Raw genomic sequence first — 57671 nt, 5'->3', positions numbered from 1 at the left:
CGGTGCGGCCGAACAGGAAGAAGTAAAAGACGATGCTGTAGAGCAACGGGCTCAATAGGCGACGGCCGAGGACTTTGACCGCGACCGCGGTGAATTTCATCAGCCAGAAGCTGCCGCGTTCCTCGCGGTCGGCCCAATGCTTGGTGCTGTCGTTCATGCTTGCCACCGTCGCCACAGGATCATCGGCGCGCGCACGAGCATGCCGAAGAACAACCGCGTGTGCATGGCGCTGATGCGCAGGTTGTCGCGCAACAAGCGAAAGTGCGACAGGCCGTCGGCGGGGTAGTGCACCTGGGTGGGCAGCCAGCGCATCGGCTGGTTGCGCCAGGCCAGGCGCACCAGGATGTCCGAGTCGAAATCCATGTGCGTGCCGATGTAGGCCGAGTCCATCAGCGCCAGGGTCGGCGCCAGCGGGTACACGCGAAAGCCGCACATCGAGTCGCGAATCTCAAGCGACAAGGTGTTAATCCAGACCCACACGTGGGTCAGGTAACGTGCGTACAGGCGACCCTTGGGCACGCTGTCGTCGTATTCGGGGTAGCCGCAGATGACGGCCTCGGGGTGCTGGCGTGAGGTGTGGATAAAGGTCTGGACTTCGCGCAGGTCGTGCTGGCCATCGGCGTCCACTTGCAGGGTGTGGGTATAGCCCAGCCGCGCTGCTTCGCGAAAACCGGCCATCACGGCGGCGCCCTTGCCCTGGTTGCTGGGCAGGGTCAGCAGGGTGACGTTATCCAGCGTCGCCAATTGCGCCAGCACGGCTGCGCACGCGGCGCTGCTGCCATCGTCCACCAAGAGGCAGGGCAGACCGCTCTTCAGCACACTGTGGACCACGGCCGGCACGGCGGCTTCGTGGTTGTATACCGGGATCAAAGCGCAGGGGTTATGCATATTCAAAGCCTGCGCAAACCCCGTGGCGAGGGAGCTTGCTCCCGCTGGGCTGCGAAGCAGCCCCAATGGAGGCGACCGAGATCATCCTGGGAGTGGGTGATGCCTGGGTTGGGAGCGCTTCGCACTCCAGCGGGAGCAAGCTCCCTTGCCACAAGAACAGGTTATGCATGCGCGGCATCCAGCACGATCCGCCCGCTTGAGCACGCTGCAACCCCATTGCGATAGGCGAAGTACAGTTTGCTACGCTCCCGATCAAAGCGCAGATGCAATTCGATGTGATCGCCCGGGCGCACCAGTTGCTGGAACTTGAGCACTTCCATGCCGGCGAACCGGGTTGGCAGGTCGAGCAATTGTTGGCCCAGGTTGAACGCCCATTCCACCTGCACCACCCCCGGCAATACCGGGGTGACCGGGAAGTGCCCGCTGAAATAGGCCAGGTCCGGTGGGATGCTCAGTTGCAAGGTCCATTCACCTTCGGTTTCGACTTGTGCCAACACCTCAGGCCCCTTGGGGCGAGGCGCCAGCAACAAGGCTTCGATATCGGCCTGGGGCAATTTGCCCTGGCTGTTCAGCGGCAGTTGGCGCAACAAGCGCCAGCGGCGTGGCAAGGCCAGGGCTTCGCAATGTTGGCTCAGGTGCTGGCGCAGGGTCTGGGTGAGCGTGCGGCGTCCCTGGTTGCGCAGGGCATGCAGCCCCGCGTCGGTGAGCACCACCACGGCACCCAGGGACGCACGGTTTTCCTGCACCACGCCCAGGCGGGTGTCGCACACCCATTCATGGGCGATCAGCGCTTGTTCCAACATCGGCAGGGAGATGCGTTTTTCTTCCAGCTTGACGATACGGTCCAGGCGGCCCAGCAGTTCGAAGCGCCCATCGGCATGCAGGCGAACGGCGTCGGCTGTCTGTTCGACATGCCCTTCGGGCAAGTACTTTGAGGCGATGCGTAAAGCGCCGTCGGCATCCTGGCTCAGTTGCACGTCGGCAAACGGCTGCCAGGGTTGCGCACCCTGGCGCCAGGCGATGCCGCCGGTTTCCGAGCTGCCGAGGATTTCTGTGGGCCATTGCTGTAAACGGTCGTAGAGGCTGCCGGCCGCATCAACCGGCAACGCGCCACCGGAGGAAAATACCCTTGCAACCTGGCTCAGTGCCGGCCAGTCGAGGTTGTCGCCCATGCGCTTGAGCAGCGCCGGGCTGGCCACCCAGGCAAATTGCGGGTGCTCACGGCTGGCGCGCTGCATGTCTTCGGGGAACGCCAGTTGTTTGCGCACAAAGGTGCGACCTGCGCACAGCGGCCACAGCACGCGAAACAGCAAGCCGTAGATATGCTGGGTGGCGACACTGCCGATGATGCAGGCGTCCTTGAGGTCTTTGCCCCACAGGGCCTCCAGCGCCTCTACTTCATTGGCCAACTGGCGCAGGGACTTGTCGATGCGCTTGGGCTCGCCGCTGGAGCCGGAGGTGCACAGGCTCAGTTGGCAAGTGTCCAGGTCGAGGGCGGCGGCGCTCAAGGGCACTTGATACAGCGCGTCCAGGTCGCTGGCTTCGACCAGCCAGGCATCCACGGCGTCGGTCCAGCGTTGGCGCGTCTGGGGTTGCAGGTCGGCGGGCAGCAGCACGCTCGCGCCTGCGCGCCAGGCGCCCAGCAGCGCAATCGCCAGCAGCCCGGCGTCTTCCAGGTGCACGGCCAGGCGCCGGATACCCCGGGCTTGCAGGCCCGCCGCCAGGCTCAGCGACTGCTCCCACAGTTGCGCGTGGTTCATGAGGGGCTCGGTGGTCACCCCGCGATCTTGCAGTGGCTCAAGCAGCAAATGCTCAAGTTTCAACCCTTTCATACGCGGCCTCGAACCCTTTGTCGTACCAGCCATTCCACGGCAAACAACAGCCCCATCAGCCCGTAGGCGATCAGGCCGTTGTACAACGTCCACCAGCTCAGCGGCGCCCACAGGGTGAGCGCGGCGGCGAGCAGGCCATTACAGAGAAAAAACACACTCCACACCAGGGTGACCCGGCGGGTATACACCACCGCGTGGGGCGGCAGGTGCGGGTCGGTCATGCGTGCCAGGCGCTCGACCATCGGCGGGCCGTATTTCAGGCTCAGGCCGAACAGCGCCAGCATGAACCCGCTGACCAGGCTCGGGTACCAGCGCAGCCACTGCGGGTTATCGAACCATGCCAGTGCCAGGCAAAACACGATCACCACCACCGCCATCCAACGGCTGCCCGGGCGCCGCGCAGCGGTGAGCGCGCGCAACAGCCACAGGCTGCCCAGCAGCAAGCCGAACTGCCAGGGTGCAAAATGCTCGGTGCCGTAATACACGGCGAAGGGGTACAGCAGCCCCGCCAATAACAGGCCAAGGCCGATCAGCCGGCTCATGCGGCGGGCTGGACCAGACGGTACACCGCCTCTACCACGTCGTTCACCGTGCGTACCGCCTTGAACTCTTCGGCGGCGATTTTCTTGCCGGTCTGGCGCTTGATGTGGTCGATCAGGTCCACGGCGTCGATGCTGTCGATTTCCAGGTCCTGGTAAAGGTTGGCGTCGAGGGTGACGCGTTCCGGGGGCAGTTCAAACAGTTCCACCAAGGCGTCGCGCAGGGTGTTGAAGATATCGTCACGAGTTTGCATGGTACGGTCTCAAGCTGCCTGTCGGGCCGTGACGAACGCCGCAAGGCTGGCCACGTTGGTGAAGTGATTGCGGGTGTCCTTGGCGTCGGCATCGATTTTGATGCCGTATTTTTTCTGGATCGCCAGGCCCAATTCCAGCGCATCGACCGAATCCAGGCCCAGGCCTTCGCCAAACAGGGTCTGGTCGCTGCCAATATCGTCGGGGCTGATGTCTTCCAGGCCCAGGGCCTCGATGATCAGCGTCTTTATGTCGTGCTCAAGGCGGTGTTGGTCGCTCATCTTCGGCGAGCTCCTTAATGAAATAGTGATGCAGGTGATCGTTGAGCTTGCGTGAAGCCTGGGGCGCGGGCCCGACTGCGGCAAACGCTTGTGGCTCTATATCGGCGCCCACGCGCAAACTGAAGTGAAATCGACGGTGGGGGATGCGATACCAGGGTTCGGCCTTGGTCAGGGTGGTGGGGCTGACCTTGATCACCACTGGCGTGATGATTGTCGCACCACGCAGCGCAATGGCCGCACCGCCGCGATGAAAGGCCGGCGCCGCGCCCGGCGTGGTGCGGGTGCCTTCGGGAAAGATGATCAGCGTCTGGCCGGCGCGCAGGGCGTCGGCTGCGGCATCGAGCATGTCGGCACTGCCGTCATTGCTGATATAGCCGGCATCGCGCACCGGGCTGCGGGTGAACGGGTTCTGGAACAGGCTCTGCTTGACCACGCAGTTGGTCTGGCGCATCAGGCCGATCAGGAACACCACGTCGATCAGCGACGGGTGGTTGGCGACGATCATCTGGCCAGGGCGGCCAAGCTTTTCGGCACCCTCGACGCTGTAGGTGAGAATGCCCAGGCCCTTCATCAGGCGAATGAAAAACCAGAACAGGCAACTGATGGTGTGGCGTGCGCGCCGTTGATGCTGGCTGGCGTCGCCCGGCAGGCAACTGAGCAACGGAAATACCAGCAAACGCAGGCACAGCCCGCCGATGCCAAACAGGCAAAAGCTGAGGGCCGTGGCGAACAGGCGCCAATAATAGGCCTGCCGTGGCTTGTGGGTCAGGGCTTGCGTTGCCAGTTCCATACTCGGTTCTTCCAGGCATGTTGGCAGGCGCCCTGTTCGGTCAGCAGGGTGCGCAGCAGGTTCAGGGCGTGGGGCCACTGGGTTTGAGTGAGTTGGACAGTGCCGGTGGTGAGTTCCAGTTGCCACTCGTCGCCCGGCGTGAGCAACAGGCCGAGGGCGTAGGGGAAGGGCACATCCCTAATCCAGCTGGCGTAGGCGTGGGGCGGTTGTTCTTCGGTGATCACCAGCAATACGGCGGCGGCGCCTTCGTTGAGCAACGCGGCGGCTTCGAGCAGGCCGTGTTCGAGGCCATCGCCGGCGGCGGCGAGGGCGGTCATCTCGCTGGTTTCATTGCGCAGGATTGACCACAGGCCAATCACCGCGTTATGCACCGACAGGCTGAACTGAGTAGGCGACAGCGGCTGCTCGTTGGCCAGGTCACTGAGGATGTCCAGGGTGCGCGGGGTTTCGCCGTGGCGGGAAATAAACACCAGCGGCAGGTCTTCAAGGCCCTCGGCCAGCGGCCAGCCGACGCTGAATGCCATGCGCGCCAGCCGGCTCAGACGACGGCGCTGCATGGCTGGCAAAAATGACACATCGGGGGACGCTTCGCTGACAGGCGGCAACACCGGGTCCCGGCACCAGGCGTACCAGTCGTCCGCACTCGCAAGGCCAGGAGCCCAGGCGCGCCATTGGGCGATGTTGAAGTTGATCACTGAGAAGTTATCCCGCCCCTGCGGGCTTCCATGTGCGGCCAATGGCCCCGGATTCCGGGACAGGGAGCAATGGCCGTATGGCGCGCATTATCCCGGTGCCGTGGGGTTCTAGCAAATAGTGGTGAAAGTTTGTTCACTATTGATCACAAATAAGTTGGAAGAATTTACAGATTATCGGCGAGCGAAGGCCGGACTCGATCGGTGCGCGGTTTCCATTCATTTGTGAGCCAGGCAGCGCGTAAGGATGAACGAGGTAGCTAACCGGCGCTTTTGCGCTCTACACTCGGGGGATTCATTGATACACGGAGGTTTTTCCATGCGGCGCGTGGTGTTCAATCAAAAAGGCGGTGTGGGCAAGTCCAGCATCGCCTGCAACCTGGCGGCGGTCAGCGCCAGCGAAGGTTATCGAACCCTGTTGGTGGACCTCGATGCACAAGCCAACTCAACCCAGTACCTCACCGGGCTGACGGGCGACGACATCCCCATGGGAATCGCGGATTTTTTCAAGCAAACCCTGTCGACGGGGCCGTTTTCGAAGAAAAACAGGGTAGATATCTACGAAACCCCGTTCGATAATCTGCATGTGATCACCGCCACCCCGGAACTGGCCGACCTGCAGCCCAAGCTTGAGGCCAAGCACAAAATCAACAAGCTGCGAAAGCTGCTGGATGAACTGAGCGAAGATTACGACCGAATCTACCTGGATACGCCTCCAGCGCTGAATTTTTACGCGGTTTCGGCGCTGATTGCCGCCGATCGCGTACTGATCCCCTTCGATTGCGACAGCTTTTCCCGCCAGGCCCTGTATGGCCTGCTGGCTGAGATCGAAGAATTGAAGGACGACCATAACGAAGGCCTGGAAGTGGAAGGCATCGTGGTCAACCAATTCCAGGCACGGGCGAGCCTGCCGCAACAGATTCTCGATGAATTGATTGCCGAAGGGCTGCCGGTACTGCCGGTGTACCTGGCCAGCTCCGTGCGTATGCGCGAGTCGCACCAGGAGAGCAAGCCGCTGATCCACCTGGACCCACGGCATAAGCTGACGCAGCAGTTCGTAGACCTGCACAACCTGCTGGAAAACGCCTGACCCAACAGGCAACACCGAACACGGTGGGAGCCGGGCTTGCCGGTTACGGCCTGACAGCCCACGCTGATCGAGATGAGGCACCGCGATCCAAATGTGGGAGCTGGCTTGCCTGCGAAGATATCGACTCGGTGTGCCTGAATCACCGAGTTGACTGCATCGCAGGCAAGCCAGCTCCCACATTGACCGAGTTGATTGAGGGGGATGTTTACACCCCCTGGCTGCTCAACCAACTCATCAACTGCGGCAACGGGAATGCCCCGCTCTGGCGCGCCACTTCGCGGCCGTTCTTGAACAGAATCAAACTGGGAATCGAGCGAATCCCCAATTGCGCCGACAGCTGCTGGTTAGCCTCGCTGTCCAGCTTCGCCAGCCGGCACTTGCCTTCCAACTGCCCGGCGGCCTGTTCGAATACCGGCGCAAACGACTTGCACGGCCCGCACCAGTCGGCCCACACATCGACCAGGAGCGGCAGGTCGCCCTTGATCTGGTTGGCATAGTCACCCTGTTTCAAATCAAAGGGTTTGTTCAGCAACACCGACTGCTTGCAGCGCCCGCACTTGGGCGCATCACCCAGGCGTTCGCCGGGGATGCGGTTGAGGCCGTTGCAATGAGGGCAGGGGATGACAAGAGGTTCGGACATCGGAGGCTCCTGGGGTTTGGCCAGTTGGGTATTTGGTGTCGAGACAGAGGTTTATCAAGGATATAGATACTTATTCGCTCACATTTTCGTCCTCGCCAGCGTGAACGGTGTGGCTAGGCTTTTTGTTGTGCACCACCGGTCTGTTTGCGTCTATAGCAAATTGCGATAGTTCGAATTCAGGTTTAACCTTCATAGCAAGATGCGATAAGGACGTTGCATGCGAGTCATCAGTGAAAGCAGGATCTGGGAAGCAAAAGGAAAATGGCCGCGCTCTGCAACAGCTCTGGATCAGTGGTATCGCGTGATCAAGCGCAACGCCCCCAAGGACTTTGCCGCAATGAAAGCCATGTTTCCCGCCACCGACAAGGTAGGTGAATTTCATGTATTTGATATTGGCGGTAACAAGCTGAGGTTGATTGCGTCGGTGCAGTATCGAATGCAGCGCGTTTACATCAAACACCTGCTTGACCACCGTGATTATGAGAAAAACAAATGGAAGGAAAAAATCAGATGAGCGCACTTATGCGAGTGGCGGCAGAGCACTGGCAGTTCGTTTCGCCTGTGCTGCGCAAGCCGGAAAACGAGGCAGACTACGACGCATTGGTATGCGGTTTGGATGAGCTATTGAGTCTGGTGGGTGAAGACGAGGACAGCCCGCTGATGAGCCTGGTCGACATTCTGAGCGACTGGATCGAAGCTTATGATCGTGAGCATCGCCCAATGCCCGTCGCCAGCGGGGTCGATGTGCTGCGCTACATGATGCGCGAGCACAATCTTACCCAGAGTGACCTTCCTGGCGTTGGGGCGCAATCGGTTGTCTCGGAGATACTGAGCGGAAAACGCCAGCTCAACGTGCGCCAGATTCGTTGGCTGGCCGAGCGTTTCGGGGTGTCGGTGGAGACCTTTATCTAAGGGGTCACGACGAACAACTAATCTCCAAATGCTTGCCCCAATCCGGCGGCCGTTGCGCGTACTGCTCCATGCCAGCTTGTTCCTCAAACGGCCTGGTCAGCACGTCATGCAGCCGCCGCACTTCGCTGTAGTCGCCTGATTCGGCGGCGGTGATGGCGTTTTGGGCCAGGTAGTTGCGCAGGATGTACAGCGGGTTGACCGCGTGCATGCGCTCACGGCGCTGTTCCTGGGTGTAATCCCCATCCCGTGCAACACGGGCCTTGTACCGCTCGGCCCAGGCATCAAACCCGGCCATGTCGACAAAGTCATCACGCAACCGCGCCACGGCTAACGTCGCCGATTCGTCGCCCAGGCGGCGGAAGAACAGCGTGTAGTCCACACCGCTGTTCTGCATCAGCTTGAGCAAACCCTCCACCAGCGTCTGGTCGTCCTCTTCGGCGGTGGTCAGCCCCAGCCGGCGGCGCATCAGGTCCAGGTAGTGCGCTTGATACAGCGGCAGGTACAGGCCGAGGGCTTCTTTCAGTGCGTCAACGCTGATGAACGGTGTAAGCGCCTGGGCCAAGGCGCTGAGGTTCCACTGCCCGATCGGCACCTGGTTGCTGAAGGAGTAGCGCCCTTCATGGTCGGAATGATTGCAGATGAAGTGCGCGTCAAAATCATCGAGAAACGCGAAGGGCCCGAAGTCGAAGGTAATGCCCAGGATCGACATGTTGTCGGTGTTCATCACGCCGTGGCAAAAACCATAAGCCTGCCATTTGGCGATCATTTCGGCGTTGCGCTCGACGATCTCGCGGAACATCGCCAGGTAAGGCTCGGGTTGCTCGCGGCATTCGGGGTAGTGCAGGTTCAGCACGTGCTCGGCGAGTTCGGCCTGCTGCTCAGGCTTCTTGGTGTAGTAGAAATATTCGAAGTGTCCGAAGCGAATATGGCTGTGGGCCAGGCGTAAAACCATCGCCCCGCGTTCCTGTTTCTCCCGCCATACCGGCGTGCTGGAACCGATCACGCACAGGGCGCGGCTGGTGGGGATGCCTAGCGCATGCAGGGCCTCGGAGGCGAGGAATTCACGAATCGAAGAGCGCAACACGGCACGCCCGTCGCCCATGCGCGAGTAAGGCGTCATCCCGGCGCCCTTGAGGTGTAAATCCCAATGCTCGCCGGCCTCGTTATAGACCTCGCCCAGCAATAACCCGCGGCCATCGCCCAACTGCGGGGTGTAGCCGCCGAATTGATGCCCGGAATACACCATCGCCCGTGGTTCTGCCTCGGCCCACAGCTTGTGGCCGCCGAACAGCTCGGCAAATACCGGGGTTTCGGCCACGGCCGGGTCGAGGTCAAGCAGGGCCATGGCGGCCTTGCTCGCGACGACCAGGCGCGGCTCATCGAGGGGCTCTGGCAGTACGTGGGTCGAGAATGCGTCGCCCAGGCGTGCGAAGCGGTTGTCGAAGGTCAGTTCGTCGAGGGCTTTCACCGGCCATCTCCAGCAGAATGTCCGAGCATTCTGCTGGGGATAGGGCGTTTAGTCGAGTTTGCTGGGTGGCGGCTCCGGCGCATCCACGACTTTGCCTGCAGGAGGCTCGGGGGCGTCGGGCTTGTCGAGGGGCTCGGCGATGGTCTTGCGCTCGTCTTCGGCCGGCACCAATTTGTATTCCTGGCCGTGAAGATTCTTCAGGTAGATTTCCATCTGCCGGAACGAGATGTTGATGTGCTGTTTCTTGAATTCACGATTGATATAGCGGTTGACCTCGTCCAACACCGGGTTGCGGTCGCCCAGGTCGCGAACATGCATGCGCAGCTCGTGGTCGAGGGTGCTTTCGCCGAAGTTGAGGAAGTACACGTGGGGTTCCGGCTCTTTGAGTACCCGTGGGTTTTCTCGCGCCGCCTTGAGCAGCAATTCCTTCACCAGGTCCAGGTCGGAGCCATAGTCCACGCCCAGTTTCAGGGTGACACGGGTGATGGTGTCGGTCAGCGACCAGTTGATCAGTTGCCCGGTGATGAAGGTCTTGTTGGGGACGATGATGTCCTTGTTGTCGAAGTCGGTGATGGTGGTGGCGCGAATGCGGATCTTGCTTACCGTACCCGACAGGTTGCCGATGGTAATGGTGTCGCCGATGCGCACCGGGCGTTCGAACAAAATCATGATGCCGGAGATGAAGTTGGCGAAGATCTCCTGCATGCCGAAACCCAGGCCCACCGACAGCGCGGCCACCAGCCATTGCAGCTTGTCCCAGCTCACACCGAGGGTGGAAAGGGTGGTGACAAAGCCCACGCCGGCAATGATATAGGACAGCAAGGTGGTGGTGGCGTAGGCGCTGCCTTGGGCCAGGTCGAGCTTGGACAGCACCAGGACTTCGAGCAGGCCGGGCAGGTTGCGCGCCAGGGCGAAGGTGATACCGATGATAATCGACGCGCCCAGCAGGTCGCCGATGCTGATGGGCACCATGCTGATATTCGCACCTGTGCCGCTGGTGTATTCGTACAGGGTGACGTTGTCCAGGTAGGAAAATACCGAGATCAGGTCCGACCACACCCAGTACAGCGCCGCGATAAAGCCGCCGAGCAGGGCCAGGCGGATCAGGCGCATGGACTGTTCGTTGACCTGCTCGATGTCCAGGGTCGGCTCTTCGATCACCGCTTCGCCGTCACCGGCCTCCTTGGCTGCCTGGCGTTTGGCCAGGGCCCGGGCGTAGGCCAGGCGCCTTGCGGCAACACCCAGGCCGCGCACGAAGGTGGCTTCGATCACCAGCCAGAACATCAGCAGGTACAGGGTATTGATCAGCCGGTCGCTGAGTTTCAGCGCGGTGTAGTAATAGCCAAAGCACACGGCAATAAACAGAGCGATGGGCAGCGCGGTGAACACCACCCCGATAGCTTTGCGAAACAACGAGGCCTTTTCGTGGGTCGGGCTGTTCAGCAGCAGGCGGCCCAGCAGCCAGGCCATCAGCCCGTAGCAGGTCAGTACCACGGCGATACCCAGCACGTCGTCAGCCAGCGCGGCCGGTTGATGTTCGGCAATCGCGACCACGGCCACCAACGCCAGTACCACCAGCCCGAGCTTGCGTATCCAGCCTTGCAGGAATTCGACCTGCGGCCTTTCCCAGCGAAAGTGCAGCTCCGCCACGCCGCCCGGCGCGAGGATGCGGTAGGCGGTGTAGAACACCAGCCAGGCTTGGGCGATCTGCAGCAAGGCCGCGCCCAGGTTGGCGTTTTGCCCGCGGGCGTCGATCTGCAACGCGTAGCCGCACAGCGCCAGGCCCAGGGCCACGGGCATCGCCAGCAGGATGTTGATCAGGATGGCCTGCGGCGTATGCCACTGGCTGTCGCGCTTGAAGTGGCCGATGTCCTGGTGAACCTTTTTCAGGCGCACATACAGCGCATTGCGTCGCCACAACAGCGCGCCGATCAGCAACAGCAACGGAAGGAACAGCAGGGGGCGTTGGGTCAGGCCGTCATACAGCTCACTGACGCTGGACGCCCAGGGCAGGGTGGTGACCTGTTTGCTCAGATGCGCCGGTACGGTTTCCAGCCATTCAGTGTCCAGCGGCTTGTTGCTGGGGATCCAGAACATTTGCTCGTCGAGCGTGGCGCGCAGGGTGCTGGCGGTGCTGAGCAGTTGTTTCTGGTTCAGTTGCAGGGTGATGGATTCGTTGAGCAGTGCGCTCAGTTCGCGGCTCAGGCGTTCCAGCAGGTCGCTGCGGGTGATCGCCACTTCCAGCAGGGTGCGGCGCAGTTGCGGAGTGACTTCATCTGGCGGCTGGTTGGCCAGCAGGTTGTCCACATAGGCGCTGGGGGAGGTGATCAGCTCTCGCTGTTGGTTGACCTCGAACTGGTACAGGCGAATGTTGGCGATGTCGTCGGCCAGGTCTTTGTCCACGGTCAGCCGCGGCAGGGCCTGCTTTTGTTTATAGAGAATCTTGGACAGCAGCAGGCTGCCCTTGAGCACGTTGATCTGCTCGTCCAGGGCCGAATCGCTTTGGGTCACGGTGTCCAGTTGCTGCTTGGTCTGCAGGTTTTTCTGGGTCAGGTCGTTGAGGCGGTCGGTGCTTTTGAGCAGGTAGTCGGACAGCTTCAGGTTGTCTGCGCTTTCCTTGGCCAGGATGCTACTGCCGCCGGCTTTCTGCGCTTCGATGGACTGTTGGGTCACCGTCTGCTGGGACTGGGCCAGGCGTTTCTGGTTGATCAGGGTTTGCAGGTCCTGGATTTCCTGCTCCAGGCGTGCGGTTTTTTCCTGGATCAGGTCATGCTGGCTGTTGCCCAAATCTTGCAGCTGGCTGTTGCCGGCCAATTCCTGGCGGCGCAGGGGAATCAAGGCATTCAGGGCCGCCAGTTCGGCGTTGAGCTGGTTGCGCTGGTCGCCGCTGAGAGGTTTGCCATTGTCTTTGCCAAGCTTGAGCGTCGCGTTGATTTGCTGGATGCGCGTCTGGCTGCTGCTGATTTCGGTCTGGGCGCGTTCGGGGCGGGTCTGGGCGGCGATGGTCAGGCTGTTGGCGTCGGCCAGTTCTTTTTGCAGGTCGCCTTGCTGGGTGCTGCGTTGCACCAATAACTGCTCAAGCTGCGGCACCGGCAGGCTGGCGTAGCGTTGGGCCACCGGAATGATTTTGGTGGCCTTGAGGCGCGCCAGCTCACGCTGGTTCTCATTGGTCTGGCGCGGGGCCTCTTCCAGCTGGCGCTTGAGGTCGGCCAGGCGCTGCTCGTAGTCCTGCTGATTGCCCAGGTAGGTCAGGGTCTGTTGCAGGGTCGCCTGCAGCGCCTTCATGTCGGCGTCAGGCAGCTTGCGGTCGGGCAGTTTATCCAGGCTTTGCTGGACGGCTTCGGCGCTGGGCGGGTCGGCGGCGTATACGCTGCCAACACAAAGGGTCAGGCCCAGCAGGGCAGTGGCGAGAAAAGTACGCAGGGTTGGCATAGAGACCGGTCTTGCAAAGTGAAGAATCGGGGCGTCGTTGTCCCGCAGTTTAGAGGAAGAGTCCGGGGCCCGGGCGACTTCCTTCGGGGAATCTGACGCCGACTTTGCCAATCTTGTTCCCGTCCATGACCGCGACGGTCCAGATGGTGTTGTTCCACTCCACCTGGTCGCCGACTACCGGTGCACCGCCAACCTTCTGGGTGATGAAACGGCTCAGCGGCATGTCCGGGTCGATACCCTCAAGCTTGAGCCCGTACAAGGCCGAAACCGCGCCCAGCTGGGCGTCGCCTTCCAGTACGAAGTCGCCGAAGAAGCGCAAATCGAGGCCCCGTTGCGGTGCCTGGCTGAACAGTTTGCCCAGAGCCGGCAGGTTGTGTTCGTGGCCGATCACACAGAGCAGATCGTCGACTTCCAGCACCGTACTACCCGACGGATGGAGCAGTTGTTGGCCACGAAACAGCGCGGCGATGCGCGTGCCTTCGGGCATTTTCAGCTCGCGCAGGGCCGCGCCGATGCACCATTTCTCGGCGCCGAGGCGGTAGACGAACAGCTCCCACTCGCTGGTGACGTGCACTTCCAGCGCTGCCCGGGAAATCGGCGCCGGGTCTGGCGGTACGGTGACTTTAAGCAACTTGGCCACCCACGGCAGGCTGGTGCCCTGCACCAACAGCGAGACCAGCACGATAAAGAACGCCAGGTTGAAGTACAGCTGCGCATGGGGCAGGCCGGCCATCAGCGGGAACACCGCGAGGATGATCGGTACCGCGCCGCGCAGGCCGACCCAGGCGATAAAGGCCTTTTCGCGCCCGTGGAACGCCTTGAATGGCAGCAGGCCAACCATCACCGACAGCGGCCGGGCAAACAGGATCATCCACAGCGCCAGGCCTAGGGCGGGCAGGGCGATGGGCAGCAAATCGTGAGGCGTGACCAGCAGGCCCAGCACCAAGAACATCCCGATCTGCGCCAGCCAGGCCATGCCGTCGAGCATGTGCAAAATGCCATGGCGGCTGCGCACCGGGCGGTTGCCGATCACCAGCCCGCACAGGTACACGGCGAGGAAGCCGCTGCCGTGCAGGGCGTTGGTCAGGGCAAACACGAACAGGCCGCCGGCAATCACCAGGATCGGGTACAGGCCGTTGGCCAGGTTGATGCGGTTGACCAGCTGCAACATCAGCCAGCCGCCGCCCAGGCCTACCAGGCCACCGATGCCGAATTCGCGGATCAGGTGCGTGAGCAGGCTCCAGTGCAGGCCGGTCTGGCCGCTGGCGAGCATGTCGATCAGGGTGACGGTGAGGAACACCGCCATCGGATCGTTGCTGCCGGATTCGATCTCCAGGCTGGCGCTGACCCGTTCGTTGAGGCCCTTGCCGCCCAGTAGCGAGAATACCGCCGCGGCGTCCGTGGAGCCGACGATGGCGCCGATCAGCAAGCCTTGGATGATGTTGAGGTCGAACAGCCAGGCCGCCGCCATGCCCGTGAGGCCGGTGGTAATCAACACCCCCACCGTGGCCAGGGACAAGGCCGGCCACAGCGCCACGCGGAAACTCGCCACCCGGGTGCGCAAACCGCCGTCGAGCAGGATCACGGCGAGGGCGAGGTTGCCCACCAGATAGGCGGTCGGGTAGTTATCGAAAATGATGCCACCGCCATCGACCCCGGCGGTCATGCCCACGGCCAGGATAATCACCAGGATAGGGATACCCAGGCGTGACGAAAGCGAACTCACCAGAATGCTCGCAGTCACCAGCAACGCGCCGATCAAGAACAGGCTGTTGATGGTCGTCGCATTCAAAGGCAGTACTCCAGGGCAGGGGGAAGACAGGGCGCAAACTGACCATGCAGTCTGCGTGCCAGGGATTCTAACCTGTTGAATTGCTGCGCTGTCAAAAAGCTTTTGTGGCTGCACATCGCTCAAATGTGGGAGCTGGCTTGCCTGCGATTGCGGTGTGCCAGGCGCCATGGGCGTCAGCTGACAGATTGCTATCGCAGGCAAGCCAGCTCCCACAAGGTATGGGGTGTGAGCAAAGGCTTATTTCAGAGGCGGAACCTTCCGACCATCCCATTCAGATCCACCGCCAAGCGCGACAACTCGCCGCTCGCCGCACTGGTCTGGCTGGCGCCCGTGGCCGATTGCACCGACAGGTCACGGATATTCACCAGGTTGCGGTCCACTTCCCGCGCCACCTGGGCCTGTTCTTCCGCCGCACTGGCGATCACCAGGTTGCGCTCGTTGATCTCCACAATCGCCGTGTTGATAGTGTCCAGCGACAGGCCCGCGCCTCGGGCGATGTTGAGTGTCGATTCGGCGCGCTCGGTGCTGTTGCGCATCGAATCCACCGCGTGTTCAGTGCCTGTCTGGATGCTGCCGATCATGCGCTCGATTTCGCTGGTGGACTGCTGGGTGCGATGGGCCAGCGCCCGCACTTCATCGGCCACCACGGCGAAACCACGCCCGGCTTCCCCGGCTCGCGCTGCTTCGATCGCGGCGTTCAGGGCCAGCAGGTTGGTCTGGTCGGCCAGGCCACGGATCACGTCCAGCACTTTGCCGATATCCCTCGATTCATTGGCCAGGTCGCCAATCAGGGAGGCGGTGGCCTGCACATCGGTACTCATGCGTTCGATAGCGCTAACGGTTTCCTGCACCAGGTCGCGGCCGTCACCGGCAGACGTGGTGGCGTTGCGCGAAGCTTCGGAGGTGCTCACCGCGTTGCGTGCGACTTCTTCCACCGCACTGGTCATCTCGTTGACGGCAGTGGCGGCCTGTTCGATTTCGTTGTTCTGCTGGGTCAGGCCACGGGCGCTTTCGTCGGTGACCGCATTCAGCTCTTCAGCGGCAGACGCTAGCTGGGTAGCGGAGCCGGCGATACGTTGCAGGGTGTCGCGCAGTTTGTGTTGCATCTTGGCCATGGCCGCGAGCAGGCGTCCGGCTTCGTCGTTGCCGTCCACGGTGATCGGGCGCGTCAGGTTGCCTTCGGCCACTTCTTCGGCGGCTTCTAGCGCCTGGGCGATGGGCAGGGTGATGCTGCGGGTCAGCAACCAGGCGAACAGCAAGGTCAGCGCCGTGGCAATCACCAGCAGGCCTACCACCAGGTCAAAGGCCATGTCGTATTGGTCTTTGGCGCGCTGGTTGGTGGCGTTGGCGTCGTCGTTATTGATATCCAGCAAGCGGGTCAAGACCGCATTGACCTGCTCGGAGTTGTCCAGCAACTCGGTGTTGAGCAGGCTGCGCAGCTCGTTGACCTGATTGGCCCGAGACAGGCTCTTCATGCGCTCTTCAATCTGACGGTACTGACCCAGCAAGCGCACGTACTCGTTGTAAGCGTTGCGCTCTTCGGTGCTGGTGATCAGTTTTTCGTAGATGTCCTGGGCTGTGCGAATCTGCTGATTGCGCAGTTCAAAGGCTTCCAGGGTCTTTTGCTGTACATCCGGCTCGCGGTTGGTCAGCAAGCGGTACGACAGCACGCGCAGGCGCAGGGTCAGTTGGGTGAATTCATCCAGGGCGCGAATGCTGGGCACGCTGGCCGAGGTGATGTCTTCGGTGGCTGCACGAATTTTGCTCATCTGGTTCAGGGCGAACACACCGAGCAACAACATCAAGGCGCCAATAAACGCGAAGCCGAGGAAGGCCCTCGGGGCGATATTCATATTACGAAGAGACATGCTGGAGTCCTGGGGGAGGCGCTATCCATGCGGCCATGAGACGAGGTGTGCCCGCCTTATCGGCCATGCGACTAAAGTCTTAAGGGGGCGCGCGCTTTTGTCGCATCGGACCAGGGGTTGGGTGAGTTCAGGAACCAGATCGGGTAAATGCAGTCACTAAGGCTCGAAAGTGCGGCCCGGCCTTGCATCATCGGGCTGCGCGGCCAGGGATAACCCTGGCATCCGAGGTGAATTTTCTTTATCGTCACCGCCCTTTTTAAAAGCCCGAGAAATCAAAATGTTAGAAGCATCCCTCAGCCAATTGGAACAACTGGTCAGCGACCTCGTACAGCAGAATCAAGAATTGCTGGGCAGCAACGAATCCCTCAAGGCCGAGCTGGCCCGCGCCAAGGACGAAAACGACAGCCTGCAACTGAACCTGATGGAACAGGAAGAAAAGCACGGCGCCACCGCCGCCCGCATTCAGGCGCTGGTTGAGCGTGTAAGTGCAGGGCCTGTCAGCGCATGAGTGAGGGCATAAAGGTCGTTTCGATTCTCGGAGAGGATTACTCGATCAAGGCACCGGCCGGCGAAGATCAGACCCTGATGCATGCCGTGACCATGCTCAAGGCCTCCCTGGCGGTTACCAAGAAAAAGTACCCGACCCTGATCGGTGACAAGCTATTGGTACTGGCCGCGCTGAACCTGTGCGCCGAGCAGATTGAAATGCAACAGGCTCACCAGCAGGAACTCGACCGTTACCAAGAGCAAGTCAGCGCCACGGTCGATGTGATCTCCAAGGTGATCGGTCAGCCTTAGAACCACTCGTCTTGCATGCCCAGGCACGTATCGTCGCGTGCCTCAAGAATCGCCAGTTCATGATGGCAGCTCGGTATTTCCCAGGTCAGGAAGTACCGGGCGGCCTGGAGCTTGCCCTTATAAAAGGCCGCGTCAGCCGCGTCACCCTTGGCCAGCCCTTCTTCGGCGCGGATCGCCTGTTCCAGCCAGCGCCAGCCAATCACCGTGTGCCCGAACACTTTCAAGTACAGCGCCGAGTTCGCCAGGCTGCTGTTGACCTTGCCTTGGGCGAGATCGGTCAGCAGGCCAATCGTGACGCTTTGCAGCCGGTTTACCAGTTGCTCCAGAGGCTCTCGCAGTGCCGTGAGTGAAGGGTGCTTTTGCGCCCGGGCTCCGGTTTCAGCGATCAGGCGAATCAATTGCTTCAAGCCGGCACCACCATTCTGCGCCAATTTGCGCCCGAGCAGGTCCAGGGACTGGATGCCGTGGGTGCCTTCATGGATGGGGTTCAGGCGGTTGTCGCGGTAGTACTGCTCCACCGGGTATTCGCGGGTGTAGCCGTGGCCGCCGAGAATCTGGATCGCCAGCTCGTTGGCCTTGAGGCAGAACTCCGACGGCCAGGATTTGACGATGGGCGTGAGCAGGTCGAGCAATTCGTGGGCTTGCTTGCGTTCGGTGTCGGTTTGCAGGGTGGTGGTGTCGTCGAATAGCCGCGCCGCGTAGAGGCCGAGGTCAAAGGCGCCTTCCACATAGGCTTTCTGGGTCAGCAGCATGCGCTTGATGTCGGCATGCTGGATGATCGCCACCGGTGCGGTGCTCGGATCTTTGCTATCAGGCAGGCGCCCCTGGGGCCGTTCGCGGGCGTAGTCCAGCGAGTAAAGGTAGCCGGCGTAACCGAGCATTACCGCGCCCATGCCTACGCCGATGCGTGCCTCGTTCATCATCTGGAACATGCAGCTCAGCCCCTGGTGCGGCTTGCCCACCAGGTAGCCGACACAGTTGCCGTTATCGCCAAAGTTAAGCGCCGTGGACGTGGTGCCGCGCCAGCCCATCTTGTGGAACAGCCCCGCCAGCAGCACATCGTTGCGAGCGCCCAGGCTGCCGTCATCGTTGACCAGGAACTTGGGCACGATAAACAGCGAAATGCCCTTCACGCCTGCGGGAGCGTCCGGCAATTTGGCCAGCACCATGTGCACGATGTTTTCCGACAGCGAATGGTCGCCACCGGAGATAAAGATCTTGTTGCCCTTGAGCCGATAACTGCCGTCAGCCGCGGGTTCTGCACGGGTCCGAATGTCCGACAGGGAGGAACCGGCATGGGGCTCGGTCAGGGCCATGGTGCCGAAGAAGCGCCCGTCGATCATTGGCTGCAGGAAGCGTTGTTTCTGCTCCTCGGTGCCGAAGCTCTCAATGAGGTTGGCGGCGCCCATGGTCAGGAACGGGTAGGACGTCGAGGCGGCGTTGGCCGATTGGAAGTGCGCGAAACAAGCCTGGGACAACAGGGTCGGCAGTTGCATGCCGCCTGCTTCAAAGCTACGTGCTGCGTTGAGGAAGCCGGCTTCAAGGAAGGCGTCCACGGCGGGTTTGACCTCCGGGATCAGGATCGCCTGGCCGTTTTCATAGCGCGGTTCGTTTTCGTCGTTCTTGCGGTTGTGAGGGGCGAAGTACTTTTCTGCGATGTTGCGCGCCGTGCTGATCGCGGCATCGAAGGTTTCGCGGTTGTGTTCGGCAAACCGCTCGCGCTGGGTCAGGCCCTCGGCATCGAGGACTTCGTACAGCTCGAAAGCCAGATTGCGGGAACTGAGCAGCGTCTCGGACATGGCGGCGTACCTTTGAAGGAATTGGCCTGAGTCTAAGTCCGCGAATGGAGGGTGGATAGCAAGATTGATTTAAGTGATAGAAGGGCAGAACGCTGGCGAGGCATCGAGATCGTTCCCACGCTCTGCGTGGGAACGCCTCTTTTGACGCTCCGCGTCACGCTTCTGGACGCAGAGCGTCCTTGAGCTGCATTCCCACGCGGAGCGTGGGAACGATCAGCCGCGATCAGCCGCGTTGTGTCAGTTAGCCGATGGTCATCAGGCTGGCGTTACCACCCGCTGCAGCAGTGTTAACGCTCAACGCGCGCTCGATCACCAGACGCTCCAGCGCAATCGCCGTTTCGCCTTGCGACATGCCATGCACCCCAACAATCGCCCCACCGCGCTGCGCCACTTGCTGGCACACCGCACGCAGTTGGTCGGAATCACCGTGATGCAGCACAGCGTCAAACACCACGTCGTCCTTGGACCAGTCGGCCACGCGCTTGATCTTCGCCTGAATCTCTTTAGGCAGGCGTGGGAACAAGGCCTTGGTCAGCTCGGTTTCCGGCCATACCGCCGAACCACCGACGGCCAATACCGCCGCCAGTTGGGTCAGCAGGTCGCCTTCCACTTCGGCCAGGCACAGCACGTGCTCGCGCGGCAGGATGGCGTAGCTGTTGCGCTCGCCGGTCGGGCCGGCCAGTTGGCGGGTGATACCGCTCTGCGATTGGGCGGCGAACTGCGCGCACAACGCGCTCAGTTCGCTGAACTTATTGCCGTCGGCCCAGGTTTTCAGGGCGGTCAGCGATTGGCTCATGGCATCACGCAGGCGCACGTCCGGCGCGGCCAGCTTGTCGCCCCGTACGAAGGATTGCTCGATCGCATCGGTAGGACGAGTCGACAGCAAGCGGTACAGGTACAGCGGGCCACCGGCTTTGGGGCCAGTGCCGGACAGGCCTTCACCGCCGAACGGCTGCACGCCGACCACGGCGCCAACAATGTTGCGGTTGACGTAGACGTTACCGGCATTGACGTTGTCGATCACCTTGGCGATGGTCTCGTCGATGCGGGTGTGCACGCCCAGGGTCAGGCCGTAGCCGGAAGCGTTGATCTGGCCGATGAGCTGGTCGATCTCTTTGCGCTTGTAGCGCACTACGTGCAATACCGGGCCGAAGATCTCGCGTTGCAGTTCGTCGAAGCTTTCCAGCTCGATCAGGGTCGGCATCACGAAGGTGCCGCGCTTGATCTCTTCACCGTCGGCAATCGCCACCTGGTAAACGTTGCGGCCTTTGTCACGCATGGCCTGGATGTGTTTCTCGATACCGGCCTTGGCTTCGGCGTCGATCACCGGGCCAATGTCGACCGACAGGCGTTCCGGGTTACCCAGGCGGCATTCAGCCATGGCACCCTTGAGCATTTCGACCACACGGTCTGCCGAATCTTCCTGCAGGCACAGTACGCGCAGGGCCGAGCAACGTTGACCGGCGCTGTCGAAGGCCGACGATACGACGTCGATCACCACTTGTTCGGTCAGCGCCGAGGAATCGACGATCATCGCGTTCTGGCCACCGGTTTCGGCGATCAGCGGAATCGGGCGACCCTGGGCATCCAGGCGACCGGCGACATTGCGTTGCAGCAGGCGCGCCACTTCGGTGGAACCGGTGAACATCACGCCTTTGACGCGATCATCACCCACCAGACGGGCACCGACGCTTTCGCCCTGGCCTGGCAGCAATTGCAGCACACCTTCCGGAATGCCGGCTTCAAGCAGGATGCGTACGGCCTGGGCAGCCACCAGCGGCGTCTGCTCGGCAGGCTTGGCCAGCACCGGGTTACCGGCAGCCAGCGCTGCAGCTACCTGGCCGCTGAAGATGGCGAGCGGGAAGTTCCACGGGCTGATGCACACCACTGGGCCCAATGGGCGGTGGGCGTCATTGGTGAAGTCGTTGCGCGCCTGCACTGCGTAGTAGCGCAGGAAGTCCACGGCTTCACGCACTTCCGCGATGGCGTTGGCGAAGGTCTTGCCGGCTTCACGGGCCAGCAGGCCCATCAGCGGCTGGATCTCGCCTTCCATCAGGTCGGCGGCGCGTTCCAGGATGGCAGCGCGTTCGGCGGGCGGGGTGGCCTGCCAGATCGGTGCGGCGCTGATGGCGCACTGGATGGCGTTGTCGACGTCTTCGACGGTGGCTTCCTGTACCTGGCCGACCACATCACGCAGGTCGGACGGGTTCAGCACCGGTTGAGCCGTTTCATTGCTGGCGGCGCAACCGAGCATCGGTGCGGCTTTCCAGTTGTTGTGAGCAGTGGCGAGCAGGGCGCAGGACAGCGAGGCCAGACGATGTTCGTTGGCCAGGTCGATACCGGCCGAGTTGGCGCGGTCGCTGCCGTACAGGTCACGCGGCAAAGGGATGCGCGGGTGTGGCAGGCCGAAACCGCCTTCCTGGGTTGCCATTTGCTCGATGCTGGCCACCGGGTCGGCTACCAGTTCCTGGATCGAGATGGACTGGTCAGCGATACGGTTGACGAACGAGGTGTTGGCGCCGTTTTCCAGTAGGCGGCGTACCAGATAGGCCAGCAGTGTTTCGTGGGTACCAACCGGCGCGTATACACGGCACGGACGGTTCAGCTTGCCTTCGGAAACCTTGCCTACAACCTGTTCGTACAGCGGTTCACCCATGCCGTGCAAACACTGGAACTCGTACTGGCCGGGGTAATAGTTCTGACCGGCGATGTGGTAGATAGCCGACAGGGTGTGGGCGTTGTGCGTGGCGAACTGCGGGTAGATGACTTCCGGCACCGACAGCAGTTTTCGTGCGCAGGCAATGTAGGAAACGTCGGTGTACACCTTGCGGGTGTAGACCGGGTAGCCTTCCAGGCCTTCGCCCTGGGCGCGCTTGATTTCGCTGTCCCAGTACGCGCCTTTTACCAGGCGGATCATCAGGCGATGGCGGCTGCGGCGGGCCAGGTCGATGACGTAGTCGATCACATACGGGCAACGCTTCTGGTACGCCTGGATCACAAAGCCGATGCCGTTCCAGCCAGTCAATTGCGGCTCGAAGCACAGGCGCTCGAGCAGGTCCAGGGACAGCTCCAGGCGGTCGGCTTCTTCGGCGTCGATGTTCAGGCCGATGTCGTACTGCTTGGCCAGCAAAGTCAGCGACAGCAGGCGCGGGTACAGCTCATCCATCACACGCTCGTACTGCGCACGGCTGTAGCGCGGGTGCAGGGCGGAGAGTTTGATGGAGATGCCCGGGCCTTCATAGATCCCACGGCCATGGGAGGCTTTGCCGATGGAATGAATGGCTTGTTCGTACGAGGCCAGGTACTTCTGGGCGTCGTGTTCGGTGAGTGCGGCTTCACCGAGCATGTCGTAGGAATAGCGGAAGCCCTTGGCTTCGAATTTGCTCGCATTGGCCAAGGCTTCGGCGATGGTTTCGCCGGTGACGAACTGCTCGCCCATCAGGCGCATGGCCATGTCGACGCCCTTGCGGATCATCGGCTCGCCGCTCTTGCCGATGATGCGGCTCAGGGACGAGGTCAGCCCTGCTTCGTTGTGGGTGGACACCAGCTTGCCAGTCAGCAGCAGGCCCCAGGTAGCGGCGTTGACGAACAGCGATGGGCTGTTGCCCAAATGCGGCTGCCAGTTGCCGGTGCTGATCTTGTCGCGGATCAGTGCATCGCGGGTGCCTTTGTCCGGGATGCGCAGCAGCGCTTCGGCCAGGCACATCAGCGCCACGCCTTCCTGGGACGACAGGGAGAATTCTTGCAGCAGGCCCTGAACAATACCGGCACGGCCGCCGGCACTCTTCTGATTGCGCAGTTTTTCGGCAATGCTCGCGGCCAGCTTGTTGGTGGCTTCGGCCATCGGTGCCGGCAGGCGCGCCTGTTCGATCAGCATCGGTACCACTTCCGGCTCGGGGCGGCGGTAAGCGGCGGTGATTGCGGCACGCAATACCGATTGCGGCAGGATGCTCTCGGCGAACTCAAGGAAGCACTGGTGGGCGTGGTCGGCCTGGACCTCGCCGGCATCATCGGCCTCCTTGGTGCTCAAGCCATTGAGCTCGGACAGGGTTGCACCACCCTCGAGTTTCTCCAGGTAATTGAAAATCGCCTGCTTGATCAGCCAGTGCGGCGTGCGATCAATGGAGGTCGCGGCGGCCTTCAGGCGTTCGCGGGTCGGGTCGTCGAGTTTGACCCCAAGGGTGGTCGTTGCCATTTTTTTATCCTCATGGGTGCCACTACCGAGTGGCATCTGCTGGCGGCAAGATTAGCTTTGCCCATCCTGAGGTGCAACCGGGTGCAACCCTTTTGTTGGTTAAATATTCGACGCTTGATCGGAAAAAAATAAACACACGACCGAATCCGCTTCGCGCTGGTGCATTTGCTTCTGAGATCGGCTGTTCTTGCTCCGAAAAGGAGCAAAAAAAGCGCGTTTGTCCTAAAACACACTTGGGTGCAACTTAATCGGCAGAAACTGGTTGCACCTTATTTGCTTTGTTGAATAGCATTCGCGCACCAAGGTGCAACCAACCCTCTGGGTGGGTTCATCGGCTGGCGGCTTTCCTGGGGAAACGCCAGTCATAAATGCGCGGCATGCAGGTTCGTCTATCCGGTTATCCACGGGTGGCCGTCCCCATGACCGTCGCTACATAAAAACAAAGCCAGGGCGTCACTCCTATGAGCGTTAGTAATCCAACCCTGATCACGTTCGTGATCTACATCGCAGCAATGGTGCTGATCGGCCTGATGGCCTATCGCTCCACCAACAACCTTTCCGATTACATCCTGGGCGGTCGCAGCCTCGGTAGCGTGGTGACAGCCTTGTCCGCCGGTGCTTCCGACATGAGCGGCTGGCTGTTGATGGGCTTGCCGGGCGCGATCTACATGTCCGGTCTGTCGGAAAGCTGGATTGCCATCGGCCTGATCGTCGGTGCCTACCTCAACTGGTTGTTCGTGGCCGGCCGCCTGCGCGTGCAGACCGAACACAACGGCGACGCCCTGACCCTGCCGGATTACTTCTCCAGCCGCTTCGAAGATAAAAGCGGCCTGCTGCGGATCATCTCCGCCGTGGTGATCCTGGTGTTCTTCACCATCTACTGCGCCTCCGGCATCGTCGCCGGCGCCCGCCTGTTCGAAAGCACCTTCGGCATGTCCTACGAGACCGCGCTGTGGGCCGGTGCTGCGGCGACTATTGCCTACACCTTCATCGGTGGTTTCCTGGCAGTCAGCTGGACCGACACCGTGCAAGCCACGCTGATGATCTTCGCGCTGATCCTCACGCCGATTATCGTGCTGCTGGCCACCGGCGGCGTAGACACCACCTTCCTGGCCATTGAAGCCAAGGACCCGACCAGCTTCGACATGCTGAAAAACACCACCTTCATCGGCGTTATCTCGTTGATGGGCTGGGGCCTGGGCTACTTCGGCCAGCCGCACATCCTCGCGCGCTTCATGGCGGCGGACTCGGTTAAGTCGATCGCCAAGGCGCGTCGCATCTCCATGACCTGGATGATCCTGTGCTTGGGCGGCACCGTGGCGGTGGGCTTCTTCGGTATCGCTTACTTCTCGGCGCACCCGGAAGTGGCGGGCCCGGTGACTGAAAACCCAGAGCGTGTGTTTATCGAGCTGGCCAAAATCCTGTTCAACCCATGGGTTGCCGGTGTGTTGCTGTCGGCCATTCTGGCGGCTGTGATGAGCACCCTGAGCTGCCAACTGCTGGTGTGCTCCAGCGCCCTGACGGAAGACTTCTACAAGGCGTTCCTGCGCAAAGGCGCTTCCCAGCTTGAGCTGGTATGGGTCGGTCGCATCATGGTGCTGGTAGTGGCCTTGATCGCCATCGCCATGGCCGCCAACCCGGAAAACCGCGTACTGGGCCTGGTCAGCTACGCCTGGGCCGGTTTCGGTGCAGCCTTCGGCCCCGTGGTACTGATCTCGGTCATCTGGAAACACATGACCCGCAACGGCGCCCTGGCCGGCATCCTGGTCGGCGCGATCACCGTGATCGTGTGGAAGCACTTCGAATTGCTGGGCCTGTACGAAATCATCCCAGGCTTCATCTTCGCCAGCCTGGCGATCTACTTCGTGAGCAAGATGGGCGCACCGACGGTGGGCATGGTCGAGCGTTTTGATGCTGCGGAAAAAGATTACAACTTGAACAAGTAATTCGCTGGGCGTTTAACGCCTGCTGAACGAACAAGAAAGGCCCACGTCCGAAGGACACTGGGCCTTTTTTTGTGTGGGCTGATTGGTGCAATTGCCGTCGATGCTCGTGGGTTCCAGCGGTGCTCACGTAGGACCTTACTTATTTGCCGAGGCAGCGCTCGGCAAGGCGAACGGCTGGTGCAGAATCGACCGCCCACCCTTCGCAGAGAAACACCGGATGTTCGCTCCTGCCAACCAACCTGCATTTACCCTGGCCCTGGATGGGGCGCCGAGTGATTTCGAGGTGTTCGCGTTCGACGGCACCGAGGCCATCAGCCAGCCCTATCGTTTTGAACTTGAGCTGGTCAGCGAGCAGCCGGATATCGACCTGGAGGGCTTGCTGCATCGCCAGGTGTACTTGGGCTTCGACGATCAGGGGCATGGCGTTCACGGCCTGGTGTATCGGGTTGCCCAGGGCGACTCGGGCCGGCGCCTGACGCGTTACCAGCTCAGCCTTGCGCCGCATCTGGCGTACCTGGCACACAGCAGCCACCAGCGCATTTTTCAGCATAAGACGGTGCCGCAGATTGTTGCTCAGGTGCTGGCAGGGCAGGGGATTCACAGTGATCGCTTTGAGTTCCGGTTGAGCGGTGATTACCCGGAGCGTGAATATTGCGTGCAGTTCGGCGAGAGCGACCTGGCGTTCATCCAGCGCCTGTGTGCCGAGCTGGGTATTCACTATCACTTCCAGCATTCCCCCGCAGGGCATCTGCTGGTGTTTGGCGATGACCAGACCGTATTTGCCCAGGCAGATCAGCCCACGCCGTACCGGCCTGGTTCGGGAATGGTCGCCGCTAACCCTGCGATCAAGCGCTTCACCTTGCAATTGGCGACCTGCACCACGGCGTTGAATCTTCGCGATTACGACTTTCGCAAACCCCATGTCGAGCTGGAAAGCGCAGCCGTCGACAAGTCATTGCCCAAGCTTGAAGCGCAGCACTACCCCGGCAAGTTTTCCGACCGAGCCCAAGGCAGATGCCTCGCCCAGCGTGGCCTGGAGCGGTACCGCAGCGACTATCGTAGTGCCCATGGCCAGGGCGATGAGCCGGCGTTGGCCAGTGGCCGGTTTCTGCAGTTGCGTGAGCACCCCCGTGAGGACTGGAACGACCTGTGGCTGGTGACGCAGGTGCGCCATGAAGGCAAGCAGCCTCAGGTGCTGGAGGAAGCGGTCACCGAGGAGGACGGAGGGGAACTGCGCCAAGGGTATCGCAACGCATTTGTCGCCGCGCCATGGGATGCGGTGTTTCGTCCGCCCTTGCCGGAGCAGCCGCGCCCGACGGTATCGGGATATCAAAGTGCAGTGGTCACCGGCCCGGTTGACAGTGAGGTTCACTGTGACGAATACGGCCGGGTCAAGGTGCAACTGGCCTGGGATCGTGTCGGCGAGCACAACGACCATTCCAGTTGCTGGCTGCGGGTCGCCAGTGGCTGGGCCCATGACCGTTATGGCGTGGTGCTGATACCCCGGGTTGGCATGGAAGTGCTGGTGGGGTTCGTCAATGGCGACATGGATATGCCGCTGGTGGTGGGGTGCCTGCCCAACGCCGCCACGCCTGTGCCCCTCGACCTGCCCGCGGACAAGACCCGTAGTCTCTGGCGTAGCCAGAGCAGCCCTGGCGGTGGTGGCTACAACGAACTGCGTATCGAGGACCGCAAGGGTGCCGAGGAAATCTACCTGCGCGCCCAGCGGGACTGGACCCAGCATGTGTTGCACGACCAACAGGTACAGGTCGATAACCAGCGTCGCGTGCAGGTGGGCGGCGAGTCGCGCCATGAGTTGCAGGGCCAGGAGCAGCGCATCACCCACGGCAACCGTTTGACCGAGCTCAAGCAGGATGACCATCTGGTGGTTGGCGGTTCGCAGCACATGCGTGCCGGGCAAATCATTGCGCTGGGGGCCGGGCAAAGCATCATCATTGATGCGGGTGCCAGCGTGACGATCCAGGCGGGCGGGCAGTCGATCACATTGTCAGCGGGCGGGATTTTCAGCAGTGTGCCGATCCAGCTCGGCAGCGCGCCTGCCCCGACGCCGGCGCCGTTAATGCCTGGGTTGAAAGAGGCTGTATTGGCAGCGGTTCCCGCGCCGTTAAGCCGTGCACAAGTGTTCAGCCTCAAACGCAGCGCGCCGTTCTGCGAAGAATGCGAGCGCTGCAAGAACGGCCAATGCGACATCGACGCCCATACACGGAGTGCGTCCTGATGCCCGCGCTCTTGACGCCCAATGCCTGGCTGGCGCAATACCCGTTGCAGCCTGATGAACAGCTGTACGCCGTGCTGGGCAATGCCAGCGACGCCAAGCCGCTCGCCGCCTGGCAAGCCACGGCCGCTGCAAAGATGCCGCGACCGATCTGGGCGGACACGGCCTACGCTGACTGGGATGAGGTCATGCCCTACGTTGGCGTCGTTGAGCCGAGCAGTGCCTTTCTCGATTGGATAGCCACCACCCAAGCGCCGGATTGGGGCTGGCTGGCGGTCTCGTCCAGCCCGCTGGAGGTGGTGATCGCGCATTTGAAGGGTTTGACCCAGGTGTACCTGCCGGAAAGCCAACCGGTGTTTTTGCGTTTCTGGGACGGCGCGCACCTTTTGCCGATGTTGCAGTCATTAGGCGACGGGGCCGGGGGCGTGCTACCGGTGTTCCAGCGCTACTTGATCAACGGCCAGCCGCTGTCGGTGGCGGCCAAACCAGTCACTGCGGCCCCAGTCAGCCCCTGGTGGCAGGTACCGGCATCGTTGCTCAAGCATATGGCTCAACAGTCTCCACAGGTGCTGGTCGACAACCTGCTGCAATGGCTCCAGGAACAGCGCCCTGACCTCTACACCGCGTTTACGCCAGCAACCTTGCAGCATAAAGTCGCCTACTTCGCACGCAGGCCGCAAATCAGCCATGGTGCACTGGCTGATTACCTTGCCTCGCAGCTCAGTTGAGCCCCTGGCGATAGAGTCACTTCCGTGCCGCCCGCCATGCGGCCCTGCACCTTTGCACCGGTAGAAGGTAAACTTCGCCCCCTGCGCAGGAGCAACCATGAATTATCGTCACGCCTTTCACGCCGGCAACCATGCCGATGTCTTCAAACACCTGACCTTGACCCGCCTCATCGCCCTGATGTCGCGCAAGGAACAGCCGTTCGCCTACCTCGACACTCACGCAGGCATTGGCTTGTATGACTTGCAGGGCGACCAGGCCAACCGCACCGGTGAGTACCTGGAAGGCATCGCCCGCCTGTGGGGCGCAAGCGACCTGCCGCCGCTGACCGCCGACTACATGCGCGTGTTGCACGAGATGAACCCGGATGGCCAGTTACGCTACTACCCGGGCTCGCCGGAACTGGCGCGCCGCCTCACACGGCCCCAGGACCGTGTGCTGCTCAATGAGAAGCACCCGGAAGATGGCGTGCTGCTCAAGGACAACATGAAGGGTGATCGCCGCGTCAAAGTGCACCTGGGCGAGGGCTGGCATGTACCACGGGCCTTGCTGCCGGTGCCGGAAAAGCGCGGGCTGATGCTGATCGACCCGCCGTTTGAAAAACTCGACGAAATGCAGCGTTGCGCAGCGTCCCTCAAGGAAGCCGTCAGCCGTATGCGCCAGACGGTCGCGGCGATCTGGTACCCGGTGAAAGACCAGCGCATGTTGCGCCGTTTCTACCAGGACCTGGCCGGTACCGGTGCGCCGAAGCTGCTGCGTGTGGAGTTGCTGGTGCATCCGCTGGACACGCCCAACACCCTCACCGGCTCGGGCCTGGCGATTGCCAACCCGCCGTGGGGCCTGGAAGAGGAATTGCGTGAATTGCTGCCATGGTTGTCCAAGCAACTGGGCCAGACCCAGGGTGGCTGGCAGATGGATTGGCTGATCGCCGAGTAACCGATCGTTCCCGCGCTCCGCGTGGTAACGCAGCCTGTGACGCTCCGCGTCACGATGTTAAAAGCGGACGCGGAGCGTCCAGGGCGGCATTCCCACGCGGAGCGTGGGAATGATCATGGCACAAGGGTCAGATCGGGCAGGTCACGCCTGTGCCGCCGATCCCACAGTAACCCTGGGGGTTCTTCGCCAGGTACTGCTGGTGATACGCCTCGGCGAAGTACACCGTCGGGGCCTCTTCGATTTCTGTGGTGATCTCACCCAGGCCGGCCTTGCTCAGCTCTTGCTGATAAGCCTCGGCACTGGCTTTGGCCGCCGCCAATTGCTCCGGCGTGGTGGCGTAGATCACCGAGCGGTACTGGCTGCCGATGTCGTTGCCCTGGCGCATGCCCTGGGTCGGGTTGTGCAGTTCCCAGAACATCTTCAACAGGTCTTCGTATTTCACCTTGGCCTGGTCATACACCACCAGCACCACTTCGCTGTGGCCGGTCAGGCCCGAGCAGACTTCTTCGTAAGTCGGGTTAGGCGTGAAGCCGCCGGCGTAGCCGACCACGGTGCTGACCACGCCGTCGCGCTGCCAGAACTTGCGTTCTGCGCCCCAGAAGCAGCCCAGGCCGAAGATCGCAAAGCCGACGTCATCCAGGAACGGGCCCAGCAGTGGGTTGCCGTTGACGAAGTGCGTTTCCGGTAACTTCATCGGGGTTTCACGACCAGGCAACGCTTGTTCTTGAGTAGGCAGCACGTTTTTGTTCACCAGAATTTCCGAGCGCAAGACCATGATCAGTCCTCTCGTCAGGTTGAGTAACAGTAAATTGTCAGACAGCCAGTGTGCCCGAGTGTTACAGCGCTGTCAGGCGATTGGCCCGCGCGGGTAGCGTTTAAGCCTCTGCATCAGCTCGGCACCCGGGATCGGGCGGTCGAACAGGTAGCCCTGGCCCACGTCGCAACGGTGCCGGCGCAGGAACGCCAACTGCTCAGCGGTTTCGATGCCTTCGGCCACGACCTTGAGTTTGAGGTTGTGGGCCATGGCGATCACCGCCGAGGTGATTTCCATGTCGTCCTGGTTGTCCGGGATTTCATGGATAAAGCTGCGATCAATCTTAATGATGTCGATGGGGAATTTTTTCAAGTAGCTCAGCGACGAGTAACCGGTGCCGAAGTCGTCCATCGCCAGGGTCAGGCCAAAGCTCTTGAGCTGGTCCAGTTGCAGGCGCGTATCTTCAGTGGCTTCCAGCAGCAAGCCTTCGGTCAGCTCCAGCTCCAGCAGGTTGGCCGGCAGCTGTTCCTCCTTGAGGATGGTGGCAATCGAGGCCACCAGGTCCGGGTCGGAAAATTGCTTGGGCGACAGGTTGATGGCCACCTGCAAGTTGCCCAGGCCTGCGGCCGTCAATTGCCGGCTCATGCGGCAGGCCTGGCGCGCGATCCATTTGCCGATGGGGATAATCAGCCCGGTTTCTTCAGCCACGCTGATGAACTGGTCGGGGCGGATCATACCTTTTTCCGGGTGGTTCCAGCGCAACAGCGCTTCCATGCCCAGCAGGCGACCGCTGCGCAGGCATAGCTTGGGCTGGTAGAACACGTCCAGCTCGTTCTGGGTCAGGGCACGGCGCAGGTTGTTTTCCACGAACAGCTTGTAGCTGGCCTCGGCATTCAGCGCTTCGGTAAACACTTGCACCTGGTGCTTACCGTTGGCTTTGGCCTTGTGCAGGGCCAGGCCGGCGTTGCGCATCAGGGTCTGCGGGTCGCGGCCATGCAGCGGCGCGCAGGCCAGGCCCACGGAACCGGTTACGCTGATCAACTGGTTGTCGACGAACATCGGCTTGTCGAGGGTGGTCAGCAACTGGCTGGCCACCTGCTGGCCGGTCTCAAGGTCGGCATCGTCCAACAGCACCGCGAATTCGTTACTGGCAAAACGCGCCAGGCTGCCGCCGCTGCTCAAGCTGTTGCGCAGGCGGCGCGCCAGGCTGATCAACAACTTGTCGCCAGTCTGGTGGCCGAGGCTGTCGTTGATGCGCTTGAAGTTGTCGATGTCCACCAACAGCAGGCTGATCGGGCTGTCGCTGTCGCGGGCAAAGCGCTCGTCGAGGTTGCGAATGAACGCGGGGCGATTGCCCAGGTTGGTCAGGTTGTCGGTGTAGGCCAGGCGTTCGATGCGCTGTTGCGCCAGCTTGGTCTGGGTGATGTCTTCGTAGATGCCGATGTAGTGGGTCAGCTCGCGGTTGTCGCCATACACCTTGGAAATCGACAGCTGGCCCCAGTACGGTTCCAGGTTCTTGCGGCGGCTCTTGAACTCGCCTTGCCAGCTGTTGCTTTTGGCCAGGGCCGAAGGCGCGTCGAACAGCAATTCGCTGAGGTTCTCCAGAGCTGGCAGTTGGGCCAGGCGATGGCCGTGGACTTCTTCGGCGCTGTATTGGGTAATCGCGGTGAAGCTGGGGTTGACGTACTCCACCACGCCGTCGCAATTGACCAGCAAAAACGCGTTGGCGCTTTGCTCCACGGCGCGCTGGAACAAGTGCAGGGCGCTGGTGGCAGTGCGGCGGTTGTGGTTGTTGATGACCTGGGCGAACTGGTCTGCCAGCTCGCCGGCGAACGCGATTTCATCGGACTGCCAGGCGCGTGGGCTGCCACCTTGCTCCAGGCACAGCACGCCGACGACCTGGCCGTCGACGCGGATGCTGGCGTCGAGCATCGCGTGGATGTCCTTGGCGCGCAGGCTTTCAGCCATTTCCCGGGTGCGTGGGTCGCGCAGGGCGTGGGTGGCGTCGATCGCGCGGCTGGAGTGCAGGGCTTCCAGGTAATCCGGGAAGCCGCTGGCATCGATGGCTTCAGGCAGATGGTGTTGTTGATCGGCGCGGTGATAGGCGGAGATCGGTACCAGATGATGGCCTTCGAGGTTCCAGATGCTGGCGCAGTCGATCTGGTAAATGTCGCAGGCGCTGCGCGTGATGAGTTCAGCGGCTTCTTGCAGGGAATTTGGCGTTGTGTAGCGTTGGCGCGCCAGCAGCAGGATCAGTTCTTGCTGGGCGCGCACTCGCTCCAGGTGTTGCAACTGCTCCTGCTGCGCTCGCTGGTTGAGCTCCAGGGCGATTTGCAGGCGGCTGTTCTGGTTTTCCAGGTCGACCGTCGGGGCGGGTGCGCTGGTCTCGCTGAACAGCCCCTCGACCACCATCAGGTAGCCGCGCACCAGGTGGCGGTTATGTTGTTTGTAGGCCTCGCCCATCTCCAGCACGCTCAGCGGGCCGTCATGGGTGTGCAGGTTGTAGCGCACCAGATAATGGGGGCTGTGGGCCAGTTGCTGCTGGATCGCATCGTGCAACTGGTAGCGCGCCTGGGGTTCCATCAGGCTGGCGTAGGGCGTGCCGATCAAGGCGCAGAGTTCAACCGCCGGCAGGCCGAACTGGCGTTCGCAGTTGGGATCGAGGTAGAGCAGGGCCCAGCTTGCCTCATTAAGCCGCTCGAAACGCAGCATACCGAGGCGCGAAGGCACCGGTAATTGCGTCACTACCTCGGCCGCCATACGGGCGACATCGGGTTGGCTTTTCATGGGGAAACTCGCTTGGGAAAATGCGCACTGCGCTGGGCTCACGCCCTCTTGACTGTCGACTGCGGCAAGGTTGCATCATGCAGGACGCAGTGACAAGAGAGGATGAAGGCTAAGTGCTATAAGCCTGTTATCGGCCGCGCAAGGGATTTCTGTAATTGGGGTGATCGGTGGTGCGTTGACGCAGGTAGGGTGCTTGCGTGTGGCGAGCAAGCTTGCTTGCGCTGGGCTGCGCAGCGGCCCCAAAATCTTGGGAGCGCTTCGCACTCCAGCGGGAGCAAGCTCCCTCGCCACAGCAAGCTCGCTCCTACAAAATACAGGCAAAAAAAGCCCCGCCAAGTGGCGGGGTTGAGGTACGAGCGTGGCGCTCGGAAATCGGTGTGGCAAGGGCCTTCCCGGCAACAGGAAGGCCCTGCGACTTACAGCAGGATGGTGCGGATGTCGTTCAGCAACTGGCTCAGGCGCTGGGTGAAGCGCGCAGCCGCGGCGCCGTTGATCACACGGTGATCGTAGGACAGCGACAGTGGCAGCATCAGCTTGGGTTGGAACGCTTTACCGTCCCACACAGGCTGGATGGTGGCCTTGGACACACCCAGGATCGCCACTTCCGGCGCGTTGACGATTGGCGTGAAGCCAGTGCCGCCAATGTGGCCGAGGCTGGAGATGGTGAAGCAAGCGCCCTGCATGTCGTCCGGGGTGAGCTTCTTGTCGCGGGCCTTGGCAGCCAGCGCAGCCGCTTCGCCAGCGAGTTGCAGCAGGCTCTTCTGGTCGACGTTCTTGATGACCGGTACCAGCAGGCCATCCGGGGTGTCGACCGCAAAGCCGATGTGCACGTACTTCTTGCGAATGATCGCCTTGCCGCTTGGCGCCAGCGAGCTGTTGAAGTCCGGCAGTTCCTTGAGCAGGTGTGCACAGGCCTTGAGCAGCAGTGGCAGCACGGTCAGCTTCACGCCGGCCTTCTCGGCCACGGCTTTCTGCGCAACGCGGAACGCTTCCAGGTCGGTGATATCGGCCTGGTCGAACTGAGTCACGTGCGGGATGTTCAGCCAGCTGGCGTGCAGGCCTGCCGCGCCGATTTGCATCAGGCGGGTCATCGGCACTTCTTCGATTTCGCCGAAACGGCTGAAATCCACGGTGCGGATCGGCGGAATGCCCGAACCACCGGTAGCGCCGCCGGCAGCCGGAGCTTCCTTGGCTTTTTGCATCATGGCTTTGACGTAAACCTGCACGTCTTCCTTCAGCACACGGCCGTGAGGGCCGCTGGCTGCAACAGCGCTCAGCTCGACGCCAAATTCACGGGCCAGTTGACGCACGGCTGGGCCGGCGTGAACCTTGGCACCGCTTGGCGCAGGCGCAGCAGCCGCAGGGGCTGGCGCAGCTTCGGCTTTTGCGGCCGGAGCAGGGGCAGCAGCGGCAGGTGCCGCTTCAGCCTTGGCAGCCGGAGCAGCAGCCGGTGCTGGTGCGGCGGCTGGCGCAGCACCTTGTACTTTGAGCTTGAGGATGAAGTCACCGGTGCCGACTTCGTCTTCCAGCTTGACCGCGATGCTTTCCACCACGCCGGCTGCCGGCGATGGGATTTCCATGGAAGCCTTGTCGGACTCCAGGGTGATCAGCGACTGGTCGGCTTCGACGGTGTCGCCGACCTTGACCAGCAGCTCGATGATCTTGGCCTTGCCCGACGAACCGATGTCCGGGACGTGAATGTCCTGGACGGTCGCGGCGGCCGGTGCAGCGACCGGGGCTGGAGCAGCCTCGGCAGCGGCAGGCTTTTCAGCAGCAGGTGCAGGTGCAGCGGCGGCCGGAGCCGCGGCCGCAGGGGCTGCATCAGCAGCGCCTTCGATTTCCAGCTCCAGCAGTTCGTCGCCTTCCTTCAGGCGGTCGCCCAGCTTCACTTTCAGGCTTTTGACCACGCCGGCCTTGGGAGCAGGGATTTCCATGCTCGCCTTGTCCGACTCCAGGGTCAGGATGCTCTGGTCGGCTTCGACGGTGTCGCCGACCTTCACAAACAGCTCGATTACTTCACCTTCACCGCTGCCGATGTCAGGTACGCGAATGAGTTCGCTCACAAAAAATCTCCTCAGCAGTCCAGTGGGTTGCGTTTTTCCGGGTTGATCCCGAACTTGACGATGGCGTCAGCCACCACCTTGGGTTCGATCTCACCACGGTCAGCCAAGGCTTCCAGGGCTGCCAACACCACGAAGTGACGGTCGACTTCGAAGAAGTGACGCAGCTTCTTGCGGCTGTCACTGCGGCCGAAACCATCGGTGCCCAGGACTTTGAATTCCTTGGACGGGACCCACTGGCGAATTTGTTCAGCAAACAGTTTCATGTAGTCGGTAGAGGCAATGACTGGACCCTTACGGCCGGCCAGGCACTCTTCGACGTAGCTCTTGGCTGGCTTCTGGCCAGGGTGCAGACGGTTGCTGCGCTCTACGGCCAGGCCATCGCGACGCAGTTCGTTGAAGCTGGTGACGCTCCATACGTCGGCACCGACGTTGAACTCGTCGCGCAGGATCTTCGCCGCTTCACGTACTTCACGCAGGATAGTGCCGGAGCCCATCAGCTGTACGTGGTGCGCCGCTTCCTTGGTGTCTTCTTCGAGCAGGTACATGCCCTTGATGATGCCTTCTTCCACACCGGCCGGCATGGCTGGCTGCTGGTAGGACTCGTTCATCACGGTGATGTAGTAGAAAACGTCCTGCTGCTCTTCGGTCATCTTCTTCATGCCGTCCTGGATGATCACCGCCAGCTCATAGCCGTAGGTTGGATCAAAGGTGCGGCAGTTCGGGATGGTGGCAGCCAGGATGTGGCTGTGACCGTCTTCGTGTTGCAGGCCTTCGCCGTTCAGCGTGGTGCGGCCGGCGGTGCCGCCGATCAGGAAGCCACGGGTGCGGCTGTCGCCAGCGGCCCAGGCCAGGTCGCCGATACGCTGGAAGCCGAACATCGAGTAGAAGATGTAGAACGGCAGCATTGGCTGGTTGTGGCTGGAGTACGAAGTACCGGCAGCGATGAAGGAGCTCATGGCGCCCGCTTCGTTGATGCCTTCTTCGAGGATCTGGCCCTTCTTGTCTTCCTTGTAGAACATCACCTGGTCTTTATCGACTGGCTCGTAGAGCTGGCCGACGGAGGAGTAGATGCCCAACTGACGGAACATGCCTTCCATACCGAAGGTACGGGCTTCGTCCGGGATGATCGGGACGATGCGCGGGCCGATGTCCTTGTCCTTGACCAGCTGCGCCAGGATGCGCACGAAGGCCATGGTGGTGGAGATTTCACGGTCGCCCGAGCCGTCAAGGATAGCCTTGAGGGTGCTCAGGTCTGGCGTCGGTACGCTGAAGCTGTTGGCGCGGCGCTGTGGCACGAAACCGCCCAGTGCACTGCGACGCTCGCTCAGGTAGCGGGCTTCGGCGCTGTTTGGCTCCGGCTTGAAGAACGGCAGGTTCTCCAGCTCTTCGTCCTTGACCGGGATGTCGAAGCGGTCGCGGAACAATTTCAGGCTGTCGACATCGACTTTCTTGGTGTTGTGCGCGGTGTTCTTCGCTTCGCCGGCACCGGTGCCATAACCCTTGATGGTCTTGGCCAGGATGACGGTCGGTTGTTCTTTGTGGTTGACCGCTTCGTGGTACGCCGCGTAGACCTTGTACGGGTCGTGGCCGCCTCGGTTGAGCTTCCAGATCTCGTCGTCGGACAGGTCGGCAACCATCGCCTTGAGTTCAGGCGTGTTGAAGAAGTGCTCACGGACGAAAGCGCCGTCTTTGGCTTTGTAGTTCTGGTACTCGCCGTCGATGACTTCGTCCATGCGGCGTTGCAGGATACCGTCGACGTCCTTGGCCAGCAGTGGGTCCCAGAAACGGCCCCAGATGACTTTGGTCACGTTCCACTGAGCACCGCGGAACACGCCTTCGAGTTCCTGGATGATCTTGCCGTTGCCGCGAACCGGGCCGTCGAGGCGCTGCAGGTTGCAGTTGATGACGAAGATCAGGTTGTCGAGCTTCTCGCGGCCGGCCAGGGAGATGGCGCCCAGGGATTCCGGTTCGTCGCACTCGCCGTCGCCCAGGAAGCACCAGACTTTCTGCTTGCCTTCCGGGATGAACCCACGGGCTTCCAGGTACTTCATGAAGCGTGCCTGGTAGATCGCCTGGATCGGGCCAAGGCCCATGGAAACGGTCGGGAACTGCCAGAAGTCAGGCATCAGCCAAGGGTGAGGGTAGGACGACAGGCCCTGACCGTCGACTTCCTGGCGGAAGTTGTTCATTTGTTCTTCGCTGATGCGACCTTCCATGAACGCACGGGCGTAGACGCCTGGCGAGGTGTGGCCCTGGAAGTAGATCAGGTCGCCGCCGTGTTCGTCGGTCGGGGCCTGGAAGAAGTAGTTGAAGCCGATGTCATACAGGGTTGCGCTGGAAGCGAAGCTGGAGATGTGACCGCCCAGGTCCGAATCTTTCAAGTTCGTGCGCATTACCATCGCCATGGCGTTCCAACGTACCAGCGAGCGAATGCGGCGTTCCATGAACAGGTCGCCAGGCATGCGTGCTTCGTGGGTAACGGGGATGGTGTTGCGGTATGGCGTAGTGATGGCGTAAGGCAGTTGCGAGCCGCTGCGGGTCGCGAGTTCGCCCATACGGGTCATCAGGTAGTGAGCACGGTCTTCGCCTTCTTTGTCGAGAACCGATTCCAGGGCGTCCAGCCATTCCTGGGTTTCGACGGGATCGAGGTCTTGCATGGCTTGCTCCAGGGCGGAAAGGCTACCAGAATCGGTTGCCTGAAGTTTGCGACTGGCCTTGTGGGCAGACGACATAAATTCTTGGATGGCCGAAGGTTGCTTCGGCGTCCTGTAGTTTTACTACAAATCGTCGGCCATTTCAGCCTTTCGAATGTATATACGAGTAGTAAAACTACACAAGACTGAGCGTATGGCTCGGTCTTGCTGGTGAGCATAATCGTTATTGTTGGTCTATTGCGAACAAGAAAAGGTGAAACTTTGATATTGCCTGCCAAGATTAATTTAATTTCAGCTATTTCTAACCTTTGTTCGACAGTCCTTCACCGAGCATGGCTCTTGCCTTCACAACTACACGCCATTTACACGCCGATCAAGGATAGACCATGAGCCTTCCAACGCTGGCCGAACTGCCGGCCATTCTGTTGCCTTACGCCAACCGGGCCGAACAGTCATTTCGTGACGCGGTGGCCGCGCTGGATGACGATCATGGCCTTTCTGCGTGGGCGCCGCAACGGTGGGCCGACTTCGCCCGCGTGTGCGCCGCCAGTGATTTCGTCATTGAACAGAGTGTTCGTGACCCTTTGATGTTGCTGGAGCTGGTGGCCTGGGGCGAGCTGGACCGCGGTTTCGCGCCCGGCGAGCTATGCAGCCAGATAGCCGGTGCCGTGCAACAGGCCGAAACAGAAGATGAACTGGGCCGCGTGCTGCGCCGCCAACGCACGCGCCAGCAGGTGCGCATCATCTGGCGCGACCTCACACGCCAGGCCGACCTGGTGCAAACCTGTCGCGATCTGTCCGACATGGCCGACGCCTGCATCGACCAGGCCTATCAATGGCTGTACCAGCGCCACTGCGCCCAGTTCGGCACGCCGACCGGCGCACGCAGCGGCGAGGCACAGCACATGGTCATCCTCGGCATGGGCAAGCTCGGTGCAGTGGAGCTGAACCTGTCGTCGGATATCGACTTGATCTTCGCTTATCCCGAAGGTGGTGAAACGGTGGGCGTGAAGCGCGCCCTGGATAATCAGGAGTTCTTTATTCGCCTGGGTCAAAAACTGATCAAGGCCCTGGACCCGATGACCGTCGATGGTTTTGTCTTCCGCGTCGACATGCGCCTGCGCCCCTACGGTTCGGCCGGCGCCCTGGTGCTGAGCTTCAACGCGCTGGAGCAGTACTACCAGGACCAGGGCCGGGACTGGGAGCGCTACGCCATGATCAAGGCGCGGGTGGTGGCCGGCGACCAGGCGGCTGGCGCGCAACTGCTCGACATGCTGCGCCCGTTTGTCTACCGCCGTTATCTGGACTTCTCGGCCATCGAAGCGCTGCGCACCATGAAGCAACTGATCCAGCAGGAAGTACGGCGCAAGGGCATGGCCGACAATATCAAGCTGGGCGCAGGCGGCATTCGTGAGGTGGAATTTATCGCGCAGGCATTCCAGCTGATCCATGGCGGCCGCGACCTCAGCCTGCAGCAACGCCCGCTGTTGAACGTGCTGGGCACGCTGGAAGGCCAGGGTTATTTGCCCGCAGCGGTGATCAGCGAGCTGCGCAGCGGTTACGAGTTCCTGCGCTACACCGAGCATGCGATCCAGGCGATTGCCGACCGCCAGACGCAAATGCTGCCGGACAGCCCCGAAGACCAGGCGCGCATTGCCTTTATGCTTGGCTTCAGTGACTGGGCCGCGTTCCACGAGCGCCTGATGTACTGGCGTGGTCGCGTGGACTGGCACTTTCGCCAGGTGATTGCCGACCCTGATGAGGAAGAAGGCGAAGAAAGCGAATTGGTGGTCGGTGGTGAATGGTTGCCACTGTGGGAGGAATCCCAGGATGACGACGCGGCGTGCCGTCAACTGAGTGAAGGTGGTTTCACCGATGCCCCCAAGGCCCTCAAGGCCTTGGCCAGCCTGCGCGCCAGCCCGCAGTTGCGCGCCATGCAGCGCCTGGGGCGCGAGCGCCTGGATGCGTTCATCCCGCGCCTGCTGGCCCAGGCCGTTGAACATGCCAACCCGGACCTGGTCCTGGAGCGCGTGTTGCCGCTGGTGGAAGCCGTTGCCCGGCGTTCGGCCTACCTGGTGTTGCTGACTGAGAACCCCGACGCCCTGCGTCGCCTGCTGACATTGTGCGCGGCCAGCCCGTGGATCGCCGAGCAGATCACCCGTTTTCCGCTGTTGCTGGACGAATTGCTCAACGAAGGCCGCTTGTTCAAGCCGCCGCTGGCGCCGGAGCTGGCCGCTGAGTTGCGCGAGCGCCTCACGCGCATTCCCGAAGATGACCTTGAGCAACAAATGGAAGCCTTGCGCCATTTCAAACTGGCGCACCGCCTGCGGGTGGCCGCTTCCGAAATCGCCGGCAGCCTGCCGTTGATGAAAGTCAGCGACTACCTCACCTGGCTGGCCGAAGCGATTCTTGAACAAGTGCTGGCCCTGGCCTGGCGCCAGACGGTCGCCCGCCACGGCTCGCCGCAGCGCCTGGACGGCACCCTGTGCGATCCTGGGTTCATCATTGTCGGTTATGGGAAAGTCGGCGGCATCGAACTGGGGCATGGTTCGGACCTGGACCTGGTGTTTATCCATGACGGCGACCCCCAGGCCGAGACGGACGGTGCCAAGCCGATCGATGGCGCGCAATTCTTTACACGGCTGGGCCAGCGCATCATTCACCTGCTGACCACCCAGACCAACTCCGGCCAGCTGTATGAAGTGGACATGCGCCTGCGACCTTCCGGCGCATCGGGCTTGTTGGTGAGTTCCCTGGGGGCGTTTGATCGCTATCAACAAAATGAAGCCTGGACCTGGGAACATCAGGCCCTGATCCGTGCGCGGGTACTGGTGGGCAGCCAGGATGTGGGCCAGGCGTTCGAGCAGGTACGGGCTAACGTGTTGGGGCGTGAGCGGGACTTGGAGAAGCTGCGCCAGGAGGTCAGCGAGATGCGTGCCAAGATGCGTGACAACCTGGGCACCAAGGCCACGACGGCCGGCAGGGGCGCCAATGCCTTCGAGGCCACGGCGCTGTTCGACCTCAAGCAGGACGCCGGAGGTATCGTCGATATTGAATTTATGGTGCAATACGCGGCTTTGGCGTGGTCTGCGCAACATCCATCGTTGCTGCGCTACACCGACAATATCCGCATTCTGGAGGGCCTGGAGCAGGTCGGGCTGATGCCCGCCGCCGATGCCCATTTGCTGCGAGAAGTGTACAAGGCTTACCGCTCAGCCGCGCACCGCCAGGCTTTGCAGAACGAGGCCGGTACGGTAGCCGGGGACCAGTTCGCCGACGAGCGGCGACAGGTGATGCGAATCTGGCAGGCGCTGGGCTTAAATTGAAACTCGACTGATTGGCGACGCCGATTTTTATATGGGATGCGGATTGATGTGGGAGCCGGGCTTGCCCGCGATGCAGGCGCCTCGGTTTATCAGGGATACCGAGGTGATGCGATCGCAGGCAAGCCAGCTCCCACATAAAGATGCTCCCTGGCGCACCGCGATCTACAGTCATTATCGAGGCGGGGAGGCATAGGCCTCCCCGCATCGTTTGTGGAAACTACATGAATATTCTGATCGTTGGGCCCAGTTGGGTCGGTGACATGGTGATGGCACAGACACTGTTTCAGTGCCTGCGCCTGCGCTATCCAGACTGCCAGATCGACGTGCTCGCCCCTGAGTGGAGCCGGCCGATCCTTGAGCGCATGCCCGAGGTGCGCAAGGCCTTGAGCTTCCCGCTCGGCCACGGTGCCCTGGAGTTGGCGACCCGCCGACGCATCGGCAAGTCCATGGCGGGCCAGTACGACCAGGCGATCCTGCTGCCTAACTCGCTGAAGTCGGCGCTGGTGCCGTACTTTGCCGGTATTCCCAAGCGCACCGGCTGGCGCGGCGAGTTTCGCTATGTGCTGCTCAATGACGTACGCACCCTGGATAAAGCCCGTTACCCGTTGATGATCGAACGCTTTATGGCTTTGGCCTACGAGCCGGGTGCTGAACTGCCCAAGCCGTACCCACGCCCCAGCTTGCAGATCGACCCGGTGACCCGCGACGCGGCGCTGGCCAAGTTCGGCCTCACCCTGGATCGGCCCGTATTGGCCTTGTGCCCTGGCGCCGAGTTTGGCGAGTCCAAGCGCTGGCCGTCGGAGCATTACGCCAAAGTCGCTGAAACCAAGATCCGCGAAGGCTGGCAGGTGTGGTTGTTCGGTTCCAAGAACGATCATTCGGTGGGTGAAGACATTCGCCAGCGCCTTATCCCCGGCCTGCGTGAAGAAGCGGTGAACCTCAGTGGCGACACGTCCCTGGCTGAGGCCATCGACCTGTTGTCGTGCGCCGACTCGGTGGTGTCCAACGATTCCGGCCTGATGCATGTGGCGGCGGCGCTGAACCGTCCGCTGGTGGCCGTGTACGGCTCCACATCCCCAGGCTTCACTCCGCCGTTGGCCGACAAGGTCGAAGTGGTGCGCCTGGGCCTGGATTGCAGCCCGTGCTTTGAGCGTACCTGCCGTTTCGGCCACTACAACTGCCTGCGCCAGTTGCTGCCCCAGCCGGTAACCGATGCCTTGCAGCGTTTGCAGGGCGACGTGGTCGAGGTTCACTGAGTTGCGGGTTCTGGTAATCAAGACCTCATCCCTGGGCGACGTGATCCATGCCTTGCCGGCCCTCACTGATGCAGCCCGGGCGATTCCCGGCATTCGGTTCGACTGGGTGGTGGAAGAAGGCTTTGCCGAAATCCCAACCTGGCACCCGGCGGTCGATAAGGTGATTCCGGTAGCGATTCGCCGCTGGCGCAAGAACCTCTGGCAAACCATCAAGAGCGGTGAATGGCGGCGCTTCAAGCAGGCGGTGCAGTCGACTAAATACGACCTGGTGATCGACGCCCAGGGCTTGCTCAAAAGCGCCTGGCTGACGCGCTATGTGCGGGCGCCCATCGCTGGCTTCGACAAAGATTCTGCGCGTGAACCCCTGGCTGCGCGCTTTTACTCCCGGCGCCTGGCCGTGGCCCGTGGGCAGCATGCGGTGGAGCGCTTGCGCCAGCTGTTCGCCGTGGCCCTGGGCTACGACCTGCCCCAACGCCTGGGCGACTACGGCCTGAGCGTTGAAAAGCTGCTCGGCCTGCCGCCGAAAAAACCGTTCGTATTGCTGTTGCATGGCACCACCTGGGACACCAAGCACTGGCCCGAAGCCTATTGGCGCGAGCTGGCCGAACGCATGGGCCGCCTGGGCGTGGACGTAAAGCTGCCGTGGGGCAACGCCGCCGAAAAGGCGCGGGCCGAACGCCTGGCCCTCGGCCTGCCCAACGCCGAAGTGTTGCCCAAGCTCAACCTGGCGGGCGTTGCCCGTGTCTTGGCGAGCGCCCGTGCCTGCGTGGCCGTCGACACCGGCCTTGGCCACTTGGCGGCGGCATTGGACGTGCCGACCATTTCCCTGTTCGGCCCCACCAACCCAGGCCTTACCGGTGCCTACGGCAAGGGCCAGATTCACTTGGCCAGCGACTGGCCGTGCGCGCCTTGCCTGCAAAAACAGTGCACTTATCAACCCACTGCCGACGACCTGCGGCGGTTCGACATCGCCCGCGAGTCGCCCCTGTGCTTCACGCGCTTGAACCCTGAGCGTGTCGCAAGCCGGCTGAGCACGTTGTTACTGGCCGAGGAGCAGCACTGATGCAACTGGCTTTTGTTCTGTACAAGTACTTCCCGTTCGGTGGCCTGCAGCGCGACTTCATGCGCATCGCCCTGGAATGCCAGCAGCGCGGCCACAGCATTCGGGTGTACACCCTGATCTGGGAAGGTGATATCCCGCCAGGCTTTGAGGTGCTGGTGGCGCCGGTCAAGGCCTTGGTCAACCACCGTCGCAACGAAAAGCTCTACGCCTGGATCCAGGCCGACCTGGCCAAGCGCCCAGTGGACCGCGTGGTGGGCTTCAACAAGATGCCGGGGCTGGACCTGTACTTTGCCGCCGACGGTGTGTTCGAGGACAAGGCCCAGACCCTGCGCAACCCGATGTATCGCTGGTTCGGGCGCTACAAGCACTTTGCCGAATACGAGCGCGCCGTGTTCGATAAGAACGCCAAGACGCAGATCATGGTGTTGTCCGAGCATCAGCAGCAGTTGTTCACCCAGTATTACGGTACCCAGGCCGAGCGTTTTCACCTGTTGCCACCGGGGATCGCCCGCGACCGCCGCGCGCCGCCGAACGCCGCCGAGATCCGCGCCGAGTTCCGCGCTGAATTCCGCTTGGCTGAAGACGATTTGCTGTTGGTGCAAATCGGTTCGGGGTTCAAGACCAAGGGCGTCGACCGCAGCCTCAAGGCGCTGGCCGCTCTGCCTTCGCGCCTGAAGAAACGCACCCGGCTATTTGTAATTGGCCAGGACGACCCCAAAGTATTCCAATTGCAGAGCGCGGCGCTGGGCCTGGGCGACCAGGTGCAGTTCTTCAAGGGCCGCAATGATATTCCGCGTTTCCTGCTGGGGGCGGACCTGTTGATTCACCCTGCGTACAACGAGGCGGCCGGCATGGTGCTGGTCGAAGCGGTGGTCGCCGGCCTCCCGGTACTGGTGAGCCAGGTGTGCGGCTATGCGTTCTACATCGACAAGGCCCAGAGCGGCCGGGTGTTGGACGAGCCGTTCGAGCAAACCCAGCTCAACCAGTATCTGGTCGATATGCTCGACGACCCACAAGCGCGTGCGACCTGGAGTCGCAATGGTCTGGCCTTCGCCGAGACGGCCGACCTCTTTAGCATGCCGCAGTACGCTGCGGACCTGATTCTGGCGGAGCCAAACCGATGAAGTTGATTCTAGCCGAACCCTTCAAGACCCTGTGGGCCGGACGCGATGCGTTCGCCGAGGTCGAGAAGCTGGAAGGCCAGGTGTTCCGCGAGCTGGCCGCTCGCCGTACGTTGCGTACGGTGGTCGAGGGCCAGCCTTATTTTGTGAAGATCCACCGTGGGATCGGCTGGGGCGAAATCCTCAAGAACCTGGTTACTGCCAAATTACCGGTGTTGGGCGCGGGCCAGGAGTGGGTGGCGATCCAGCGCTTGCAGGCGCTTGGTGTACCGACCATGACCGCCGTGGCGTTCGGTGAAAAAGGCAGCAACCCGGCCGACCAGCACTCGTTCATCATCACCCAGGAACTGACCCCCATCATCAGCCTGGAAGACCTGACCCTCGACTGGGTCAAGCAACCGCCCGTGCCGGCGATCAAGCATGCCTTGACCCTTGAACTGGCGCGTACCGTGGGCGCGATGCACCGCGGTGGCGTCAACCACCGTGACTGCTACCTCTGCCATTTCCTGCTGCACACCGACCGGCCCATCAGTGTCGACAACCTCAAGCTGTCGGTGATCGACCTGCACCGTGCCCAGGTGCGTGCGACGATCCCCGTGCGCTGGCGCAACAAAGACTTGGCCGGCCTGTATTACTCCGCGTTGGAGATCGGCTTGACCCAGCGCGACAAGCTGCGTTTTCTCAAGGCCTATTTCCAGCAGCCGCTGCGCCAGATCCTGGCGGAGCAAACCGCGCTGTTGTCTGCGCTGGAACGCATGGCAGCAAAGCTGTATGCGCGTAAACAACGATACGGGGATGCGATCTGATGGCGGGTTGGAATCTGGAACCTGCCTACGCCGCCCTGGCGGATGACTTTGGAAGCCTGGACGCGGTGTTCGCCTTGCAAGGCGAGCGGCTGACCCGCGACCCGTTGTCGGAAGTGATTCGGGTGGAGCGTGACGGGGTCAATTATTACGTCAAGCGCTACGTAGGTGCCGGCAAGGGCCTGCGTCGTTACCTGGGTCGGCCGCGGGTGAAGTCCGAATGGCAGAACCTCAAGCGTTTCGCCAAGTGGGGCATCCCCACCGCCGACGTGGTGGCCTGGGGCCTGGACCGCAAGGGCCTGGCCTATAACCGTGGCGCCATGATCACCCGTGAACTGCCCAAGACCGAAGATCTGTCGGTGCTGGCCGAACGTCACGATGAGCGCCTCAAAGACCCCCGGTGGGTCGATGGCATCAGCCGCCAGCTCGCCGAATACACGCGCACCATGCACGATCACCGCTTCACCCATAACGACTTGAAGTGGCGCAACCTGCTGGTGGACGATCAGCGCACCCTGTACCTGATCGACTGCCCCAACGGTGATTTCTGGCGCGGCTTCTGGCTCAAGTACCGCATCACCAAGGACTTGGCCTGCCTGGACAAAGTCGCCAAGTATCACTTGTCGGCCACCCAGCGCCTGCGTTTCTACCTGCAATATCGCCAGCGCGCGCACCTGACCGCGTCGGACAAACAGCGAATTCGCCATGTGGTGAAGTTTTTCGAGGGACGCGAATGAGTGACTTCCTGGCGGCTGAAGACCGCGCTCTGCTTGAGCGCAACGGCCTGGCGACCTTCGACGCCCTGTGGGCCAAGCAACTGGATGCGGTGGACGAGCCGAACACCAGCGGCGACGGTTGGAGCAGTGTGTATCGCCTGGAGCTTGAGGGGCAGGGCTACTACCTCAAGCGCCAGAGCAACTACCTCACACGCACCTTGCACCGGCCCTTTGGCGAGCCGAGTTTTGCCCGCGAGTTTCGCAACATCAGCCTGTATCGAAAGCTCGGCATCCCGGCCCTGCAAGCGGCGTTCTTCGGTGAGCGCAAGGTCAAGGGTGAGCGCCGGGCGATGCTGCTCACCCGTGCGCTGGATGGCTGGAATGACCTGGATTCGTTGCTGGAGCAGTGGGCGCAATTGAGCGCAGCCCAGCACAGTGCGATCCTGTTGGCCTGCGGCAAGCTGGCGCGTCATCTGCACAGCGTCGGGCAGGTGCATGGCTGTTTTTACCCCAAGCATATTTTCCTGCAGCCTGCCGGTGAGGGGTATGCCGCACAGTTGATCGACCTGGAGAAAACCCGCCCGCTGTTGTTTGGCTGGCGTGACCGGGTCAAGGACCTGGAACCGCTGCTGCGCCGCGCGCCGCAATGGTCGGATGCGCAGGTGCGCCAACTGCTGGCGGCGTACCTTGAGCAGCCCGAGGACGGTGCCCTGGTGTCCACTTGGCACCAGCGCCTGACCGCGCGCCGCAGCCACAAGGAGAACCGCTGATGCGTTTATCCGAGCTGAAAACGGCTGGGCGTACCCCCAGCCTGCCACTGACCCTTGACCTGGCGGATGCCGCCGGCCCTGGGCAATTGCAATTGCTGAGCCTGCTGCGGGTGTTGCCGGGGCAGCGCTACGTAGGTGCCGCCGTGTGGCGCGGTCGCCCGGTGTTGGCCAAGTTGTTGGTGGGCAGCAAGGCGGCGCGGCATTTTCAGCGTGAGCTCACGGGTGTGCGTCTGTTGGCTGAGCAAGGCCTGACCACGCCGTTGCTGCTGGCCGATGGCTTACAGGACGGCGAGGGTGGTTGGCTGCTGTTTGAATTTATCGAGGGGGCCCAAAGCCTGTCCGACGCTTGGCTCGCCGTCGAAAACCTGCCGCCGTTGGCGGACGAACAAACCGCTGTGCTCGCCGAAGCGCTGGGCGCGATCGCCCAGATGCATGCCAAGGGCCTGTGGCAAGAAGACCTGCACCTGGACAACTTGCTACGCAAGGATGGCAAGCTGTATCTGATCGATGGCGCCGGCATTCGTGTCGAAGAGGCGGGCAAGGCGCTATCGCGCAATCGAGTGCTGGAGAACCTCGGTGTGTTCTTCGCCCAACTGCCGAAAAACCTCGAGCCCTTTACCGAGGAGTTGCTGGTGTATTACTTGCTGGCCAACGGCGAACACGCCTTGCCAATGCAAGCCCTGGAAAAACAGGTGCGTAAAGTCAGCGCCTGGCGCTTGAGAGACTACCTGGACAAGACCGGCCGCGAATGCACGCTGTTCAGTGTGGTGCGCGGCGCTTTTGGCTTGCGTGCGATCCGCCGCGAAGAAGAAGCCGCCATGGTGCCGGTGCTTGAGCAGGCCGATGCGTTGCTCGACCAGGGTCACCTGTACAAGACTGGTGGCGCGGCGAGCGTGGCCAAGGTCGACGTGGCCGGCCGGCCGCTGGTGATCAAGCGCTACAACATCAAGGGTTTTGCCCATTGGCTCAAGCGCTTCTGGCGCCCGAGCCGCGCCTGGCACTCCTGGCGCGAAGGTAACCGCCTGGCCTTCCTGGGCTTCGCCACACCCAAGCCGCTGGCGGTGCTGGAGAAACGATTCCTGTGGTTGCGCAGCCGCGCCTACCTGGTCACCGAATACCTGCCTGGGCCGGACATCATCGAGCGCTTTGCGCCGTATGTGGAGAGCGGCGAGGCGCCCGAGAGCGAGTTGCAGGCGCTGGACCAGTTGTTTGCCGACTTGATCCGCGAGCGCATCAGTCATGGGGATTTCAAAGGCCATAACCTGTTCTGGAGCGACGGGCACTGGGCGATGATTGATCTGGATGCGATGTGTCAGCACTCTTCCGCTGCCAGCTTTGCGCCGGCCTATGCCAAAGACCGTGCAAGGTTTATGCGTAACTGGCCGCAAGGCAGTGCGTTGTATCGCGTGATTGATCAGCGGTTGCCCAAAGAGGCGGGTGTCGGCAGTTAAACCTATCGCGGGCAAGCCCGCTNGGTCAAAATGTGGGAGCGGGCTTGCCCGCGATGGCGCCCGTCCAGGCGCTGCATTCAGAACTGGTACTGCGCCCCAGCCCCCGCATACCACGAGCGCCCCGGCGCCGCTTCGTAGTAGCGGTTATTGCCATCCCCCACAATCACCGACCCCACGTACTGACGATCCAGCAGATTATCCAGGCGCAGGGTCTGGTGAAAGGTCCAGTGCTCTACCTTCTGCTCAAACCGTGCGCGCCAGTTGAAGACGCTGTAGGCCGGCGCGGCGTGTTGTTGGTTGGTGTCTTCTACGTAGACCTTGCTGCGGTACAGGCCTTCGATGGCGGTGCTGACCCAGTCCCGTGGTTTCCAGTTCAGTTCGGCGAACAGGGTGGTTTGTGGCACGCCGGGGAGGTAGTTGCCTTTGTCGATGGTGTTGGCGCCGCTGGTAAAGTCGCTGTCGTAGGTTGCGTGCAGGCGGGTGTAGGCGAGGCTGGTGCTCCAGTGGTCGCTCAGCTGGCTTTCAACACCCAGTTCGAAGCCGCGGCGCAACGTGCGACCGGCGTTCTGGTAGCTGGTACGGCCACCGATGGATTGCTGCACCACCAGTTCGTCCTCGGTGGTGATCTGGAAAATGGCGGCGTTGATCCGCGTGTTGTTCAGTTGCGCTTTCACGCCCATTTCATATTGCGTGCTTTCAGACGGCTTCAAGCCGAAGTTGAAGCCCTCGGCGTTGCCCGGTGCATAGGCCAGCTCCGCCTGAGTCGGGGTTTCAAAGCCTTTGCCTGCGCTGATGTAGGCGTGCAAGTCGGGGGTGAGCGCGTACATCACGCTCATCGAAGGGGTGTTTTTCTGGTAGGTCTTGTTGCCGCTGGCGTCGCCATTGCTCAGGAACTGATCGTCAACGTCCATTTGCATCGTGCTGTGGCGCACGCCGGCTTGCAGGGTCCAGCGGTCGAGGGCCCAGTTGGCTTGGATATACGGGTCGAGGCTGCGGGCCGTGTCGATTTCGTCGCGGCGTAGTTGGCCTTTCACGCCGAGGGTGTTGCCGCTGTAGTTCTGATAGCCATGGCGGCTGTCTTCGCTTTGGTCGAAGTCCAGGCCGGTAATGATCGTCAGCTCGCCAGGCGCGCTTTCGATGGGCTGCAGCCAGCGCACGCTGCCGCCGTAGAACTTTCGATCAAATTGCACTACGCCACCGCCGCGTTCGTTGGCGGGCGTGCCCTTGGGGATCGACAGGTACTGAATCACACTGCGCCTCCCGGTGTAGGTATTGACCTGCAAGGTCGCGCCACCGAAATACCGCTCGTAATTCATCCCCAATTGCTGGTGATCGATACTTTTACGCGTGTTGTAGTTCAGCGCATTGGCGCTTACCGAGCGCGGGTCTGCCTTGTACGCTGCCCAGGTTTGCCCCAGTGGATCTTGCGTACCGTTCTGCTCCAGGCTGCTGTAGATCAATGCCAGCTTGCTGTCGTCATCGGGCTCGACATTGAGCTTGGCGAAGGTCTGGTCGCGGCGCGCGCTGCTGTGATCGCGGTAGCCGTTGGTGTCCATGCGCGAGGCGTCGAGCACAAACCCGGCGCCATTCGCCGCGCCCTCGGCGCTGAGGTGGTTCTTGTTCAGGCCGTCGCTGCCCACCAGGGTTTCGGCGCCGATACGCGGCGGGCCCTCGCCGTCGCGGGAGAACATCTGGATCACGCCCCCGGCGTTGCTGCCATACAGCGTCGCCGCCGGGCCGCGCAGCACTTCGATGCGCTCGGCCGTGTCGAGGTTGAACGTCGCGGCCTGGCCCTGGCCATCCGGGGTACTGGCGGGGATGCCGTCGGCGATCAGCTTGATGCCGCGCACGCCGAATGCTGAACGGGCGCCGAAGCCTCGGGACGAGATCTGCAGGTCTTGCGCGTAATTCTGACGGTTCTGCACCACCAGGCCGGGCACGCGGGACAGGGCCTCGGAGGCGTTGATGCCGAGCTGGCCGTCACTGATCTGCTCGCGGTTGATGCCGTCCACGGAATAGGGCAAATCGAACGTCGGGCTGGCGCTGCGCGAGCCGGTGACCACGCTGGGGTCCAGGATCAGGGGCGTATTGTCGGCCTGGGCGGTGTTACACAGGCCCAGCAGTAAGGCAAGGCAGGTTGGGGCAGAAGGAGTCATGAAAAGGCCGGTTGGTAGCGCGCAAGTGAGGGGCGTAGGCGAAAATGTTACAAGTTTAACGACTCGCCCTCTGATTTGCCGAAATCCTTACCGCTGGGCGCAATGGGATGCATCCTACGCTTAGCGTCGACTGCGTAAGCCTGAAGCCTTGGTTCTGTGGTGTTAGGTTTTCGGTCTTTATTAACAAACAAGAAGAATCAACTATGCGGACTCCTATTCTGAGGTTGCTGGTATTGCTGGGAATATCGTTGCTCATGGGCGGCTGCGGCACTACGACCACGGTACTGCGTGGCGATGACGTCACTGTTCTGAACCTCAAGAGGAAGAAAACGTACTGCAACTCTGTTCCGCGTGTTTATAGCGGCGTGGTTTATGACTTGTGTGTCTTGCATGGACCGCCGAACTCCGCAAGTGATCTCTCGCTGAATGGTATTCCCTGGGGCATTCTTGATGTGCCCGTTTCTGCTGTCCTGGACACGCTCGTCCTGCCCTACACGATCTACCGCCAAAGCGCGGACGGCAGCATCGAGCTGCGCTAACAGCTTCCTACTGCTTTTAAGCTATAATCCCGCCCTTTAGCTGTTTCCCGCCCCGGCGGGAAACACACTTTTTTCAGGCGCGATGCGCCTGCATGCAGACTAAAAGAGGCTAGACCCCAGTGGCATTGACGATTCTTGGCCTGTCCGGCGCCCTTAGCCATGATCCTTCCGCAGCCCTGTATATCGACGGCAAGCTGATTGCGGCCGCCGAAGAAGAGCGCTTCGTACGCGACAAACATGCAAAGAACCGCATGCCCTACGAGTCGGCGAAGTTCTGCCTGGAGCAGGCTGGCATCAAGCCTTCGGACGTTGACGTGGTGGCGATCCCGTTCGCCCCGATCAGCCTGTTCGGCGAGGCGCGCTGGCACTACGCCAAGCGTTACTGGTACGCCCCGGACCGCGCCCTTGACGCGATCCTGATGGGCAACCGTCGCTACAAGCGCTATCGCAACAAGATCGTCTGGTGCCTGGAGCAACTGGGCTTCGATCCGAAGAAAATCAAGATCGAACCGGTAGAACACCACCTGGCTCACGCATCCAGCGCCTACCACTGCTCGGGCTTCCAGGAAAAAACCGCGATCCTGGGCATTGACGGCAAGGGCGAGTACGCCACTACCTTCTTTGGCTACGGCGAAAACGGCAAGATCCACAAGATCAAGGAATTCTACGATCCGGACTCCCTCGGCGGCCTGTACGGCGCAATCACCGAGTTCCTCGGTTTCGAGATGCTCGATGGTGAGTTCAAGGTCATGGGCATGGCGCCGTACGGCGATGCCAGCAAATACGACTTCTCGCGCCTGGCCTCCTTTGAAAACGGCGAACTGGTGATCAACACCGACTACGCCAACGTCATCGGCCTGCGCCGCTACAAAGAGAAGGGCAAGGGGTTCTACTTCTCGCCAAAACTGATCGAGTGGCTGGGGCCGAAACGCGAAGGCGACATCGCCGACGAACCGTACATCCACTATGCAGCCAGCATGCAGGCGCTGTTCGAAAAACTGGCCTTGCAGATGATCGACCACTACCTGGGCGACATCCTCAAGGACACCGGCAAGCTGGCCTTCGCCGGCGGCTGTGCGCTGAACGTCAAGCTGAACCAGAAAATCATTGCCCGTGACGACGTCAAAGAGCTGTTCGTACAGCCGGCTTCCGGCGATGCCGGCACCGCCGTCGGTGCGGCGGCCTACGTGTCCCATGCTCGTGGCGTACCGGTCGAGAAGATGGAACACGTCTACCTCGGCCCGTCCTACAGCAACGAAGACGTGATCGCCGCGTGCGCCAAGCACGAGAGCAAGCCGAACTGGCGCAAGATCGAGAACATGCCCAAGCGCATTGCCAAGATCATGGTCGACGGCAATCCGGTAGCCTGGTTCCAGGGCCGCATGGAGTTTGGCCCGCGTGCCTTGGGCGGTCGTTCGATCATCGGTTGCCCGAGTGCGACCGGCGTGGCGGATCGCATCAACCACCAGATCAAGTTCCGCGAGCGTTGGAGGCCTTTCTGCCCGTCGATGCTCGACACCGTTGCCCCGCAGATGATCAAGGTCGATCATCCTGCGCCGTTCATGACCTTCACCTTCGAAGTCGCCGAAGAGTGGAAGACCCGTGTACCGGAAGTGGTGCACGAAGACGGTACTTCCCGCGCCCAGGTGCTCAAGCGCGAGTACAACCCGCGCTACTACGACATGATGAAAGAGCTGGAAGTGCTGACCGGTAACGGCGTGTCCCTGAACACCTCGCTCAACCGTCGTGGCGAAGCGATGATCTGCTCGCCGACCGACGCGCTGAACATGTTCTTCGGCTCGGACCTGCAGTACCTGATCATGGAAGACATCCTGGTGGTCAAGGACGGCGTGGACCCTTATGACGCCGTGGTTTAAATGCTGAACCGCTTCCAGGGCTGGCGTGAACGTGGCTGGGCGCCTGTCGAGGCCGAGGTTTACGCCCAGGCCTGGCAGCGTTACGGCGGCAGTGTGGCGACCCATCCCCAGGTGATTGAGCGGTTGGCCGGGCTGGCGCAGATACCTGCGCGCTACCTGGGCTGGGAGCACGGTGGTGAACTCAAGGGGGCAATCGCCACCTGGGGGCGCGACCTGGCGCTGTCCAAGGATGTGCTCAAGCGCAGCGGCAAGAAAGGCCTGTTTGACCTTGGCAACGCCGAGATCATCCTGCCGATTGCTGCCGATGCGCAGGTGCCGTTGCGGCATCGTGCGCGCTACCTGTCGACGCTCAATCAAGGGCGCGTGAGCACCCTCAAGCCCCAGGCCGAGCAATTGGCCATGGCGCGTACTCCCGAAGACCTGTCGAAGAAGTTTCGCTACAACCAGCGGCGTGAACTGCGCCTGTTGGAGGAGGCGGGCGGCGTGGTAAGGGCGGTCAGTGAGTTTTCCAGCGTAGAACTGGCGGCGATCTATTGCGACCTGTTCCAGCGTCGTTGGGGCTTCCCGGCGGCGGGCGCGGCGCGTCTGGCCGAGGTGCTGGAGTTGCTCAAGGAATTCCTGTTCGGCTCGGTGCTGTTTCTGAACGACGCGCCGATTGCAGTGCAATTGGTGTATCAGGTGCAGTCCAACGAGTGGTTCAGCGCCGAGTATGTCAATGGCGGCGTCGACCCTGAAACCCGTGCATTCAGCCCCGGCAGCGTGCTGAGTTTTCTCAATACCCAAAGTGCCTGGGAGCAGGCACGGGCGGCGAACAAGTCGCTGCGCTTCTCCTTCGGGCGTTCCGACCGTGAATACAAGGAGCGCTGGTGCAACCCGGTGCCGGTGTTCAGTGTATGAGCCGTAAACAGCAACTGCTCAAGCGCCATCGGCGTAACAAGCGTATTGCGCTATTGATCGGCGTGCTGGTGTTGGTCGCCACCGGCGTACTGGTCGCCTGGTGGTTGCCGCTGATCCTTGCGGTGCTGCTGTGGGCCGCCCATGAAGCCTGGTTTGCCGATCACCTGTTTTACTCGCCCAAAGACAGCTATGAGTACGCGTTCCCGGCCGGCAGCGAACAGCCCGGCTTGCGCCTGGAGGCGGGCCGGCTGTTGCTGGATGCGCAGTTGGCGGCGGATGAAACCCTGATCGTCGGCATTGAGTTGAAAAGTACCTGGCTGGGGCGTTTCTTCGACCCTGCAGTGGACCTGTTGGGCCTGCAAAGCCCGGACCGGCAAGCCTTCGAGCGCGGCGTCGCTGGGCGGCGTTATCTGAACCTGACCGGCGCCGCCGAAGCCTTGGCCGCGGGCAAGCTCGAATTGCGCGGGCGTTTTTGCCGGATAAAGGGGCAGCCGACGCTGTGGCGCTTTCGCCAGCCGGACTATCGCCAGCAACGTGTGATGGTGATCGCGCCCCATGCCGACGATGCCGAGCTGGCTGCGTTCAGCCTTTACAGCCAGGCGACTGAAAGCTGGATCGTCACGCTGACGGCCGGTGAAATCGAAGCTGAGCATTATCAGAACATGGGCCTGCCCAAGGCTGAAGCTGCGCGCCTCAAGGGCCGTTTGCGGGCCTGGGACAGCGTCGCCGTGCCCCGCTGGGCGGGCGTGCCCGAGGCGCAGTGCGTGCAGTTGGGGTACTTCTGCATGCAATTGCAAGCCATGCAGGCCGCGCCAGATCAGCCTCAAGCCTCCCGCGAAGCCGGTTTGGCCGATACGCGGCTGTTCCGCCAGTTCAATGGTTTTGCCCTGCCTGGCGATGCTGATGGTGCACCGACCTGGCATAACCTGATCGCCGACCTGCGGGCGCTGCTGCTCAAGGCGCGGCCCCAGGTCATCGTCTTGCCCACGCCGTTGCTTGACCCTCACGCCGACCATATCTGCGCCCACGCGGCAGTGCTGGAAGCCTTGCAGGGCCTGGAGTGGCAGCCCGACACATTGCTCGGCTACGCCAATCACCTGCATGATAACGACCGCTGGCCAATGGGCGATTCCGGCGCTGGCGTGGCGCTGCCGCCACGTTTCGATGGTGCTGTGGAACTGGTGCCGTGCAGTTTCGCTCTCGCCTTGAGCCAGCAGCAGGACAAGGCCATGGCCCTGGGCATGATGCACGACCTGCAGCCGCCAGCGCCGTTCAAGCGTCGAGTGCGTAGGTGGTTGCAGCAACTGCTGGCGGGCCGTAGTCCATCGCCCTATGGCGAGAACGAATTCTTCCGCAAGGCCGTGCGCCGTCACGAGCTGTTGTGGGTCCTGAAGCAGGACTGAGAGCCGATTGAAGGCAGGCCGTTATGCGCCTGTCGCCCTTTTTACCGGGCTGCATGCCCGTAGCCAGATCGCTGCATGGAGAGTTATGAAGCCTCGTTTCAAGGTTTTGCAGTTACAGCCGGACTACAACGTCAAGACCCATGACTTCGCGGACTTGGGTGAGCAAATCGTCAAATCCCTGCCGGCTGAGCGCTTCGAGGTGACCTCCGGATTTCTCAGTGGGCGCCCGCTGCCCGGCCAGCCCCTGAGCGTGGCCGAGCACTCCCATTATTTCGAGCTGCCGGAGAAGTCCCTCAAGGGCATTCGCTTTGGCGCCATGTGGCAGATCTACAAGTACTGCCGCGAGCAGAAGTTCGACGTGGTCATCTGTAACCGCTTCAAGTCGGTGAACATGATGCTGTCGCTCAACCGCTGGTTGAAGATCCCGCTGTGCATCGGCATCTCCCACGGCTTTGGCGAGTACGCCCGTGGTTACCGTCGGCGTCAGACCCAGCGCTGGGTCAGCCCGGCGTGGCGTTTTGTCGGGGTGTCCGAAGCGGTCAAGGACTACCTGGTAGACCTCAATTGCGGGTTCACCCCTGAGAACACCACCTACGTCACCAACGCGATCGACATTCCCCAGGCAGAGGCTTTGCAGCTGTCCCGTGAAGACGCACGCAAGGCCCTGGGCCTGCCGATGGATGCACGGATGATCGGCGCCCTGGGCCGCCTCGTGCCGATCAAAGGGCATACCCATCTGCTGCAGGCCTTCGCCACGCTCAAGGACAAATACCCTGAGGCGCAGGTGGGGATTATTGGTTCTGGCCGTGCCGAAGCGGACCTGCGTGCCGACATCGAGCGCCTCGGCCTGACCGGCCGTGCGCACTTGCTGGGCTTTCGCGAAGACGGCATGAAGTACGTGCGCGGCTTCGATATCTGGACCATGCCGTCGCTGTTCGAAGGCCTGGGCTTGGCCTTGCTGGAAGGCATGAGCGGCCACCTTCCGGTGATCGCCTCCAACGGCCCGGCGATGCTGCCACTGGTGCAGGGTGCGGGCGGCTTGTCCCATGATCCAGGCAATGTCGAACAATTGGCTGCGGCCCTGGACACTTACCTGGCCTTGAGCGATGAACAATTGCGCGCCAAGGGGGAGGAGGTGTTCCGCTATCTGGAGGCCAACCACACCCTCGACGAGTTCAAGCACAAGTACCTGACCCTGATTGAAACCGGTTTGCGTGAAGTAGGTAGAGCATGAATCAGCAACAACCCCTGGTCTCGGTGATCATCGCTTCCTACAACCATGGCCAGTACATCGAGCAAAGCATTCTTAGCGTGCTGGGGCAGACCTACCCCAATATCGAGCTGTTGGTAGTCGACGACGGCTCCAAGGATGACAGCGTCGAACGCATCCAGCGCTTGCAGGCCGAGCACGGCTTTGATTTCCAGGTGCAGCAGAACCAAGGGCTCAGCGCGACCTTGAACGGTGCGATCGCTCGCGCCAAGGGTAGCCTGATCGCACCGTTCGGCTCGGATGACATCATGTTGCCGGACCGTATTGCCACCCAGGTGGCGTATATGGACGGCAAGCCGAAGGTGGGCATGTGTGCTGGCAATATCGAGCTGATCGACGGGGATGGCAACCTGCACCCGGAGAAGAAACAGCGTCGCGACGTGCCGTTTCGACGTCTGGACTTCGATGACCTGTTCCTGGACCGCAAGCCGTTTCCACCGGCGCCGACCATGCTGATTCGTCGCGAAGTGCTGGAGGAGGTCGGTGGTTTCGACCCGCAGATTCCCCTGGAAGACTTGCTGATCCAACTGAAGATCACGGCGGCGGGCTACACCATCGACGCCCTTGACGTGGTGATGGCCAAGTATCGCCAGCACGCCAGCAACACGTACAAGAACCACCGCTACATGATCCAGAACATCCTCAAGACCTACGCCAAGTTCAGCGAGCACCCGGCCTATGACGCGGTTCGCTACAACTTCCTGAACTCGATGTTTCTCAAGACCGCCGACCGCGACCGCCCGTTGGCGCGGGAGGTGCTCAAGCAGATCCCTTTGAAGTTCTGGGGGCGCAAGACCTTGCGCGGGCTGGTGCGGTTGTATCTGGCGCCGCTCAAGAACTGAACCAACGCCGACCCCTGTAGGAGCGAGCTTGCTCGCGAAAAACGTCAACGATAACGCGTGTTTTCTGAGTAAAACGCGGCGCCTTTGAGTTTTTCGCGAGCAAGCTCGCTCCTACAGGTGTTTACAGGCTCTGGACCTGCTCGCGGATTTTCGCAGTGGCCGCTGGGCTCGCCTCCGAGGCGTAACCTTTGACCAATTGTTCGAAGTGCGTTTCGAACAGCCAGTTGCGATCCTGAGGATAACGTTGCATGTGGCGCAGGTTACGTTGGCGCAAGGCGTAACGAAGTGAAGACGGGTAGATGCGCAGGTCAGCCACGTCGATCAGGGCGAACTCACCGTCGTCCATCAACAACACGTTACCCAAGTGCAGCGAACGGAAGTACACGCCGCGCTCGTGCAGTTGCGCCATGAACCGTCCAAAGCGCTCAACCAGTGATTCACGCAGGCTGCTGTCCAGGCTTTGCAGCGCTTGGCGCAACGTCAGGCCGGGCAACGGCGTGTAGCGCACCGCGCTGCTGGCGTCGCTCAGGCGGTAGAGCCCGAGGATGTGCGGCGTAGGAATGCCCAAGGTGCGCAGTTGCTCGCTGTTGCTGGCAAAGCGCTCGGAGTACGGGTTGAAGCTGCCGGAGGTGTACCAGCGGCGTGGGCGGAACAGCTTGAGGAAACTGCCGTCCTCCAGGCGCAGGACTTTGGGACCCAGGCCATCGGCCTCAATCACATGGGCGTTGCTGCACAGCTGTTCAAACGCTGCGGGCTTGAGGTTCTGCACCGGCATGCGCAGCAGGCTGCGATGGCGCTGGGCGAGGCTCAG

Annotated in this window: 43 protein-coding genes and 2 pseudogenes (2 of these 45 cut by a window edge); 23 read left to right on the top strand and 22 right to left on the bottom strand. The window is 61.7% G+C overall.

The window, feature by feature from the left end:
• The 8 genes from ACTJLA_RS08435 to ACTJLA_RS08400 all read right to left on the bottom strand — a co-directional run.
• Positions 1-157, bottom strand: partial view of an LpxL/LpxP family acyltransferase gene (locus ACTJLA_RS08435; RefSeq protein ID WP_054896220.1) — the beginning only. Its footprint begins 779 nt before the window's first position; only the first 157 of its 936 coding nucleotides appear in the window; it begins with the start codon at positions 155-157; its stop codon lies beyond the left edge, outside the window.
• Entirely contained in the window at positions 154-888 is a 735-nt protein-coding gene (locus ACTJLA_RS08430) for a glycosyltransferase family 2 protein (RefSeq protein ID WP_440840982.1), read from the bottom strand. Before ACTJLA_RS08430 ends, ACTJLA_RS08435 begins: the two co-directional genes overlap by 4 nt.
• Positions 889-1049: 161 nt before the next feature.
• Positions 1050-2720, bottom strand: a complete 1671-nt coding sequence (locus ACTJLA_RS08425) for an ApeI family dehydratase (RefSeq protein ID WP_440840981.1) — start codon at positions 2718-2720, stop codon at positions 1050-1052.
• Positions 2717-3262: a membrane protein gene (locus ACTJLA_RS08420; protein ID WP_014716602.1), complete on the bottom strand. Its 546-nt coding sequence runs from the start codon at positions 3260-3262 to the stop codon at positions 2717-2719. The genes ACTJLA_RS08425 and ACTJLA_RS08420 overlap by 4 nt, the downstream gene beginning before the upstream one ends.
• Positions 3259-3513, bottom strand: coding sequence for an acyl carrier protein (locus tag ACTJLA_RS08415; protein WP_003187949.1), 255 nt, complete (start codon positions 3511-3513; stop codon positions 3259-3261). The genes ACTJLA_RS08420 and ACTJLA_RS08415 overlap by 4 nt, the downstream gene beginning before the upstream one ends.
• A 9-nt stretch (positions 3514-3522) precedes the next feature.
• Positions 3523-3792: a phosphopantetheine-binding protein gene (locus tag ACTJLA_RS08410; protein WP_034125597.1), complete on the bottom strand. Its 270-nt coding sequence runs from the start codon at positions 3790-3792 to the stop codon at positions 3523-3525.
• Positions 3770-4582, bottom strand: coding sequence for a lysophospholipid acyltransferase family protein (locus ACTJLA_RS08405; RefSeq protein WP_003187953.1), 813 nt, complete (start codon positions 4580-4582; stop codon positions 3770-3772). Before ACTJLA_RS08405 ends, ACTJLA_RS08410 begins: the two co-directional genes overlap by 23 nt.
• Positions 4558-5277, bottom strand: coding sequence for a beta-ketoacyl synthase chain length factor (locus tag ACTJLA_RS08400; protein WP_014716605.1), 720 nt, complete (start codon positions 5275-5277; stop codon positions 4558-4560). Before ACTJLA_RS08400 ends, ACTJLA_RS08405 begins: the two co-directional genes overlap by 25 nt.
• Before the next feature lie 316 nt (positions 5278-5593).
• Here ACTJLA_RS08400 and ACTJLA_RS08395 point away from each other — a divergent pair, with 316 nt between their 5' ends.
• A complete protein-coding gene (locus ACTJLA_RS08395; protein ID WP_034125599.1) occupies positions 5594-6364 on the top strand; it encodes a ParA family protein in 771 nt (256 codons plus the stop codon).
• A gap of 205 nt (positions 6365-6569) precedes the next feature.
• Here ACTJLA_RS08395 and trxC read toward each other — a convergent pair whose 3' ends face one another.
• Positions 6570-7004, bottom strand: a complete 435-nt coding sequence (gene trxC / locus ACTJLA_RS08390; RefSeq protein WP_034125600.1) for a thioredoxin TrxC — start codon at positions 7002-7004, stop codon at positions 6570-6572.
• Positions 7005-7221: 217 nt separating this feature from the next.
• On the opposite strand from trxC, the gene ACTJLA_RS08385 reads away from it, so the two are divergent.
• Together ACTJLA_RS08385 and ACTJLA_RS08380 are read left to right on the top strand one after the other, a co-directional pair.
• Positions 7222-7518 (top strand): type II toxin-antitoxin system HigB family toxin, encoded by a 297-nt coding sequence (locus ACTJLA_RS08385; RefSeq protein WP_003187960.1) that lies wholly within the window; start codon positions 7222-7224, stop codon positions 7516-7518.
• Positions 7515-7916: a helix-turn-helix domain-containing protein gene (locus tag ACTJLA_RS08380; RefSeq protein ID WP_034125602.1), complete on the top strand. Its 402-nt coding sequence runs from the start codon at positions 7515-7517 to the stop codon at positions 7914-7916. Before ACTJLA_RS08385 ends, ACTJLA_RS08380 begins: the two co-directional genes overlap by 4 nt.
• Before the next feature lie 4 nt (positions 7917-7920).
• On the opposite strand, the gene selO is transcribed toward ACTJLA_RS08380, so the two are convergent.
• The 5 genes and pseudogenes from selO to ACTJLA_RS08355 all read right to left on the bottom strand — a co-directional run.
• On the bottom strand, positions 7921-9384 hold the full coding sequence (gene selO, locus ACTJLA_RS08375) for a protein adenylyltransferase SelO (RefSeq protein ID WP_054918905.1): 1464 nt from the start codon (positions 9382-9384) through the stop codon (positions 7921-7923).
• A 48-nt stretch (positions 9385-9432) separates the two neighbouring features.
• Complete coding sequence (gene mscK, locus ACTJLA_RS08370; protein ID WP_314545860.1) at positions 9433-12816, bottom strand: mechanosensitive channel MscK; 3384 nt, start codon at positions 12814-12816, stop codon at positions 9433-9435.
• A gap of 49 nt (positions 12817-12865) precedes the next feature.
• Positions 12866-14608 carry a potassium/proton antiporter gene (locus tag ACTJLA_RS08365; protein ID WP_014716612.1) on the bottom strand — a complete coding sequence of 581 codons (1743 nt, stop codon included), beginning with the start codon at positions 14606-14608 and terminating at the stop codon, positions 12866-12868.
• 242 nt (positions 14609-14850) lie between these two features.
• Positions 14851-15450 (bottom strand): annotated as a pseudogene (locus ACTJLA_RS08360) (methyl-accepting chemotaxis protein); the annotation flags it as partial.
• 303 nt (positions 15451-15753) lie between these two features.
• A pseudogene (locus ACTJLA_RS08355) lies at positions 15754-16410 on the bottom strand (MCP four helix bundle domain-containing protein); the annotation flags it as partial.
• A gap of 343 nt (positions 16411-16753) precedes the next feature.
• On the opposite strand from ACTJLA_RS08355, the gene ACTJLA_RS08350 reads away from it, so the two are divergent.
• Positions 16754-16984, top strand: coding sequence for a hypothetical protein (locus tag ACTJLA_RS08350; RefSeq protein ID WP_003187970.1), 231 nt, complete (start codon positions 16754-16756; stop codon positions 16982-16984).
• Positions 16981-17274 (top strand): cell division protein ZapA, encoded by a 294-nt coding sequence (locus ACTJLA_RS08345; protein WP_003187971.1) that lies wholly within the window; start codon positions 16981-16983, stop codon positions 17272-17274. Before ACTJLA_RS08350 ends, ACTJLA_RS08345 begins: the two co-directional genes overlap by 4 nt.
• Here ACTJLA_RS08345 and ACTJLA_RS08340 read toward each other — a convergent pair.
• A complete protein-coding gene (locus ACTJLA_RS08340) occupies positions 17271-19073 on the bottom strand; it encodes an acyl-CoA dehydrogenase (protein WP_198790491.1) in 1803 nt (600 codons plus the stop codon). The two genes, ACTJLA_RS08345 and ACTJLA_RS08340, sit on opposite strands and share 4 nt — an antisense overlap.
• Before the next feature lie 241 nt (positions 19074-19314).
• Positions 19315-23268, bottom strand: a complete 3954-nt coding sequence (putA, locus tag ACTJLA_RS08335) for a trifunctional transcriptional regulator/proline dehydrogenase/L-glutamate gamma-semialdehyde dehydrogenase (RefSeq protein WP_198790492.1) — start codon at positions 23266-23268, stop codon at positions 19315-19317.
• Positions 23269-23729: 461 nt separating this feature from the next.
• Here putA and putP point away from each other — a divergent pair, with 461 nt between their 5' ends.
• The 4 genes from putP to ACTJLA_RS08315 all read left to right on the top strand — a co-directional run bounded on the left by putP (position 23730) and on the right by ACTJLA_RS08315 (position 29112).
• Positions 23730-25214, top strand: a complete 1485-nt coding sequence (gene putP / locus ACTJLA_RS08330) for a sodium/proline symporter PutP (RefSeq protein ID WP_034125609.1) — start codon at positions 23730-23732, stop codon at positions 25212-25214.
• Between the two features lie 217 nt (positions 25215-25431).
• Complete coding sequence (locus ACTJLA_RS08325; RefSeq protein WP_057975418.1) at positions 25432-27453, top strand: type VI secretion system Vgr family protein; 2022 nt, start codon at positions 25432-25434, stop codon at positions 27451-27453.
• The gene (locus ACTJLA_RS08320) at positions 27453-28178 is read left to right on the top strand and encodes a DUF4123 domain-containing protein (RefSeq protein ID WP_220382811.1); all 726 of its coding nucleotides are present in this window, start codon (positions 27453-27455) and stop codon (positions 28176-28178) included. Before ACTJLA_RS08325 ends, ACTJLA_RS08320 begins: the two co-directional genes overlap by 1 nt.
• A 97-nt stretch (positions 28179-28275) precedes the next feature.
• Positions 28276-29112: a 23S rRNA (adenine(2030)-N(6))-methyltransferase RlmJ gene (locus tag ACTJLA_RS08315; protein WP_014716619.1), complete on the top strand. Its 837-nt coding sequence runs from the start codon at positions 28276-28278 to the stop codon at positions 29110-29112.
• Positions 29113-29239: 127 nt separating this feature from the next.
• On the opposite strand, the gene msrA is transcribed toward ACTJLA_RS08315, so the two are convergent.
• The 4 genes from msrA to aceE all read right to left on the bottom strand — a co-directional run bounded on the left by msrA (position 29240) and on the right by aceE (position 37373).
• A complete protein-coding gene (gene msrA / locus ACTJLA_RS08310) occupies positions 29240-29887 on the bottom strand; it encodes a peptide-methionine (S)-S-oxide reductase MsrA (protein ID WP_014716620.1) in 648 nt (215 codons plus the stop codon).
• Between the two features lie 72 nt (positions 29888-29959).
• Positions 29960-32653: a putative bifunctional diguanylate cyclase/phosphodiesterase gene (locus ACTJLA_RS08305; protein WP_034125612.1), complete on the bottom strand. Its 2694-nt coding sequence runs from the start codon at positions 32651-32653 to the stop codon at positions 29960-29962.
• Between the two features lie 416 nt (positions 32654-33069).
• Entirely contained in the window at positions 33070-34716 is a 1647-nt protein-coding gene (gene aceF / locus ACTJLA_RS08300; RefSeq protein ID WP_127880475.1) for a dihydrolipoyllysine-residue acetyltransferase, read from the bottom strand.
• 11 nt (positions 34717-34727) lie between these two features.
• On the bottom strand, positions 34728-37373 hold the full coding sequence (gene aceE, locus ACTJLA_RS08295; RefSeq protein WP_003187985.1) for a pyruvate dehydrogenase (acetyl-transferring), homodimeric type: 2646 nt from the start codon (positions 37371-37373) through the stop codon (positions 34728-34730).
• Positions 37374-37756: 383 nt separating this feature from the next.
• Between aceE and glnE the strand changes: the two genes are divergently transcribed.
• From glnE to ACTJLA_RS08255, 8 genes are all read left to right on the top strand, one after another.
• On the top strand, positions 37757-40696 hold the full coding sequence (gene glnE / locus ACTJLA_RS08290) for a bifunctional [glutamate--ammonia ligase]-adenylyl-L-tyrosine phosphorylase/[glutamate--ammonia-ligase] adenylyltransferase (protein ID WP_186526776.1): 2940 nt from the start codon (positions 37757-37759) through the stop codon (positions 40694-40696).
• 221 nt (positions 40697-40917) lie between these two features.
• Positions 40918-41952, top strand: coding sequence for a lipopolysaccharide heptosyltransferase II (gene waaF / locus ACTJLA_RS08285; protein ID WP_032893896.1), 1035 nt, complete (start codon positions 40918-40920; stop codon positions 41950-41952).
• Position 41953: 1 nt separating this feature from the next.
• The gene (gene waaC / locus ACTJLA_RS08280) at positions 41954-43015 is read left to right on the top strand and encodes a lipopolysaccharide heptosyltransferase I (RefSeq protein ID WP_054896238.1); all 1062 of its coding nucleotides are present in this window, start codon (positions 41954-41956) and stop codon (positions 43013-43015) included.
• Positions 43015-44139 (top strand): glycosyltransferase family 4 protein, encoded by a 1125-nt coding sequence (locus ACTJLA_RS08275; protein WP_003187990.1) that lies wholly within the window; start codon positions 43015-43017, stop codon positions 44137-44139. Before waaC ends, ACTJLA_RS08275 begins: the two co-directional genes overlap by 1 nt.
• A complete protein-coding gene (rfaP, locus tag ACTJLA_RS08270) occupies positions 44136-44942 on the top strand; it encodes a lipopolysaccharide core heptose(I) kinase RfaP (protein WP_014716628.1) in 807 nt (268 codons plus the stop codon). Before ACTJLA_RS08275 ends, rfaP begins: the two co-directional genes overlap by 4 nt.
• Positions 44942-45676 (top strand): lipopolysaccharide kinase InaA family protein, encoded by a 735-nt coding sequence (locus ACTJLA_RS08265; protein ID WP_054896240.1) that lies wholly within the window; start codon positions 44942-44944, stop codon positions 45674-45676. Before rfaP ends, ACTJLA_RS08265 begins: the two co-directional genes overlap by 1 nt.
• Complete coding sequence (locus tag ACTJLA_RS08260; RefSeq protein ID WP_034125618.1) at positions 45673-46425, top strand: lipopolysaccharide kinase InaA family protein; 753 nt, start codon at positions 45673-45675, stop codon at positions 46423-46425. The genes ACTJLA_RS08265 and ACTJLA_RS08260 overlap by 4 nt, the downstream gene beginning before the upstream one ends.
• Positions 46425-47876 carry a lipopolysaccharide kinase InaA family protein gene (locus ACTJLA_RS08255; RefSeq protein WP_314545891.1) on the top strand — a complete coding sequence of 484 codons (1452 nt, stop codon included), beginning with the start codon at positions 46425-46427 and terminating at the stop codon, positions 47874-47876. The genes ACTJLA_RS08260 and ACTJLA_RS08255 overlap by 1 nt, the downstream gene beginning before the upstream one ends.
• 77 nt (positions 47877-47953) lie before the next feature.
• Here the strand turns inward: ACTJLA_RS08255 and ACTJLA_RS08250 are convergent, their stop codons facing one another.
• Complete coding sequence (locus tag ACTJLA_RS08250; protein WP_314545895.1) at positions 47954-50032, bottom strand: TonB-dependent receptor; 2079 nt, start codon at positions 50030-50032, stop codon at positions 47954-47956.
• A 203-nt stretch (positions 50033-50235) separates the two neighbouring features.
• Between ACTJLA_RS08250 and ACTJLA_RS08245 the strand changes: the two genes are divergently transcribed.
• From ACTJLA_RS08245 to ACTJLA_RS08220, 6 genes are all read left to right on the top strand, one after another.
• Positions 50236-50571 carry a YceK/YidQ family lipoprotein gene (locus tag ACTJLA_RS08245; protein ID WP_054896243.1) on the top strand — a complete coding sequence of 112 codons (336 nt, stop codon included), beginning with the start codon at positions 50236-50238 and terminating at the stop codon, positions 50569-50571.
• 119 nt (positions 50572-50690) lie between these two features.
• On the top strand, positions 50691-52448 hold the full coding sequence (locus tag ACTJLA_RS08240) for a carbamoyltransferase family protein (protein WP_014716634.1): 1758 nt from the start codon (positions 50691-50693) through the stop codon (positions 52446-52448).
• Complete coding sequence (locus tag ACTJLA_RS08235; protein WP_314545906.1) at positions 52449-53345, top strand: GNAT family N-acetyltransferase; 897 nt, start codon at positions 52449-52451, stop codon at positions 53343-53345.
• A complete protein-coding gene (locus ACTJLA_RS08230) occupies positions 53342-54748 on the top strand; it encodes a PIG-L deacetylase family protein (RefSeq protein ID WP_314545908.1) in 1407 nt (468 codons plus the stop codon). The genes ACTJLA_RS08235 and ACTJLA_RS08230 overlap by 4 nt, the downstream gene beginning before the upstream one ends.
• A gap of 85 nt (positions 54749-54833) precedes the next feature.
• Positions 54834-55982: a glycosyltransferase family 4 protein gene (locus ACTJLA_RS08225; RefSeq protein ID WP_034125625.1), complete on the top strand. Its 1149-nt coding sequence runs from the start codon at positions 54834-54836 to the stop codon at positions 55980-55982.
• Complete coding sequence (locus ACTJLA_RS08220; RefSeq protein WP_034125626.1) at positions 55979-56860, top strand: glycosyltransferase; 882 nt, start codon at positions 55979-55981, stop codon at positions 56858-56860. The genes ACTJLA_RS08225 and ACTJLA_RS08220 overlap by 4 nt, the downstream gene beginning before the upstream one ends.
• A 121-nt stretch (positions 56861-56981) precedes the next feature.
• Here ACTJLA_RS08220 and ACTJLA_RS08215 read toward each other — a convergent pair whose 3' ends face one another.
• Positions 56982-57671, bottom strand: the 3' end of a protein-coding gene (locus ACTJLA_RS08215) for an O-antigen ligase family protein (RefSeq protein WP_314545912.1). It continues 1152 nt past the right edge of the window; the window shows 690 of its 1842 coding nt (coding positions 1153-1842); its start codon lies off the right edge, out of view — the gene reads right to left on this strand; the stop codon is at positions 56982-56984.

This window comes from Pseudomonas sp. 22072, assembly GCF_052046095.1.
Classification (GTDB): Bacteria; Pseudomonadota; Gammaproteobacteria; order Pseudomonadales; family Pseudomonadaceae; genus Aquipseudomonas; species Aquipseudomonas paracarnis.
Note: the sequence above shows the minus strand (reverse complement) of the source record. Positions and strands in the feature narration are given on the sequence as shown.

Excerpts from the sequence above, each read along its gene's own strand:
- ACTJLA_RS08430 (WP_440840982.1), bottom strand. The coding sequence starts at position 888 with ATGCATAACCCCTGCGCTTTGATCCCGGTATACAACCACGAAGCCGCC.
- ACTJLA_RS08425 (WP_440840981.1), bottom strand. The coding sequence starts at position 2,720 with ATGAAAGGGTTGAAACTTGAGCATTTGCTGCTTGAGCCACTGCAAGAT.
- ACTJLA_RS08420 (WP_014716602.1), bottom strand. The coding sequence starts at position 3,262 with ATGAGCCGGCTGATCGGCCTTGGCCTGTTATTGGCGGGGCTGCTGTAC.
- ACTJLA_RS08415 (WP_003187949.1), bottom strand. The coding sequence starts at position 3,513 with ATGCAAACTCGTGACGATATCTTCAACACCCTGCGCGACGCCTTGGTG.
- ACTJLA_RS08410 (WP_034125597.1), bottom strand. The coding sequence starts at position 3,792 with ATGAGCGACCAACACCGCCTTGAGCACGACATAAAGACGCTGATCATC.
- ACTJLA_RS08405 (WP_003187953.1), bottom strand. The coding sequence starts at position 4,582 with ATGGAACTGGCAACGCAAGCCCTGACCCACAAGCCACGGCAGGCCTAT.
- ACTJLA_RS08395 (WP_034125599.1), top strand. The coding sequence starts at position 5,594 with ATGCGGCGCGTGGTGTTCAATCAAAAAGGCGGTGTGGGCAAGTCCAGC.
- trxC (WP_034125600.1), bottom strand. The coding sequence starts at position 7,004 with ATGTCCGAACCTCTTGTCATCCCCTGCCCTCATTGCAACGGCCTCAAC.
- ACTJLA_RS08385 (WP_003187960.1), top strand. The coding sequence starts at position 7,222 with ATGCGAGTCATCAGTGAAAGCAGGATCTGGGAAGCAAAAGGAAAATGG.
- ACTJLA_RS08380 (WP_034125602.1), top strand. The coding sequence starts at position 7,515 with ATGAGCGCACTTATGCGAGTGGCGGCAGAGCACTGGCAGTTCGTTTCG.
- mscK (WP_314545860.1), bottom strand. The coding sequence starts at position 12,816 with ATGCCAACCCTGCGTACTTTTCTCGCCACTGCCCTGCTGGGCCTGACC.
- ACTJLA_RS08350 (WP_003187970.1), top strand. The coding sequence starts at position 16,754 with ATGTTAGAAGCATCCCTCAGCCAATTGGAACAACTGGTCAGCGACCTC.
- ACTJLA_RS08345 (WP_003187971.1), top strand. The coding sequence starts at position 16,981 with ATGAGTGAGGGCATAAAGGTCGTTTCGATTCTCGGAGAGGATTACTCG.
- ACTJLA_RS08340 (WP_198790491.1), bottom strand. The coding sequence starts at position 19,073 with ATGTCCGAGACGCTGCTCAGTTCCCGCAATCTGGCTTTCGAGCTGTAC.
- putA (WP_198790492.1), bottom strand. The coding sequence starts at position 23,268 with ATGGCAACGACCACCCTTGGGGTCAAACTCGACGACCCGACCCGCGAA.
- putP (WP_034125609.1), top strand. The coding sequence starts at position 23,730 with ATGAGCGTTAGTAATCCAACCCTGATCACGTTCGTGATCTACATCGCA.
- ACTJLA_RS08325 (WP_057975418.1), top strand. The coding sequence starts at position 25,432 with ATGTTCGCTCCTGCCAACCAACCTGCATTTACCCTGGCCCTGGATGGG.
- ACTJLA_RS08320 (WP_220382811.1), top strand. The coding sequence starts at position 27,453 with ATGCCCGCGCTCTTGACGCCCAATGCCTGGCTGGCGCAATACCCGTTG.
- ACTJLA_RS08315 (WP_014716619.1), top strand. The coding sequence starts at position 28,276 with ATGAATTATCGTCACGCCTTTCACGCCGGCAACCATGCCGATGTCTTC.
- msrA (WP_014716620.1), bottom strand. The coding sequence starts at position 29,887 with ATGGTCTTGCGCTCGGAAATTCTGGTGAACAAAAACGTGCTGCCTACT.
- ACTJLA_RS08305 (WP_034125612.1), bottom strand. The coding sequence starts at position 32,653 with ATGAAAAGCCAACCCGATGTCGCCCGTATGGCGGCCGAGGTAGTGACG.
- aceE (WP_003187985.1), bottom strand. The coding sequence starts at position 37,373 with ATGCAAGACCTCGATCCCGTCGAAACCCAGGAATGGCTGGACGCCCTG.
- glnE (WP_186526776.1), top strand. The coding sequence starts at position 37,757 with ATGAGCCTTCCAACGCTGGCCGAACTGCCGGCCATTCTGTTGCCTTAC.
- waaF (WP_032893896.1), top strand. The coding sequence starts at position 40,918 with ATGAATATTCTGATCGTTGGGCCCAGTTGGGTCGGTGACATGGTGATG.
- ACTJLA_RS08275 (WP_003187990.1), top strand. The coding sequence starts at position 43,015 with ATGCAACTGGCTTTTGTTCTGTACAAGTACTTCCCGTTCGGTGGCCTG.
- rfaP (WP_014716628.1), top strand. The coding sequence starts at position 44,136 with ATGAAGTTGATTCTAGCCGAACCCTTCAAGACCCTGTGGGCCGGACGC.
- ACTJLA_RS08265 (WP_054896240.1), top strand. The coding sequence starts at position 44,942 with ATGGCGGGTTGGAATCTGGAACCTGCCTACGCCGCCCTGGCGGATGAC.
- ACTJLA_RS08260 (WP_034125618.1), top strand. The coding sequence starts at position 45,673 with ATGAGTGACTTCCTGGCGGCTGAAGACCGCGCTCTGCTTGAGCGCAAC.
- ACTJLA_RS08255 (WP_314545891.1), top strand. The coding sequence starts at position 46,425 with ATGCGTTTATCCGAGCTGAAAACGGCTGGGCGTACCCCCAGCCTGCCA.
- ACTJLA_RS08250 (WP_314545895.1), bottom strand. The coding sequence starts at position 50,032 with ATGACTCCTTCTGCCCCAACCTGCCTTGCCTTACTGCTGGGCCTGTGT.
- ACTJLA_RS08245 (WP_054896243.1), top strand. The coding sequence starts at position 50,236 with ATGCGGACTCCTATTCTGAGGTTGCTGGTATTGCTGGGAATATCGTTG.
- ACTJLA_RS08235 (WP_314545906.1), top strand. The coding sequence starts at position 52,449 with ATGCTGAACCGCTTCCAGGGCTGGCGTGAACGTGGCTGGGCGCCTGTC.
- ACTJLA_RS08230 (WP_314545908.1), top strand. The coding sequence starts at position 53,342 with ATGAGCCGTAAACAGCAACTGCTCAAGCGCCATCGGCGTAACAAGCGT.
- ACTJLA_RS08225 (WP_034125625.1), top strand. The coding sequence starts at position 54,834 with ATGAAGCCTCGTTTCAAGGTTTTGCAGTTACAGCCGGACTACAACGTC.
- ACTJLA_RS08220 (WP_034125626.1), top strand. The coding sequence starts at position 55,979 with ATGAATCAGCAACAACCCCTGGTCTCGGTGATCATCGCTTCCTACAAC.